Annotated in this window: 50 protein-coding genes (1 of these 50 running past the window's edge); 21 read left to right on the top strand and 29 right to left on the bottom strand. The window is 64.5% G+C overall.

Annotated elements, in window-relative coordinates; translation table 11 throughout:
• Positions 1-374: 374 nt before the first annotated feature.
• Both ABMA59_RS12645 and ABMA59_RS12640 read left to right on the top strand, forming a co-directional pair.
• A complete protein-coding gene (locus tag ABMA59_RS12645) occupies positions 375-506 on the top strand; it encodes a hypothetical protein (protein ID WP_349005719.1) in 132 nt (43 codons plus the stop codon).
• A 67-nt stretch (positions 507-573) separates the two neighbouring features.
• On the top strand, positions 574-1,413 hold the full coding sequence (locus ABMA59_RS12640) for an AbiJ-NTD4 domain-containing protein (protein ID WP_349005718.1): 840 nt from the start codon (positions 574-576) through the stop codon (positions 1,411-1,413).
• A 41-nt stretch (positions 1,414-1,454) separates the two neighbouring features.
• Here the strand turns inward: ABMA59_RS12640 and ABMA59_RS12635 are convergent, their stop codons facing one another.
• The 6 genes from ABMA59_RS12635 to ABMA59_RS12610 form a co-directional block, all read right to left on the bottom strand.
• Positions 1,455-2,906, bottom strand: a complete 1,452-nt coding sequence (locus tag ABMA59_RS12635) for a tyrosine-type recombinase/integrase (protein WP_349005717.1) — start codon at positions 2,904-2,906, stop codon at positions 1,455-1,457.
• Between the two features lie 268 nt (positions 2,907-3,174).
• Positions 3,175-4,581 carry an ArnT family glycosyltransferase gene (locus ABMA59_RS12630; protein ID WP_349005716.1) on the bottom strand — a complete coding sequence of 469 codons (1,407 nt, stop codon included), beginning with the start codon at positions 4,579-4,581 and terminating at the stop codon, positions 3,175-3,177.
• Between the two features lie 149 nt (positions 4,582-4,730).
• Positions 4,731-5,021: a lipid-A-disaccharide synthase N-terminal domain-containing protein gene (locus ABMA59_RS12625; RefSeq protein ID WP_349005715.1), complete on the bottom strand. Its 291-nt coding sequence runs from the start codon at positions 5,019-5,021 to the stop codon at positions 4,731-4,733.
• Positions 5,018-5,800: a glycosyltransferase family 2 protein gene (locus ABMA59_RS12620; RefSeq protein ID WP_349005714.1), complete on the bottom strand. Its 783-nt coding sequence runs from the start codon at positions 5,798-5,800 to the stop codon at positions 5,018-5,020. The genes ABMA59_RS12625 and ABMA59_RS12620 overlap by 4 nt, the downstream gene beginning before the upstream one ends.
• 2 nt (positions 5,801-5,802) lie before the next feature.
• Positions 5,803-5,967 (bottom strand): hypothetical protein, encoded by a 165-nt coding sequence (locus ABMA59_RS12615; protein WP_349005713.1) that lies wholly within the window; start codon positions 5,965-5,967, stop codon positions 5,803-5,805.
• Positions 5,968-6,028: 61 nt separating this feature from the next.
• Entirely contained in the window at positions 6,029-6,307 is a 279-nt protein-coding gene (locus ABMA59_RS12610; RefSeq protein WP_349005712.1) for a PepSY domain-containing protein, read from the bottom strand.
• A gap of 125 nt (positions 6,308-6,432) precedes the next feature.
• Here ABMA59_RS12610 and ABMA59_RS12605 point away from each other — a divergent pair, with 125 nt between their 5' ends.
• Both ABMA59_RS12605 and ABMA59_RS12600 read left to right on the top strand, forming a co-directional pair.
• Complete coding sequence (locus tag ABMA59_RS12605) at positions 6,433-7,092, top strand: response regulator (RefSeq protein WP_349005711.1); 660 nt, start codon at positions 6,433-6,435, stop codon at positions 7,090-7,092.
• Positions 7,089-8,411, top strand: a complete 1,323-nt coding sequence (locus tag ABMA59_RS12600; RefSeq protein WP_349005710.1) for an ATP-binding protein — start codon at positions 7,089-7,091, stop codon at positions 8,409-8,411. The genes ABMA59_RS12605 and ABMA59_RS12600 overlap by 4 nt, the downstream gene beginning before the upstream one ends.
• Positions 8,412-8,424: 13 nt before the next feature.
• On the opposite strand, the gene ABMA59_RS12595 is transcribed toward ABMA59_RS12600, so the two are convergent.
• Both ABMA59_RS12595 and ABMA59_RS12590 read right to left on the bottom strand, forming a co-directional pair.
• Positions 8,425-10,410: an adenylate/guanylate cyclase domain-containing protein gene (locus ABMA59_RS12595; protein WP_349005709.1), complete on the bottom strand. Its 1,986-nt coding sequence runs from the start codon at positions 10,408-10,410 to the stop codon at positions 8,425-8,427.
• Positions 10,411-10,855: 445 nt separating this feature from the next.
• Positions 10,856-13,375 (bottom strand): SH3 domain-containing protein, encoded by a 2,520-nt coding sequence (locus ABMA59_RS12590; RefSeq protein WP_349005708.1) that lies wholly within the window; start codon positions 13,373-13,375, stop codon positions 10,856-10,858.
• Between the two features lie 269 nt (positions 13,376-13,644).
• Here ABMA59_RS12590 and ABMA59_RS12585 point away from each other — a divergent pair, with 269 nt between their 5' ends.
• Positions 13,645-14,616, top strand: coding sequence for a formylglycine-generating enzyme family protein (locus tag ABMA59_RS12585; RefSeq protein WP_349005707.1), 972 nt, complete (start codon positions 13,645-13,647; stop codon positions 14,614-14,616).
• A 69-nt stretch (positions 14,617-14,685) separates the two neighbouring features.
• Complete coding sequence (locus tag ABMA59_RS12580; protein WP_349005706.1) at positions 14,686-15,711, top strand: HAD family hydrolase; 1,026 nt, start codon at positions 14,686-14,688, stop codon at positions 15,709-15,711.
• A gap of 107 nt (positions 15,712-15,818) precedes the next feature.
• On the opposite strand, the gene ABMA59_RS12575 is transcribed toward ABMA59_RS12580, so the two are convergent.
• The 7 genes from ABMA59_RS12575 to ABMA59_RS12545 all read right to left on the bottom strand — a co-directional run bounded on the left by ABMA59_RS12575 (position 15,819) and on the right by ABMA59_RS12545 (position 25,726).
• On the bottom strand, positions 15,819-18,494 hold the full coding sequence (locus ABMA59_RS12575; RefSeq protein ID WP_349005705.1) for a nitrate reductase: 2,676 nt from the start codon (positions 18,492-18,494) through the stop codon (positions 15,819-15,821).
• Positions 18,495-18,497: 3 nt separating this feature from the next.
• Entirely contained in the window at positions 18,498-18,827 is a 330-nt protein-coding gene (gene nirD / locus ABMA59_RS12570) for a nitrite reductase small subunit NirD (protein WP_349005704.1), read from the bottom strand.
• A gap of 55 nt (positions 18,828-18,882) precedes the next feature.
• A complete protein-coding gene (gene nirB / locus ABMA59_RS12565; protein WP_349005703.1) occupies positions 18,883-21,333 on the bottom strand; it encodes a nitrite reductase large subunit NirB in 2,451 nt (816 codons plus the stop codon).
• Between the two features lie 16 nt (positions 21,334-21,349).
• Entirely contained in the window at positions 21,350-22,651 is a 1,302-nt protein-coding gene (locus tag ABMA59_RS12560) for an MFS transporter (RefSeq protein WP_349005702.1), read from the bottom strand.
• Positions 22,652-22,999: 348 nt separating this feature from the next.
• Positions 23,000-24,235: a CmpA/NrtA family ABC transporter substrate-binding protein gene (locus ABMA59_RS12555; RefSeq protein WP_349005701.1), complete on the bottom strand. Its 1,236-nt coding sequence runs from the start codon at positions 24,233-24,235 to the stop codon at positions 23,000-23,002.
• Positions 24,232-24,834: an ANTAR domain-containing response regulator gene (locus tag ABMA59_RS12550; RefSeq protein ID WP_349005700.1), complete on the bottom strand. Its 603-nt coding sequence runs from the start codon at positions 24,832-24,834 to the stop codon at positions 24,232-24,234. The genes ABMA59_RS12555 and ABMA59_RS12550 overlap by 4 nt, the downstream gene beginning before the upstream one ends.
• A gap of 100 nt (positions 24,835-24,934) precedes the next feature.
• Entirely contained in the window at positions 24,935-25,726 is a 792-nt protein-coding gene (locus tag ABMA59_RS12545) for a glycerophosphoryl diester phosphodiesterase membrane domain-containing protein (protein ID WP_349005699.1), read from the bottom strand.
• A gap of 136 nt (positions 25,727-25,862) precedes the next feature.
• On the opposite strand from ABMA59_RS12545, the gene ABMA59_RS12540 reads away from it, so the two are divergent.
• The 7 genes from ABMA59_RS12540 to ABMA59_RS12510 all read left to right on the top strand — a co-directional run bounded on the left by ABMA59_RS12540 (position 25,863) and on the right by ABMA59_RS12510 (position 32,963).
• Entirely contained in the window at positions 25,863-26,498 is a 636-nt protein-coding gene (locus ABMA59_RS12540; RefSeq protein WP_349005698.1) for a DUF4129 domain-containing protein, read from the top strand.
• Complete coding sequence (locus ABMA59_RS12535; protein ID WP_349005697.1) at positions 26,495-27,706, top strand: DUF4350 domain-containing protein; 1,212 nt, start codon at positions 26,495-26,497, stop codon at positions 27,704-27,706. Before ABMA59_RS12540 ends, ABMA59_RS12535 begins: the two co-directional genes overlap by 4 nt.
• On the top strand, positions 27,693-28,646 hold the full coding sequence (locus tag ABMA59_RS12530; protein ID WP_349005696.1) for an AAA family ATPase: 954 nt from the start codon (positions 27,693-27,695) through the stop codon (positions 28,644-28,646). Before ABMA59_RS12535 ends, ABMA59_RS12530 begins: the two co-directional genes overlap by 14 nt.
• Positions 28,643-29,956 (top strand): DUF58 domain-containing protein, encoded by a 1,314-nt coding sequence (locus ABMA59_RS12525; RefSeq protein ID WP_349005695.1) that lies wholly within the window; start codon positions 28,643-28,645, stop codon positions 29,954-29,956. Before ABMA59_RS12530 ends, ABMA59_RS12525 begins: the two co-directional genes overlap by 4 nt.
• Positions 29,953-30,969 (top strand): stage II sporulation protein M, encoded by a 1,017-nt coding sequence (locus ABMA59_RS12520; protein WP_349005694.1) that lies wholly within the window; start codon positions 29,953-29,955, stop codon positions 30,967-30,969. The genes ABMA59_RS12525 and ABMA59_RS12520 overlap by 4 nt, the downstream gene beginning before the upstream one ends.
• Positions 30,956-31,828, top strand: coding sequence for an RDD family protein (locus tag ABMA59_RS12515; protein ID WP_349005693.1), 873 nt, complete (start codon positions 30,956-30,958; stop codon positions 31,826-31,828). The genes ABMA59_RS12520 and ABMA59_RS12515 overlap by 14 nt, the downstream gene beginning before the upstream one ends.
• 148 nt (positions 31,829-31,976) lie before the next feature.
• Entirely contained in the window at positions 31,977-32,963 is a 987-nt protein-coding gene (locus ABMA59_RS12510; protein WP_349005692.1) for a hypothetical protein, read from the top strand.
• 88 nt (positions 32,964-33,051) lie between these two features.
• Here ABMA59_RS12510 and ABMA59_RS12505 read toward each other — a convergent pair whose 3' ends face one another.
• From ABMA59_RS12505 to ABMA59_RS12455, 11 genes are all read right to left on the bottom strand, one after another.
• A complete protein-coding gene (locus ABMA59_RS12505; protein WP_349005691.1) occupies positions 33,052-34,710 on the bottom strand; it encodes a zinc-binding dehydrogenase in 1,659 nt (552 codons plus the stop codon).
• A 9-nt stretch (positions 34,711-34,719) separates the two neighbouring features.
• Positions 34,720-35,157 carry an SRPBCC family protein gene (locus tag ABMA59_RS12500; protein WP_349005690.1) on the bottom strand — a complete coding sequence of 146 codons (438 nt, stop codon included), beginning with the start codon at positions 35,155-35,157 and terminating at the stop codon, positions 34,720-34,722.
• Positions 35,158-35,402: 245 nt separating this feature from the next.
• Positions 35,403-37,601 carry a flotillin family protein gene (locus tag ABMA59_RS12495; protein ID WP_349005689.1) on the bottom strand — a complete coding sequence of 733 codons (2,199 nt, stop codon included), beginning with the start codon at positions 37,599-37,601 and terminating at the stop codon, positions 35,403-35,405.
• Positions 37,602-37,830: 229 nt separating this feature from the next.
• Positions 37,831-40,050 (bottom strand): ABC transporter permease, encoded by a 2,220-nt coding sequence (locus ABMA59_RS12490; RefSeq protein WP_349005688.1) that lies wholly within the window; start codon positions 40,048-40,050, stop codon positions 37,831-37,833.
• On the bottom strand, positions 40,043-40,828 hold the full coding sequence (locus tag ABMA59_RS12485; protein WP_349005687.1) for an ABC transporter ATP-binding protein: 786 nt from the start codon (positions 40,826-40,828) through the stop codon (positions 40,043-40,045). The genes ABMA59_RS12490 and ABMA59_RS12485 overlap by 8 nt, the downstream gene beginning before the upstream one ends.
• Before the next feature lie 230 nt (positions 40,829-41,058).
• A complete protein-coding gene (locus ABMA59_RS12480) occupies positions 41,059-42,306 on the bottom strand; it encodes an ABC transporter substrate-binding protein (protein ID WP_349005686.1) in 1,248 nt (415 codons plus the stop codon).
• Between the two features lie 40 nt (positions 42,307-42,346).
• Entirely contained in the window at positions 42,347-43,372 is a 1,026-nt protein-coding gene (locus tag ABMA59_RS12475; RefSeq protein ID WP_349005685.1) for a branched-chain amino acid ABC transporter permease, read from the bottom strand.
• Positions 43,369-44,415, bottom strand: coding sequence for a branched-chain amino acid ABC transporter permease (locus ABMA59_RS12470; RefSeq protein ID WP_349005684.1), 1,047 nt, complete (start codon positions 44,413-44,415; stop codon positions 43,369-43,371). Before ABMA59_RS12470 ends, ABMA59_RS12475 begins: the two co-directional genes overlap by 4 nt.
• Before the next feature lie 236 nt (positions 44,416-44,651).
• The gene (locus tag ABMA59_RS12465; protein ID WP_349005683.1) at positions 44,652-45,992 is read right to left on the bottom strand and encodes a metal-dependent hydrolase family protein; all 1,341 of its coding nucleotides are present in this window, start codon (positions 45,990-45,992) and stop codon (positions 44,652-44,654) included.
• A gap of 42 nt (positions 45,993-46,034) precedes the next feature.
• Positions 46,035-46,814 (bottom strand): alpha/beta fold hydrolase, encoded by a 780-nt coding sequence (locus tag ABMA59_RS12460; protein WP_349005682.1) that lies wholly within the window; start codon positions 46,812-46,814, stop codon positions 46,035-46,037.
• A complete protein-coding gene (locus ABMA59_RS12455) occupies positions 46,811-47,689 on the bottom strand; it encodes a fumarylacetoacetate hydrolase family protein (protein WP_349005681.1) in 879 nt (292 codons plus the stop codon). The genes ABMA59_RS12460 and ABMA59_RS12455 overlap by 4 nt, the downstream gene beginning before the upstream one ends.
• Before the next feature lie 203 nt (positions 47,690-47,892).
• On the opposite strand from ABMA59_RS12455, the gene ABMA59_RS12450 reads away from it, so the two are divergent.
• The 5 genes from ABMA59_RS12450 (at position 47,893) to ABMA59_RS12430 (ending at position 52,350) form a co-directional block, all read left to right on the top strand.
• On the top strand, positions 47,893-48,558 hold the full coding sequence (locus ABMA59_RS12450; RefSeq protein WP_349005680.1) for a FadR/GntR family transcriptional regulator: 666 nt from the start codon (positions 47,893-47,895) through the stop codon (positions 48,556-48,558).
• 353 nt (positions 48,559-48,911) lie between these two features.
• On the top strand, positions 48,912-49,946 hold the full coding sequence (locus tag ABMA59_RS12445) for a GAF domain-containing protein (RefSeq protein ID WP_349005679.1): 1,035 nt from the start codon (positions 48,912-48,914) through the stop codon (positions 49,944-49,946).
• On the top strand, positions 49,936-50,136 hold the full coding sequence (gene hemP / locus ABMA59_RS12440) for a hemin uptake protein HemP (protein ID WP_349005678.1): 201 nt from the start codon (positions 49,936-49,938) through the stop codon (positions 50,134-50,136). Before ABMA59_RS12445 ends, hemP begins: the two co-directional genes overlap by 11 nt.
• Before the next feature lie 165 nt (positions 50,137-50,301).
• Entirely contained in the window at positions 50,302-51,819 is a 1,518-nt protein-coding gene (gene adh, locus ABMA59_RS12435) for an aldehyde dehydrogenase (protein WP_349005677.1), read from the top strand.
• A gap of 180 nt (positions 51,820-51,999) precedes the next feature.
• Positions 52,000-52,350, top strand: coding sequence for a DUF779 domain-containing protein (locus tag ABMA59_RS12430; protein ID WP_349005676.1), 351 nt, complete (start codon positions 52,000-52,002; stop codon positions 52,348-52,350).
• 20 nt (positions 52,351-52,370) lie between these two features.
• Here the strand turns inward: ABMA59_RS12430 and ABMA59_RS12425 are convergent, their stop codons facing one another.
• Positions 52,371-53,225, bottom strand: coding sequence for a helix-turn-helix domain-containing protein (locus ABMA59_RS12425; protein WP_349005675.1), 855 nt, complete (start codon positions 53,223-53,225; stop codon positions 52,371-52,373).
• 123 nt (positions 53,226-53,348) lie between these two features.
• On the opposite strand from ABMA59_RS12425, the gene ABMA59_RS12420 reads away from it, so the two are divergent.
• On the top strand, positions 53,349-53,726 hold the full coding sequence (locus ABMA59_RS12420) for a VOC family protein (protein ID WP_349005859.1): 378 nt from the start codon (positions 53,349-53,351) through the stop codon (positions 53,724-53,726).
• A 330-nt stretch (positions 53,727-54,056) separates the two neighbouring features.
• On the opposite strand, the gene ABMA59_RS12415 is transcribed toward ABMA59_RS12420, so the two are convergent.
• Both ABMA59_RS12415 and ABMA59_RS12410 read right to left on the bottom strand, forming a co-directional pair.
• On the bottom strand, positions 54,057-54,344 hold the full coding sequence (locus ABMA59_RS12415) for a hypothetical protein (protein ID WP_349005674.1): 288 nt from the start codon (positions 54,342-54,344) through the stop codon (positions 54,057-54,059).
• Complete coding sequence (locus ABMA59_RS12410; protein ID WP_349005858.1) at positions 54,341-55,129, bottom strand: DUF899 domain-containing protein; 789 nt, start codon at positions 55,127-55,129, stop codon at positions 54,341-54,343. The genes ABMA59_RS12415 and ABMA59_RS12410 overlap by 4 nt, the downstream gene beginning before the upstream one ends.
• Positions 55,130-55,271: 142 nt before the next feature.
• Between ABMA59_RS12410 and ABMA59_RS12405 the strand changes: the two genes are divergently transcribed.
• Positions 55,272-56,492 (top strand): helix-turn-helix domain-containing protein, encoded by a 1,221-nt coding sequence (locus ABMA59_RS12405; RefSeq protein ID WP_349005673.1) that lies wholly within the window; start codon positions 55,272-55,274, stop codon positions 56,490-56,492.
• Positions 56,493-56,528: 36 nt separating this feature from the next.
• Positions 56,529-57,109 carry the 5' portion of a Vgb family protein gene (locus ABMA59_RS12400; protein ID WP_349005672.1) on the top strand. Its footprint extends 61 nt past the window's final position, so 581 of the gene's 642 nt are visible here — the first part of the coding sequence; it begins with the start codon at positions 56,529-56,531; the stop codon falls past the right edge of the window.

Raw genomic sequence — 57,109 nt, 5'->3', positions numbered from 1 at the left:
CCGCCACAGCCGCTGACGCCAGCGAGCGCCCGGTCTATCGCTGTCAGATGACAGGCAAAGGCGAAGCGATTTCTTCGACGAGAAGCGGGCCACGTTCGATGCCTGGGGCCAATATTGTTGTGGTGAAAGTGTGGCCGAGCCCCAATATCACTAAATCGTGATGGGTTAAGTTCGTTGACGTTCGTTCCGTTCTATGCCGGCTGGTTCCACTCTGTGCCTGTTGGTGCACACTGGTGCGTATTCTTCCCTGTGTAGCGGGCCGCAGTTTTGCCGGCATACCAGTTGACATCGCTTCCGGGTGATGCGTCTATCTTCTCAGCTCTTTTCAAGAACTTTTCTCAATGGCGAGATTTGTCTTGAAAGGAGACCCTCCCATGATAGTCACCCTCGATCTTGGTCAGGCACTCAGCTTGATCGCCAGCGTCTTTGGCGTAGTCGCCGGGCTGATCGCGATTGCCCGCTTTTTGAAGTGGTGGTGGCACAAGCCTATCGATCCCGCCGAGTGATCGAAATGCGTTGATAGTCGTCGCTCGACGAGTTCCGCGACTATGCACGCTGCTGTATAGGTTCGGTATGAACAAAGACAGGCCATACATCCCGTTCTCCCAACGTACGGGCCTCGAACCCATCCCGCCGCAGTTGAAGCTGGGCGAAGTTTCAGCCGAGTTACGTCGTCTGCTGGACTACTATATCGGCCTCGAAATCGACCGCGAAACAGGCCACGGCTACGGAGCATACTTTCTCGAAAACGGTAAGCGGGTGACAATGGATTTGCACGTCCGCTTCTTCGGGCAAAGCGCATCTTCGTACAACAGTGATCCAAGTGCATGGCGAAAGGCAATAACAGAAACCGCCTTTAAGGCGCCTATTGGAAGGCTATTTGATTTTGTGGAGTTTTTTGTTCGAAACCCGCGGTGCAGCGAAACTTTGAAGCGGGAACTTGCAGGGGCATTTGTCAGTGCACGTGCGGCCTACCGGATCGTTGACAACGAGATCGTCGCAATCGGCACGGCGGAACAGGCTGCTGCCTTTGAGAGAGCGATTGCGGACGCGGAAACCAACTATGCTGGTGCAGCTCGGGCGCATTTAGTCGCCGCTGGCGTGGCGCTTCGAAACTCAGACTGGGCAGGCTCTATCAGGGAGAGCATTCACGCTGTCGAATCGATTGCAGTTGCGCTCGCGCCCGGCACGGATAAGCTCGGACCAGCGCTTGCTGCGCTTGAGAAGCAAGGCCATCTCCACGGTGGCTTGAAGGCCGCTTTCGGCGCGCTTTATGGGTACTCGAGCGACGAGAAAGGCATTCGACACGCGCTCGTATACAAGGATGAAGCCCAGGTCGATGAAACGGATGCGTTGTTCATGCTCGGCGCCTGCGCATCGTTCGTCTCATACCTACTAGCTAGGGCTAACTAGGGCTCGCGGCACAACGCGAAAGCCTGCTCAGCGACCTTCTATCAAGGCAGCGTGGCCGGAAATGGCACCACGTTGGTCTGGTCAGTAGGATTCACGATACGATCAACCAGTTTTGCCAGCCGGGCGAACGCGTCTTGTTTCTCCTGAAGGTAACTATGCCGGTTGTAGACGCCCTCGACGCCACCGACGACATGTGCCAGGCAGCGTTCGGCAACGTCACGGTTGACACCGGCTCTAGACAATAAGGTTCTGGCTGTTCGTCTCAAATCGCGATGTTGCCAAGGCAACAGCTTGATCGTCTTCGGATCAAGCCCGGCTTTCTCGGCATTGGATTTCAAGATCGCCAGCATCTCTCTGTCCAGTGCGACCTTGGCGTTTGACCAGCCGTTGAAAGGCTTCTTGCCGGTCAGTGTGAACACGAAATCAACATGGTCTCTGGCATCGGCATCGATTATCGGCACGCTGTCGATGATCGATTTGGCAAGCGTCGAAAGCGGCACTTCGGAAACGCCCTTGTTCGCCGGGTCGCTTTTCTCTCTGGCATCCCAAACGTCTGTAATGACCTGCTCAGATATCCATTCGCCGGTTAGTTCGTCATGGCGACCCGGAAGCGTGACAGAAGCTTGGATTTGGGAGCGGCGCATGGAGCCGACTTTGAAGAAGCGCTGTGCGGTCAAAAGCGCGGTTTGGACGCAAGCACCGTAGACACCTAATTCGTTGCAAGCCGTCCACATAGCCGCGATTTCAGCGTCAGTCAGAGCGCGCTCGCGCTTCGGGTTCGGTGCCCGTCGCTTGATCTTTACAAATGGCGAGCGAAATTCCTCGTTGTAGTCCTCAGAATACCAATTGAAGAATTTCGACAATTGAGCACGCACAGCGTCGGCAACGCCCTTGGTGCCCAGCAGCTTGCCTTTCGGGCCTTTGAACTTCTTGTCGGCAATCTTGTTCAACAGCGTCGTAATGTCGGCCTTGCTGATGTCGCTGACGTTGCGCCCTTTCCATTCTGGCAAGACGTAGAGACGCAAGATGCGCTCGGTTTCTGAGCCGGATTTGATTTGGCTCGCGTGCTCGGAAATGAATGTGACGATCAGGTCGTCAACGCTGCCAGAAACGTTCGGCTGCTTCGGATTGACGCGACCAGCGCCTGCCGCGTTCCTTATCTCGCTTGCTCGGCGTCGCACCTCATCCATGTTCGCGCAATCGACGGTGAGCAGCTTGCCGTCAGCGTCTCGGTAAAATTCTCTGTCGCCCCAGCGACCTATCTTCAAATACGCGGCTTTGCCGTTGAGATAGTACAGGACCCGTAGCGTCACGGTGTTATGCGGACTGCGAGCAGTTTTCGGTGAAACCAGAACGCACAGGCCCTTCTGCTCCGTGTCCCATACGGTCCGCTGCTTTCCCTGACAGTCCAGTCTCTCAAAGCCCTGCAAGACCGGCTTGGTGAATTTGACATGTGACGGCCATCCGTCCTTCAATTTCGTTTTCGTTGTCATGCTGTACCCTTCGCTTCTCCGCGTTGTATATAAGGTCTATATAATGCGGCTAGGGGTACTAATTGCAACCCGGCGCAATCTCGTGCACCACTCAAGTCATTGTAATTACATGATTTTTATGGCAAACGCAATTTTGTGCAATCTCGTGCAATCGCTATCGCACTGATTCCTAATCTGTAGGTCACAGGTTCGATTCCTGTCGGGATCACCAACGAAATCCTACGTCCAGCGCCAATTTTGCTGTCACGGGAATAGGACTGCGACGCGCCTACGGCCCCGCCTGCGCGCCGCGCAAGACGACGAGATAGCCGCGTTCGCCAAGATGGCTGAATGCGACGTTCCGGCTGCTGTCCGGATAGCGCCGAACTTCGTTGATCAGGTAGCCGGTCGGATGGGCCCCTAGCCATTCGTCGGCGGTGTTTTCCTCGACGATTTCAAAAGGCTTTTCGATGCCCGCCAGGAACGTGATCTGCCCCTGATATCGGCCAACATAGGCCCAATCGGCTGTCTTTCTCGCGGCGACGAAATCCGCAAGGCCTGAGAGGTCGTAGCGATGAAAGACCGTTGCCGCCGCCACGACCTGCCCGATCCCGAACACCGCCAGCATGAAAGCCGCGCTGTACGGAAAAACGCTGTGACGAATATCAGCCATGAAATATCCGAACAACAGCGTGACGGCCGGCAGCAGCGGCACCAGATAGTGCGGCTGCTTGCCGGAGATCAGGCTGAAGACGATGAGGACGGAGGCGATCCACAGGATGAGAAAACAAAGCACGCGCCGGTCCTGGCCGACGATGTCGCCGCGACGCCATGGGCGCGAGCGCCAGAGGTCGAACGACAGCCCCCATGGAATCAACACGGCCGGCAGCAACAGCAGGTAGAAATAGAATGGACGGGCATGGGCGCGCTGCAGCGATCCGGAGATCCGGCCCTCGGCCTGCCGCCAGACGAGGTTGTAGGCGAAGTCCAGCCCGGTCCGGTACAAGGCCGGCCCTAGCCATGCGGCCACCGGAAGGCAGCCGGCGAGAATGACCAGCGGCACGCCGGCGAAAAACGTGCGAACGGGTATGCCCGAGCGCGGATCGCGCCACAGCGGGTATAGCGCAATCGGACAGGCAAGATGGATAAACACCACCGGTCCCTTGGTCAGCACGCCCAGCCCGACGAAAAGTCCGGCCAGTGCCGCATACCGCCAGCCCTTGCCCCTGGAAAAGGCGATGAGCGCCAGGCACGCGGCGAGCACGAAAGCCGTCAGCAAAAGGTCGAACAGGATCAGGCTGGCATAGATGACGAAGATGGCGCTTCCCAGCACCAGCCACGGCACCCGCTGTGACATTCCATCGATGTCCGGGAAAAGGGCGATGGCGAGACGCCGGGTGAGGTAGATGATCGAGGACGAGATCAGGAAGATGACGGCGAGCGCTGCCGCCCGGCTCGGACCGAACAGCCCCCACGCTAGGTCGATCAGCCAGAACAGCAGCGGCGGCTTCTGGAAATAGGGCTCGAAATTGAGCGTCGGGACGAAAAAGCTGTCCCGAAGGTGCATCTCCCACGCAACCGTCAGGTATCGCGTTTCGTCGACCGGCAGCAGCGGCCGCGTTGCCCAAGACACCGCAAAGAACAGCGCGAGCAGGGCGTAGGGCAGGATTGGCTCGACCGGTTTCAGATTCCGCATCCAAGCGCGATAGAATGGTTCACGCACCTTCTGCCGGCGACGGTCAGGGTCGAGATCGAGGGTTTCGTCACGGGCCGGGCTGATGGCCGGGGCAAAACGAAGTCGCGGAAGCCCGGGATCAACCAGTCCAGCGGAATGACCGCGGACCATCACGTCTCGCTCAGAACCGGCTCGGGAAGCTGCGGCTGCGGCCTGCTTAGATAGATGTTGCGGGTGTAGATGAAGATGCCCGTGGCCTGACCGATGGTAAACACGATGTCGCGCTGCCTGATCGCGTAGGCCAGCAGCGTCAGCCCACCGAGAATGCTGAAATACCAGAAGGCGCGCGGCACCACGCTGCGCCGGCTTCGTTCCGAGGCGATCCACTGAACCAGGAACCGCATGAAGAAGAGTGCCTGCCCGACAAGCCCGATGCCAAGCCAGATCGTCGAGGATGTCATAGCTGTTTCACCGGAGTGGACACTTCTTTTGGGGAATAGTCGGACGGGAGGCCGCGGCGCTGCAGCCAGGCGGCCCCGGCGAGGTCAACGGCGCCGACCAGCGCGCGATTCCAGAAGCCGTATTTCGACCGTCCATTCACGCGGGCGCGGTGAGCGACCTGGACATGCCGGAGCGCGACGCCGTCCCGCATCAGCATGGCGGGCAGGAACCGATGCATGTGATCGAAATAGGGCAGCGCCAGGAAATCCTCGCGCCGCATCAGCTTCAGACTGCATCCGGTGTCGCGCGTCCCGTCCTTGAGCACGGCCGCTCGCAGGCGGTTGGCGAGTCTCGACGAAATCCGGCGCAGCGAATTGTCCTTGCGGACGGCACGTTGGCCTAGCACCGCGATCCTGGTTCTGTCGGCGCCGCTTTCCTTGTAACGCTGGACTAGCAGGGGAATATCGGCCGGGTCGTTCTGCAGATCGCCGTCCATGAACACCAGCAGATCCTGGCTGGCAGCGCGTGCGCCGGAGAGGAAAGCCGCCGACTGGCCGAGCGGCCGGTCGTGACGGACGACGCGGAGCATCGGAACGGCCTGCATGAGCTCGGCCAGGCGCGCAAGCGTCCCGTCGGTGCTGCCGTCGTCGACATAGACGATTTCGCGGATCGCGCTGCGGTTGGCGGCAAGCACGATCTCGCCGATCAGCGCCTGGATGTTTTCGGCCTCGTTGAGGACCGGGACGACCACGGTGATGCCCTCGTCCAGCGCGGTGGTTCGTTCGACACGGCTCAGCATCGTCAGCGACACCCCTTTGCCTGCACCGGCACGTCCTGGCCGAACGGCTGCACGCAGGTATCGCTCCTCAGCCGATTTAGACCGAACGACAGCGGCAGAATGACGATGGCGAGCAGGATCGGACCGAGCAGCAGCACGACATGCACCAGGTTGACACGGTGCTTCATGGCGATGCTTTCGCTGCCGCACGGCGCGAGGTTTCCCGCACCCGGTTGGATTTGGCCTGGATCAACCCGCACTATCCTGTTCTGCCATGTCGACAAGCTTGAGCGTCTTCGGGTCGAAGACCGCGTGTATCTCAACACCGTTCTTGTCCGTGACATCCGCCGCGTAGCAGCCGTCCTGCGCCTTGATCGAGCGAACCAACCAGCCGTCGGCCTCGAGTTTCGACCTCAATGTCTCCCGCGGCTGCCACTCCGCGACCGGCACGTCGCATGTTGCGCCGGCCGAAGCGCCACCGACGGAAGCCGTCTGGAGCATGAAGGCGGCAACGAGGAGATTCCGCATCAGGCTCTCTGCCGGCGTTGAACATGACGCCCTGATGGCAGCCGAACCTGACAGCAACCTGAAAGCGCTGCACCGGCGTTCTCGCTCGTGTAAAAGGCACGGCAGGTGGCACAGGAAGGTCACGCATGCGCATACTTCTCATCGAGGACGACAAGACGATCGGCGGCGCCGTGCGCGATCATGCGTCGGCCGACGCGCATGCCGTCGACTGGGCGATGTCACTCACCGATGCACGCGGCTTCGCCGACGTCGCGGCCTATGGGCTGGTGCTTCTCGATCTGCAGTTGCCCGACGGCAGCGGCATCTCCTATCTGCGCGACATGCGCAGCCGTTCCGATACCACCCCGGTGATCGTTCTCACCGCGCGCGACCAGATTTCCGACCGCATCGAAGGGTTGAATTCGGGCGCCGACGACTATCTGGTGAAGCCGTTCGACCTCGGCGAACTGTCGGCGCGCATCCATGCGGTCGCGCGGCGCTACAGCCAGCAGAGCGCGCCACAGATAACGATCGGTGCCATCACCATCGTGCCGGCCGAGCGCAGGATAAGCCGCGACGGCGAGCCGCTCGAACTTACCGCGCGGGAATGGGCGGTGCTCGACAGCCTGCTCAGCCGGCCAGGGTCGATCGTCTCGAAAGCGCGGATCGAGGATGCGCTTTACGCCTTCGGCGCGGAGATCGAGAGCAACGCGGTCGAGGTCTATGTCAGCCGGCTGCGCAAGAAACTTGGCGCCGAAACAATCGCGACCGTCCGCGGCATCGGCTACAGATTGGCTGCTTCATGACCCGCAGGCTGATGCTGTGGCTCACCGGCTCGACGATCCTGTTCTGGATCCTGGCGGCCGGTCTCGGCGCATTCGTCATGCGCGAGGAATTCGACGAGGTTTTCGACAGCAGCCTGCAGGAAACCGCCGAGCGCCTGATGCCGCTGGTGGTCGACGATCTCTTTCAACGCGACAGCCTCGACGAGCCGAGGCGCGTCGCCAGTGGAAGCGAGAACGATGAATATCTGACCTACCAGGTCCGCGACGCGCAGGGCACAGTGCTGTTGCATTCCCACGACGCTCAGCCCGAGCCGTTCGATGCCCCCCTTCGGCGCGGCTTTTCGGACACCGCCACGCAGCGCATCTATACTGTGGATGCGGTCAGCGGCACGATCTTCCTGCAGGTCGCCGACAATCTCGAGGAGCGGCGCGAGGCGATGACCGAGGGGCTGCTGTCGCTCATGCTGCCCATCGTTCTACTCGTGCCGCTCAGCATGGTGAGCATCTGGTATTTCGTCAGGCGCTCATTAAAGCCGTTGGGTGCCTTGCGGCGGGAGATCGGCGCGCGCGACGGCGGCAATCTGGAGCCGATGGCGGTGGATGGCCTGCCGGTCGAACTGCAGCCGATCAACATCTCGGTGAACAGGTTGCTGGAGCGGCTGCGGACCGCTCTGGAAGCCGAACGGGAATTCGCCTCCAACAGCGCCCATGAACTGCGCACGCCGATCGCCGGCGCGCTCGCCCAGACACAGCGCCTGATTGCCGAACTGCCGGCCGGCCCGGAAAGGAGCCGGGCGCGCGCCATAGAGGCGTCGCTGTCGGCGCTGAGCCATCTGACCGAGAAACTCTTGCAACTGGCCCGGGCCGATTCCGGCATCGGCGCGTCGACGGCGCCAGTCGATGTCATGGCAGTCATCCAGCTCGTGGCCGAGGATTTCAACCGCATGTCGGAACACGCCGGCAAACTGGAGCTTCGTCTGGACGGCATCCAGGAGGACGCGCCCTTTCTTCGGCGGGTGGATGCCGACGCGCTCGGCATCATCCTCAGGAATCTGATCGAGAACGCGCTCCTGCACGGCGATCCGGACGGGCCGGTGAGCCTGACGATTTCAGCGGACGGAACGCTCACCCTAGCGAATGCGGGTCACGTCGTCCCGCAACCGCAGCTTGGGCAGTTGACCAAGCGGTTCAAGCGCAACAATTCCTCCGCTCCCGGCTCGGGCCTCGGCCTGGCGATCGTCGATCGGCTGGCGCGGCAGATGGGCGCCAAATTGATGCTCGCATCGCCAGCCCGTGGCCGCGAAGACGGCTTCGAAGCGGAACTGAGCCTGCCGCCTTGAAACCCGGCAGCGCTCAGCCCACGCGGCCGGCGAGTTCGAAAATCTCGATCCCCTCGTTGCGGCCCTTGGCCTTGGCAACGCCGAGGCTGCGGAACTGGAATGACCCGTCGCTGCGCTCGCGCACCGCGCCGCTGACCAGGATGGTCGTGCCGTACTCCTTGTTCATGCCTTCGAGACGGGAGGCAACGTTCACCGTGTCGCCCATCGCGGTATATTGGCGGCGGGCCTCGGCGCCGACGCTGCCGACCACCGCCTCGCCGGTGTGCACGCCGAAGCGCGTCACCAGTTCGGGCCGGCCCGCCAGGCGGTTGGCCTCGTTGAAACTGTCGATAGCAGCCTTCAATTCCAGCGCGCAGCGGCAGGCGTCGTCGACATGGGTGGGATCGGCTACCGGCGCGTTCCACATCGCAAAGATGGAATCGCCGAGATACTGGACGATCACCCCGTTGTGGCGCTCGACGATCGGGTTCATCAGGTCGAAATAGGTGGAAAGCATGCCGACCACCTCCTCGGGCGAGTGCTGCTCGGAGATGGTCGTGAAATCGCGAATGTCGGTGAACAGAACCGTGGCCTCCTGCCGGATCGCCTTTCCGGCATTCGCCTGTCCTGATGCCACGATATTGCGGACGAGCTCGCGCGGCACATAGAGCGCGAAGGTGCGGATCGCCTCGCGGGCCGAGGACAATGCGCGGGACAGCGTGTTGATCTCCGCGATCCACGAGAAGCCGGCAGGCTGCGCCTTGAAGTCCAGATTGCCGATCTGGCGCGCGTCCTCCGACAGGGCCAGCAGCGCCCGGCTGATCAGCCGCGCCACGACGATGGCGACGAGAATGCCGGCGACCAGCACGATGCCGGTGATGATCAGGTTCTTCGTCAGCAAGCGCTGGGTCGGGCCGACGAAGTCCGACAGCGGCGCGGCGATCACGATGGTGTTGCCGCGCAAAAGGTCGGAGAAGCCGACCGACGATATGCGCGCGATATAGGGTTGGCCGTCGACGTCGAAGCGGGCGGTCCGGTCATGGCCCTCGGTGATGACGCGCAGCTCCTCGCGGATCGGATCCAGCGCCGGATCGGTCGTGGCGGAGGTCTGCCCGGCCTTGCCGGTCCCAAGCAGGCCCTCGAGCACCTGTCCCATGATCGCCTCGTCGGAATGGACGATCAGCTTCCTTTCGCTGTCGAAGACATAGCCGCGCGCGTTTTCGGACACCGCTTCGCGGTCGAGCAGCCGGCTGATCGTCTCGAGCAGCAGGTCGACGCCGACCACCACCTTGCGGTCGGCGGCCATCGGCGCGGCAAGCGTCAGCGCCAGCGATTTCGTCGTCGCCGTCACATAAGGCCCGACCGCGACCGGTTCGCCACCATTCGACGCCGCGCGATACCACGGTCGCTTGCGCGGATCGTAGGACACCTGATCGGTCGACCGTTCGCCGACTACCGTGCCGTCCCTTTCCAGGAAGCGCCAGGTGGAGACCGGGCCGGTGTCCGTGCGATCAATCGTGCGGACCGCGAAGGCTGTGCCGGTGGGCACATCGAGGGCACTTGCCCAGCCCGGATTGCGCTCGACCGCGACCGCATGCAGAAAGCCGCCGTCGGGATAGCCGACATAAAAGCCGTCCATATAGGGCGAGCCTTCGAGCGTCTTGACCAGCAACTCGGTCTTTGCTTCCAGGTCGACCGAAGGCGGCGAGAGCAGCGGCTTCAGCACCGAGGCGACGGTGACGGTGGAATAACCGTCACCGAACAGGCTGCGATAGCGGTCGATCGTGTGCTGGCTGAGCTGGTTCATCCGCTCTTCGGCAGTCGCCAACGCCATGCGCCTGCCCTGCTCGTAAGTCAGCCCCATCAGCGGGGCGGATATGCCGATCAACAGCAGGATGATGACGATGCTGAGATGCAGCCGGAGCGGCCTGACCCACGGCGTCGGGGCTGGAGGGGCATCGTGATTCGGCGATTCGACCGAAAGCGAAGAGCGCGCCTCGGCGGAGGCCTCGTCAGTCACAGGACTAGCGGACGGCGTCGATGACGCCGGAATCTGCCGCGACACTCTACCGCTTCCCGTCGCATTCGTCGAACACGGGCCGCGGCGGGACTACGGAAAATCCGCGAGGACCAGTCCGGCGGCCCGCGAACGACAACCCGTCGCCCTCGCGCGGGATTTGAGTCCTGATCGGCATAGATGCTCCCCTCCAGGCGACTTTGCAGCAAATTCACCCGGTTGCCAAAGCATTTTGTCCGCTGCGCCCGCTCTGGCGCCGGCTAAGCACTGTTTTGCTCGTTTGCTTACCGGCTCCGCCTCGATCCGGCACGGCGACAAGGGAAGTTCGCGGCTCTCCGCAACAACACATATCTGCCGGCGTCAGATCGGCATCCGCCTGCGGACCGAGGACAGCGCCAGCGCTCGAACGTGATGCCGACACTGCGTAGCAGGCGAGGCGGCCAATAGGTCAACGGCGGAACCGCCCGCCTCCTCCGCCGCCGTGGAAGCCGCCGCCACCACCCCGGAAACCGCCGCCGCCGTGGAAACCTCCACGATCGAAATTGCCGCCGTTGAACTGCGGATTGAATTCCGAGCGGCGTGCAAGTGCATTCTGATTGCCGGCCATGCGACCGGCGCGATCGTAACCGAGATGATCCGGGGCGACCGGCTGGATCTTGCGCTGCTGCGACGGGCGATTGGCGCCCGGCGTGCCCTGGCCCTGCTGGGCCCGATTGGCCAGGTTCGAACCGCCATCACCCAACTGCTGCCCGGGCTTCCTTCCATTGTCGGTGTCGGGTTTCTGGATCGGGGTCCAATCGCCGTCGGAGCGCTTCTGCCACTGGCCATCCTCGCGCCGGTAGACGTTGCCGTCGCGGCCGGCATAGATGTCGCCGCCCTGGCCCTGCGCGGCGAAACCATGATTGCCATTCGAGCTGTTCCAGCGGACGCCCTGCCCTCCGGCGGCGGTCGAGCCGCCGCTGGCGCGCGCCCAGTCCGACCCGTGCCGCACACTTGCCGAGCCCCACGAACCGTAGACATTGGTGCCGCCGCGGGCGATGGCCCCCGTATCCGTGCGCGGATTGTAGGCGGCGATGAAGCCGCGCTCTCCAGCCGGTCCGGCCACCGCCGCGCCGCGGATATAGGTGCCTGTGCGCGGGTTGTAGCCGGCGCCGGCGACGATGCCGCGATACGGGCCATAGGCGTAGCCATAGCGCCCGAACGTGCCGCGCGCCGGGTTGTAGAAGGCCCCGACCCCGTAGGTGACGGGCCTCGGATAATATGGCCAATAGCCGTTGTGCCAGTTGGTGTCCCAATAGTCGGGATAATACCAGCCGGTGCCGTATACCAGGGCATCCCAAGCCAGATAGGCGCCGAGATAACCCATCGTGTAGCCGTACCAGACTGCACCCGGCTCCGTCGAATAGACGCGAACGTAGGTGGCGTTGTAGACCGGCGACGAAGCCGGAATCGTATAGATCTGGTCGGGCACCGCGGTGGCGACGACGAACGGCCCGGTCGGGCTGTCGCCGACAAACCAGACACCGTCCTTCAGCACGAAATATTTCGCGCCGACCTGGATGACCGTTTCGTTGGTGTTGACGGCATATTTGAGCGACGTACCCTCGATCGGCTCGAACTTCGGATCGCCGCTATAGGCGACGTCGACCTTGACCGATCCATCGGTCAACACCCGCGCCATCTGCGGAATGCTTGCCTTGAGCCTCGCCTCGGCATTCTCGGAGGTTTTTGGCACGGACGAACGGACGCTCGCATAGGGCGCATCGTCGGGAATGTTCTGGAAATCCTCGGGAAGGTCGGGCGTCGCGAAGGTCCAAGGACCGTCAAGCGACTTCGCCGAGAACCAGCGGCCGGAGATCAGCACATACCAGTTGCCGCTCGCCTTCTGGAAAAACACGTCGCCGTCGCTGTTCGACGCCCATTCCAGGCCGGTTCCGGCAACCGGTTCTAGCTTGGGCTCGCCATCGAAATTGATCAGTTCGGAAGGCGTGTCGGAATAGACCACCTTGGGGACGACGCCGTCGGCGAACGGCGCGGGCGGCATCGCGGCGCGCGCGTCCTTCCAACTGTCCTCGTCGGGAAGTTTCGACAATGCATCGGGCAGCGCGGTCGCCGTCTGCCAATCGCCGTCCAGCGCTTTCGCGGCCAGCCAAGATTTCTCGTCGCGCAGGAAATAGCTCTGATCGGCATCGATCTTGAACAGGTCCCAGTTGGTGTTGACGACGAAGGAGAGGCCCGGCGCGCCCTTGACCGGCGCCACAACCGCCTCGCCATCGGTCTGCAAGAGCACGGCGGGCGATTTGGATATGAAGATCGGCGGCGGATCGGACTTCAGTCCCTTCGCATCATCCATCCGCTGGTAGTCGGCGAGGCTGGCGGTGAGCCGCTCCTCCGTCACCGTGACCGATCCGGTCGGCAGGAGCTTTCCGACTTCCAGTGCGAAATCGGCAAGCTGCGACCGGTCGAGCGCGGAAAAATCCAACTGCGTGATCTTGATGTCGGAGATCACCACCTCCCCCGCGTCGGGATCGGTCTGAGTCTTGCCGGTCAGGCCGATGACGCCGAAAACCGGTTTGGCATCCTTGTTCGCCTTGTATTCGGTCGCCACCAGCGCGGAAAGGTCCGTGAACTTGTCCCAGCTCGAAACCTGCGGCTGGTAGAGCACGATCTCGGCGCCTTTGTCGGTCGTGTAGGATCGCGGCCAGCCCGGCCGGCCGGTATCCTCCTCGTTCACATATTTGCCGCTGACGAAACCGGTCGTGCCTTGATACGTCACCGCGCACCAGCCACCGGCAGCGTCGCATTCGGCGAGGTCGACCTTGGCATCCTCGGGAATCAAGCCAAGACTCTGGTAAGAGGTTCCCGGTCCGGATCGGAGATTGACCTTGGTGGTGACGGTGGCCGGCCCGGCGAAAGCCGCCGCCAGGACAAAGCCTTGAAGAAGAGTGGCGAGCGTGATGATGCGCATCTGATATCTCCGGGCGCGGATTTGGATAGAATAACCCAGCAATGCGACTCGCCGCAAACGAGGCTGCGCTAAAGAGCAGGAGCACGTCTCACCTCATCAAGATATAGGCCAGCGCCTCTGCTCCTCTTGTCAGACAGCGAGCCACGCCGTAGCTTTCAACCGCTTCTCGCATCCTGTGTCCTGGGGTGTCGAGCACGGCTGGAAATGCCAACACCGGAGGGACGGGTCATGGGCAACCTGGCACGACCGATTTGTGGCGGGTGCGCGCAATGAACGCCCCCGGCGCTTCTGGTGCGGACGCCACTTCGCTCGCCTGCCCGCCTGATATGGCCTACATTCCGGGCGGCATGTTCCGTATGGGCTCGAACAGCCACTATGCGGAGGAAGCTCCGTCGCACCGGGTGCGCGTCGACGGGTTCTTTATCGACAAGGCGCCCGTGACCAACCGCCAGTTCAAGGAATTCGTAAAGGCGACCGGCCATGTGACGGTCGCGGAGAAGGTGCCAGACGCCAAGGACTATCCGGGCGCCCTGCCGCATATGCTGTTCGCGGGCTCGCTGGTCTTCCGAAAATCCGCCGGCCCGGTTGACCTTAGGAACTGGAGCAACTGGTGGGAGTTCACGCGCGGCGCCAATTGGCGGCATCCGCTCGGGCCGGGAAGCGGCCTGTTCAAGAAGGACAACCACCCCGTCGTTCATGTCGCCTATGCCGACGCGCTGGCCTATGCGCAATGGGTGGGCAAGGACCTGCCGACCGAGGCCGAATGGGAATTTGCGGCGCGCGGCGGGCTCGATGGCGTCGAATTTGCCTGGGGCGACGAATTCACGCCCGGCGGCAAGCACATGGCGAACACCTGGCAGGGCGAATTCCCGCATCAGAACCTGCTGGCCGACGGCCATGAACGGACGTCGCCGGTGCGGAGCTATCCGCCTAACGGCTACGGCCTCTACGACATGATCGGCAATACCTGGGAATGGACCTGCGACTGGTGGTCGACCCGGCATCCGGCTGACGAGGCGAAGGCCTGCTGCGTCCCGCTCAATCCGCGCGGCGCCCCGGAAGAGGGCAGCTACGATCCCCGCCAGCCAAACAGCAGGATTCCGCAAAAAGTACTGAAAGGCGGCTCGCATCTCTGCGCGCCGAACTACTGCCGCCGCTACCGCCCGGCGGCGCGCCACGCCGAGGCGGTAGACACCTCGACCAGCCATGTCGGTTTTCGCTGCGTGATCAGGCAAACCTAGATGATCAAAGATCGATTGCGGAACCAATAGCAGTTCGTCACAAGACCAGGCCCCCACTGGAGGATCACAATGCACCGCTCGTTTGCGACGCTGAGCAGGCGGACCTTCCTGGCGGGCCTGCTTGCGCTTGGCCTTGCCGCCTTCCAGCAATCCCCCGCCCTGGCGCAGACCGATCCGCTGCCGTCGTGGAACGAAGGCGCCGCAAAGACGGGGATTACCCAGTTTGTTCAGCGCGTTACGACGCAAGGCGGATCGGACTTCGTGCCGGTCGAGGAACGCATCGCCACGTTCGACAATGACGGCACGCTATGGACCGAGCAGCCCATTTACTTCCAGATCGCCTTCGCGGCCGACCGCGCCAAGGCGCTCGCGCCTGACCATCCCGAATGGAAGACGGAGGAACCGTTCAAGACGCTGCTGGAAGACGGCATCGAGGCCCTGGCAGCGGTCGGCGAAAAGGGCCTGCTGGAGATCGTGGCTGTGACCCACAGCGGCATCAGCACGCAGGAATTCTCCAAGATCGTCCTCGACTGGATGCAGACCGCGCGCCATCCGCGCTTCAACCGGCCCTACACCGATCTCGTCTACCAGCCGATGCTGGAACTGATGACCTATCTGCGCGCCAACGGCTTCAAGACCTTCATCGTGTCGGGCGGCGGCATCGAGTTCATGCGGCCGTGGACGGAAAAGATCTACGGCATCCCGCCCGAGCAAGTGGTCGGCTCCTCCGGCGTGACTGAATTCCAGATCGATGCAGACGGCAAGCCGGTGCTGATAAAACTGCCCAAGGTCGAATTCGTCGACGACGGACCGGGCAAACCGGTCGGCATCAACCGCTTCATCGGACGCCAGCCGATCTTCGCGTTCGGCAATTCCGACGGCGACCTGCAGATGCTGCAATGGACCGCGGCCGGAAGCGGCGCCCGCTTCATGGGCATCGTCCACCACACCGATGCCGAGCGCGAATGGGCATACGACCGCGCATCGCCTGTCGGCAGGCTCGACAAGGCCTGGGACGAGGGTATCAAGCGCGGCTGGACCATTGTCGACATGAAAGCCGAATGGAAGGTGATTTACCCCTTCGAAAAGCAGTAGCGTCGGCAAGGTGCACCGCAGCGCGCAACCGAGCCAAGCGACCAATGACCCGCATTCGCACCGCGCTGGATTTGCTGTTTTGACCGTAGGCCCGATCCCCGACTATTTCATTCCGCCGCCTGCAAGCGTGACGTATCGAGGATCGACTTGATCTCGGACCGGCAAGAACCGCAATTCGTGCCGGCGCGCATCATTTTTCCAACCTCCTCGACACTGCCGCAGCCCCCCGTTATCGCGGCGGCAATCTGATTGATGCCGACGCTGAAGCAAGAGCAGACGATGCGGCCGACGGCGGGCATCGGCACCGGCGCGCGCCCGGACAGCAGCGCCCGGCGATCGGATGGCGACAGCAGCTCGCCCGATGCCAGCAGCGACAACAGCCAGTCGCGCGCGGGCAGTTGTCCTGGGCGGGCGACCAGCAGCGCCTCGGCGAGTGTGCCGGCCGCATCCGTAGCTGCGGCGCGGAAGGACTGGCCGCGCCGGTCGGTATATTCGAGCAACTGATCGCGCGGGACGACATCAAGCAGCCCGCGCGCAAGCAGGATGCCCTGGTCCGGAGACTCGGTGCCGCAAAGCTCGTAGACCCATCCGCCGGCGACAGCAGCGCGGCTCCAGTGGACAAAACCGGTCGGGCGGAGGTCGCGGCGGGTGATCAGCACGCCGGCCCATTCGACCGGCTCGCGGGAAATCCGAACGGGCACATGCTTCAGTTCGGGCTGTCCGGAGATCGGGTCGGCAAACGGCGTCGAAAGCGGCCCGGCCGCCGCGTTCGCGGCGAACCGGCCGCTCCAGTGCATCGGCAGAAAGGCCTCGCCACGGCGCTGGGTCTCGGTAATGCGCACCTTGGCGCGGGCGCCGCCATAGCGGCTGTCGAGCCGGGCGAGATCGCCTTCCCGCAGGCCGATTTCGGCGGCGTCGGCCGGGTTGATCTCCAGCGCCGGCTCCGGCGCATTCGCCATCAGCCGCGGCACGAGGCCGGTCCGCGTCATCGTATGCCATTGGTCGCGCAGGCGGCCGGTGTTGAGCGCGATTGGATGGGCGGCATCCACCGGCAGCGCCGGTCCTTCCTGGCGCACCGCGACGAAACGGGCTCGACCGTCTGGCGTCGGAAAGCGGCCATCCGCCAGCAGCCTTTCGGCGCCTTGGATCGAACCCCGCCGCCGCTTAGGCCAATTCTGAGGGGAAAAGGCCTCGTAGCCGGCGTCGCTCAGATCGGCGAGATCGCCGATGTCGAACAGCCGAGCGCCTTCGTTTTCGAATGCCGACAGGGCGGCATGCTCGCGAAAAATCGCCGCCGGCCCGGAATAGTCGAAGGCTTCCGAAAATCCCATGCGTCGCGCCACTTCGGTGGCGATCCACCAGTCGGGACGGGCCTCACCGGGCCTAGCCGCAAAGGGAAGCTGGCGAGACATGCGCCGCTCCGAATTGGTGACGGTGCCGTCCTTCTCGCCCCAGCCGGCGGCGGGCAAAAGCACGTCAGCGAAGCGCGTGGTGTCGGTCCGCACGATGTCGGACACAACCACAAAGTCGCATTTCTTCAGCGCCGCGCGCACCCTTCCCGCGTCGGGCATGCTGACGGCGGGATTGGTGCCCATAACCCACAGCGCCTTGATTGGCCCGTCGGCGGCCGCCTCGAACATGTCGACGGCCTTCAGCCCGGCGCGCCTCGCCGTTCGGGGGGCGTTCCAGAAACGGGCGACGCGGTCGATATCCGTCGGGCTGTCGAAGCCCATATGGGCGGCAAGCTGGTTGGCGAGGCCGCCGACCTCGCGCCCGCCCATGGCGTTGGGCTGGCCGGTGACGGAGAACGGCCCCATGCCAGGCCTGCCGATGCGGCCGGTGGCGAGGTGGCAGTTGATGATGGCGTTGACCTTGTCGGTACCGTGGGCCGACTGGTTGACACCCTGGCTGTAGACGGTGACCGAGCGCCCGGTCGCCGCGAACCAATTGTAGAACCGCTCCAAATCGCCAGCAGCGACATCGCATCCCTCCGCAACCCGCCTGACCGTCGGCGCATCGGCGCCCGCCAGCGCGCTCGCGGCGTCGAAGCCGTTCGTATGGGCGGCGATGTAGGCGGCGTCCACTGCACCGGTGCGCGCCAGATGCGCCAGCAGGCCGTTGAACAGCAGCACATCCGTGCCCGGCTTTATAGCCAGGTGCAGATCACAGTCGGCGACCGTCGCGGTGCGGCGCGGATCGACAACGACGATCCTTGTTCCACGGGTTCCGCGAGCTGCGAGCAGGCGCTGATAAAGCACAGGGTGACACCAGGCGGTGTTCGAGCCGGTGAGCACGACGAGGTCGGCCTGCTCGAAATCCTCGTAAGTGCCCGGTACGATATCCTCGCCGAAGGCACGCCGGTGACCCGCGACGGACGAGGCCATGCACAGCCGGGAATTCGTGTCGATGTTGCCCGAGCCGATAAAACCCTTCATCAGCTTATTGGCGACGTAATAATCCTCGGTCAGCAACTGGCCCGACACGTAGAAGCCAACGGAATCCGGGCCATGCGTCGCTATCGTCTCAGAAAAGCGGCGCGCGACGAGATCGAGCGCGGCATTCCAATCGGCCCGCTTGCCCCCGATTTCCGGGTGCAGCAGACGGCCGTCAGGGCCCAGCGTCTCGCCGAGCGCCGAGCCTTTCGAGCAGAGTTTCCCGAAATTGGCGGGATGGTCGGGGTCGCCACGCACGGCAACGCTGCCGTCCGCGGCGACCCGCGCCAGCACGCCGCAACCCACCCCGCAATAGGGGCAGGTGGTCCTCACCTCGCGTGCTTCCTGCATTGGTCAGGCGGCCCTCAGCGCCGCGGCGCCGAGCGCGATCGAGATGCGGCCGTCCTCGACCTTGACCGGGACGGTTCGGACCGCACCCTCATCCGCACCCTGCGCCTTGCCGGTTTCCAGCGAGAATACCCAGTTGTGCAGCGGACAGGTGACCGCTGCGCCATGCACGATGCCCTGGCTGAGCGGCCCGCCTTTGTGCGGACAATGATCGTCGATGGCGAAGACTTGGTCTTCCGCCGTGCGGAAGATGCCGATCTTGCCTTGGGGGGTGTCAACGCAGCGCGCGCCGCGCTGCGGAATGTCGGCGAGCATACCGATGGGTGTCCAGGTCATCATATTTCTCTCTTGTCGCGGGGCACCGGCCGGTTTGTTGTTCTCACGGACGAGATCACTCCGCCGCCTCTGCAAAACCGACCGTCGCCAGCGGCTGGAATTCGTGCTTGTCCTTGCCGGAGACGCGCTCCGACCAGGGGTCGACCTGCGCGAATTTTTGGCTGAAGACGAAGCGCTCGTAGTAGGCTTTCCGCCTTTCGACATCGTCGAGGATCTGCCGCTTGATCTCAGCCGTGCCTATGCGCTTCGCCCATTTGTAGATACGCTCGAGATAGCGCGCCTGCTCGCGGTACATCTGCGTCAGCGCGACGATGACCTCCAGCGCCTCGTCCTCGCTCTTCACCAGGCCCAGAACCTCGGTGCCCTTGATGTCGAGGCCGGCCGCACCCGCGAAATGGATCTCGTAGCCCGAATCCACGCAGATCACACCGACGTCCTTGCAGGTCGCCTCCGCGCAGTTGCGCGGGCAGCCGGACACCGCCATCTTCACCTTGGCCGGCGTCCACGAGCCCCACATGAACTTTTCGATGCGGATGCCCAACCCTGTCGAATCCTGCGTGCCGAACCGGCACCAATCGGTGCCGACGCAGGTCTTCACCGTTCGCAGCCCCTTGGCGTAGGCCTGGCCCGAGACGAAGCCGGCCTTGCCGAGATCGGCCCAGACCGCCGGCAGGTCCTGCTTGCGGATGCCCAGCATGTCGATGCGTTGGCCGCCGGTGACTTTCACCGCCGGTATCGCGAACTTGTCGACGACATCGGCGATGGCGCGAAGCTCCTTCGACGAGGTCATGCCGCCCCACATGCGCGGCACGACGGAATAGGTGCCGTCCTTCTGGATGTTTGCGTGGACGCGCTCGTTGATGAACCGCGACTGGTAGTCGTCGGCATATTCGTCCGGCCAGTCTGCGACGAGATAGTAGTTGAGTGCCGGCCGGCATTTGGCGCATCCGCAGGAGGTCTTCCATTGCAACTCCTGCATGACGGCGGGGATAGTCTTCAAGCCTTTCGCCTTGATCAGCCGGCGTACGTCATCGTGGCCGAGCGTGGTGCAGCCGCACATGGGCTGCACGGTGGCGGGGCTGTAGCCGTCGCCGAGCGTCAGCTTCAGCAACTGCTCGACGAGGCCGGTGCAGGAGCCACAGGAAGCAGAGGCCTTGGTGTGGGCGCGGACATCGTCGAGGCCGGTCAGACCCTTATCGGTGATCGTGCTGGTGATCTTTCCTTTGCAGACGCCGTTGCAGCCGCAGATTTCCGCATCATCCGCCAGTGCCGCAACGGCCGCCAGAGGGTCCGCGGAGGCACCCCCCTGGAATGCCTGCCCGAAGATCAGCGTATCGCGCATCTCCGAAATATCGGTCTGCTTCCTCTTCAGGTCGTTGAACCAGGAGCCGTCGCCGGTCTCTCCGAACAGCACGGTGCCGATGATCCTGTTGTCCTGCAGGATCAGCCGCTTGTAGATGCCGGCCGAGGCGTCGCGTAAAATGATCTCCTCGCGGTCTTCCCCATCGGCGAAATCGCCGATGGAATAGAGGTCGATGCCGGTGACCTTCAGCTTGGTCGGCGTATCGGAATGAACGAAGCGTTTGTCTTCGGCTTCGGCCAGAAATGCGGCCGCGACACGGGCCATCTCATAGAGAGGCGCGACGAGGCCGTAGACATGGCCGCCGACCTCGGCACATTCGCCGAGCGCGAAGATCGTCGGGTCGGAGGTCCGCATGCGGTCGTCGGTGACGATGCCGCGATTGACCCCCAGTCCGGCTTCCTTGGCGAGCGCCACGTTCGGCCGGATGCCGACGGCCATCACCACCAGCGTCGCCGGGATGATCATGCCGTCGGCAAGTTCCACGCCTTCGACCTTGCCATCGCCGACGATCGCCTTGGTGTTGGCCTTGGTGATCACCTTGATGCCGCGCGCCTCGACCGCCTTCTGCAACAGGTAGCCGGCCGCGGGATCGAGTTGCCGCTCCATCAGGGTCGGCATGACATGCAGCACGGTGACCTCCATGCCGCGTTCCCTGAGGCCGGCCGCGGCCTCAAGTCCGAGAAGCCCACCGCCGATCACCACCGCTTTTGCCCGGGACTGGGCCGCGAGCAGCATGGCGTTGACGTCGTCGAGGTCTCGGTAGCTGAGCACGCCGGGCAGATCCTTGCCCGGCACAGGGATGATGAAGGGCACTGAACCGGTGGCGATCACCAGCCGGTCGTAGCTCTCGGTCACGCCGTGGTCGGAGGTGACCGTCTTCGCCTCGCGGTCGATGGAAACGATCCTGTGGCCCTTGTAGAGCGTGATGCCGTGTTTGATGTACCAGCCGTCGCCATGGATGACGATCTGCTCAAAGTCCTTCTCCCCGGACAGCACCGGCGACAGCATGATGCGGTCGTAATTGACGCGCGGTTCGGCGTTGAAGATGGTGACCTGGTAGCGGTCGGGCGCGGCCTCCAGCAGGTGCTCCAGCATCCTGCCCGGTGCCATGCCATTGCCGATGATGACGAGTTTTTCGGTCATGTCGCGGCCTCCTGGTTCACTCGGCCGCCGCGACGAGCGACGGCGCGCGCGCCGTGGCATCGCGGTTCATCCGCAGGATCGCAGCGTGCATCCAGGCGAGGCAGGCCGCCACGACCACGAACAGCAGCATGAAGCAGCTCGACCAGACGCCGGTCAGGTCGTTGAGCGCGCCGAAGGCGATCGGCAGCACGAAGCCGCCGAGGCCGCCGATCATGCCGACGAGACCGCCGACGGCGCCGACGCTGTCGGGATAATAGACGGGAATGTGCTTGTAGACGGCGGCCTTGCCGATCGCCATGAAGAAGCCCAGCACAAAGGCAATGGCGATGAACGCCAGCCAGCCGATTTCGAAGTGGAAGGCGATCGGGCCATCGATGCCACGCACCGTATAGTCGGTAGTCGGCAGCGCCAGCACCGCGCAGCACACCGCCGACACGACGAAAGTCCAGTAGAGAACGGTGCGTGCACCGAGCCGGTCGGATAGCACGCCGCCATAGGCGCGGAAAATCGAGGCCGGGATCGAATAAGCGGCGCCGATCATGCCAGCGGTGGCGATGTCGAAGCCGTAGACGCCGATCAGGTAGCGCGGCAGCCACAGCGCCAGCGCCACAAAGCCGCCGAAGACGAAGAAGTAGTAGAGGCCGAAGCGCCAGACCTGCAGATTCTTCAGCGGCGCGAATTCCTGCCAGAAACTCTTTGCGACGCGATTTGCGCCGGCCCGGCGCGCCCGGATCACCGGGTCGTCCTCGGTGCCGAACCAGAAGATCAGGGCCATGAAGGCAAGCACGCAAGCCCAGATCACGGCGACGTCCTGCCAGCCCCAGGCCAGCAGCACGAAGGGCGCCAAAAACTTCGTCACCGCCGCGCCGACATTGCCGACGCCGAAGATGCCGAGCGCCGTTCCCTGCTTCCCTGCCGGGAAGAAACGTGAGACATAGGCGACACCGACCGCGAAGGAGCCGCCGGCCAGTCCGACCCCGAGGGCCGCAACCAGCATCTGCGCGTAGGTCTGCGCGAAGGCGAGCAGGAAAGTCGCGATTGCCGCGGCCAGCATCGTTGCGGTGTAGACGAGGCGCCCGCCGAAACGGTCGGTCCAGACGCCGAGCACGATGCGCACCAGCGATCCGGTGAGGATCGGCGTGCCGACCAGCAGACCGAACTGCGTTTCGCTGAGGCCGAGTTCCTGCTTGATGCGCACGCCGATGATCGAAAAGATGGTCCACACGGCGAAGCAAACGGTGAACGCGATGGTGGACATGGCAAGCGCCCGTGCCGAGGCTTTGTCCTGGCTTGGCGCGGCTGGGAAAGTTTCTGTCATTGTCGGCTCCGTTGGGCGGCGTGCGGGCCACGCCGGCTGGATCGCGAAAACAAAAAAGCCGCCGGCCAAGTCTTCGCCTCCGGAAGTCCGGGATCGCGTTTCGACTTGAGCGGCAGCTTTGCCTGGGAGACGCCCGCCATTGGACGCCGATATTTTTGGCCCGAGGGCCTCGTTAATATCGAAGCACGAACCGTGCCAGTTCGTACGATCAGAAATAAGTCATTCGTTTTCAGCTATTTATGGATAGATATCGGTTCGGCCGAATTCGGCATAAGCGGTCAAACGATAGTCATTTGCCCATCGGATTGCCCATTTATTGTGCGGCGCACAAACTTGCCTGCTCGATGATCATGACACGTCAGACCGACGCTGCGCAGCGATGTAGGCGTCGAGCTGGTCAGGATCGAACAGGCTTCCGTCGAAGAAACCGTCCGGCTCAAGCGTCAGGCTGGCGCCGGCCGAGCCGACAGGTATCTCCGCCCTCAAAGCGCCTTCCACCTTGGCGTTGGCGCCGGGCAGCGCTACGCCGAGCGGTTTCAGCGCCTCGCGGTAGAGGTCCGGCCTGTATGTTTCGCGGGCGATCGCAGCAGTGGCAGCGCTGTGCTCGACTTGCCCCCAGCGCGCCATCTGGCTGTAGAACCACAGCGCGTGACTTTTCCACGGAAAGGTTGCCGCCTTTGCCAGAGGCACAAAGAAGTCCGCGACGTCGACCGTGGTTTCGGGACTGGTGAGCAGCCGGCCCGACAGAGCCGGCAGCATCCATTCGGCCGGCCGGCCGACATAGGCAGGCGACGCCAGCATTCCCGACAGTTCGATACGGTTGGCGGGATCGGCGCACCATTGCGCCGCTCGGTATAGCGCGCGCAACAGCGCTGCCAGCGCCTCCGGCCTGGCCTCCGCCCAGGATTGCGCGACGCCGAGCACCTTTTCCGGGCTGGAGCGCCATATCGCCGCCTTGACCGTTGCGATGTGGCCGTGGCCGAGGATGACGGCAGCAGTGTTCCACGGTTCGCCGACGCAATAGCCGTCGATCGCGCCCGAACCCAGCGCATCCGCCATCAGCGGCGGCGGCACGATGACGATCTCGACGTCGCGCTCAGGATCGACGCCGCAGCCGGCAAGCCAGTAGCGGAGTTCGTAGTTGTGTCCCGAATGCGGATGCACCACGGCAAAGCGCGGCGACGGCCTGCCCGCGCGAGACCGCTCCGCAACCACCTTCTTCAGCGCGGCGCCGACCGAGCGCGGCGCCAGGTCATCGGTCGCTCCATGAACCGCCATGGCCTGCCAAAGCGCGTTGGAGACCGTCACCGCATTGCCGCCCAGCCCCAGCGCCATCGGTGCCACGGTGCGAGCGGCAAGCGGCGTCAGCCCGAGATTGCAGGCAATCGGCATCGGTGCCAGCATATGCGCAACCTGGAAATGGCCGACAGCGAGGCGGTCGCGGATATTGGCCCACGACGTTTCGCGCACCAGCGTGAGTTCTACGCCTTCGGACTCGGCAAAACCCCTTTCCCGCGCGGCGACCAGCAGAGCGCTGTCGAGCAGCGGCAGGAATCCGGCGGCGATCTGGTGGGCGGCCGTCATGCGTCGTCTCCCGGCCCCAACAGCCCGGCGGCAGTGACCAGGCTGCGCGCGATCTCGCCGATCCTGCGGTTCTGGTTCATCGCCGTCTTGCGCAGCAGCGCATAGGCTTCCGCCTCCGGCATCCCGCGCGACTTCATCAGGATGCCCTTCGCCCTGTCGATGACCTTTCGGTCCTCGAGTTCATTGCGCGCATCCTCCAGTTCGCGCGACAATCGCGAAAAAGCGTTGAAGCGGCTTATGGCAAGGTCGAGGATCGGCTTGACGCGCTCGCGCTTCAGCCCGTCGACGATGTAGGCCGACACGCCGGCATCGATCGCCGCTTCGATCGAAGCGCTATCGGATCGGTCGACGAACATGGCGATCGGCCGTTTCACCGCGCGCGAAAGCTGGAACATGTTCTCCAGCATGTCGCGGTTGGGGTTTTCCAGGTCGATGACGATGACGTCGGGGTTGATCTCGGCGATGCGCCGGACGATGCCGGCAACGTCATGCACCAACGTCACGTCGTCATGGCCGGCCTCGCGCAGCCCCGCCTCGATGATCGCGGCGCGGATACGGTTCTCGTCGATGACCAATATGGCGAGGGACGATGGGGCCATGCCGCATTTTGCGCGGCGCCAACGATTGTGCAATGCGGCATTTGTGATGGCTGGCCTCAGCGATGCGAGGCCAGCGCTTGTATCCATGGCGGACGAAAAGTTAGGCGAATATCTCCGCGAGTTCCCTGACGTCGGCGCCTTCCTTGACGTAGCGCAGTTCGACATAAGTAACCGCGACGGCAATCGAGATCAGGATCGTCGACAAAGCAGAGACCAGCGCAAACAGTACCGCCCCGATCAGTCCTCCCGTGAGCGTCGCGGCAACGCCGACCACAAGGGTCACAGCCAGTTGCAGCACGATCAGCGCGATGTAGAAAATTACGATGAGACCGAGGATGCGCCAGCGATTGCCCTTCGTCAGGGTCGCGCTGCGCGACATGCTGTCCAGCACGCCGCGCCGTTCCTGAACCAGGACCGGGATCGCAACCGACCAGCGAAGCAGCAGGTAGATGCCCGGGATCACCAGCAACATGAAGCCGATCATGAGACCCAGATAAACGAGAATCGACAGCCCTATGATCGGCAGAAGCACCGAGATTGCCCTGCTTATGCTGTCGCTGAACGTAGGCTGCTTGCCGTTCAGATCCTCGATCGTCGCACGCACCAAGGCTGACTGGAGGATGGAGGCAAGTACCATATAGATCAGGAATGCGCCGAGACCGGTACCGATAGAAGACGGATCGAACTGCGGCGGTACGCCGCCTTCAGCGGCCGCAAGCGTGGCCTCGACCTGCCCCTGCGTCCAGAGCTGATAGAGAAAGCTTGGAATGCCGGAAAAAATCGCCGCCAGCCCGATGCAGAGGCCAAAATTGCGGCCGAGCACGCTGAACGTGTCACCGAACACCCGGCCGATGCGGAATGCCGCCGGCCGGTCGTAACTTGCCATGGTCATGTCGCCCTCTCCCTTTTGCAGCATCCGCCCGGCTGCGTTTCCACGTAAGGTTGCCAATCTTGCTACACTTCGTCCAGCCTTGCTTGCATTTTTCAGACAAGATTGTCAGTGATTGCAGCGGTCGCGCGGAGCATTCATGGATCAGACCGAGGCAACTCTGGAGGGAACGGCCGGGCGGCTGGCCGAGGCCCATCGGGAATTGCTCGCCGACGGTTCGATCCAATTCGACCTGCCCGCCTATATGCCGCCCAAGCCGCCTGAATGGCTGGAACCGCTGGTCGATGTCTTTCGGTGGCTGGCACCGTACTTCATCTACATGTTCTGGACTGCCGTCATCGCCGGCGCGGCGGTGATCCTGCTGCTGATCGTCCTTGAACTGAGGGGTGTCGCCTGGCGCTTCCCTTGGCAACGCGATGCCGTCGAGCGAGAACCGCAGGAAACCTGGCACCCGGACGTAGCGAAGGCGCAAATCCTGCTTTCGGAGGCCGATGCGCTGGCCGAGGCAGGGCAGTATGACGAGGCGGTGCATCTGCTCCTGCAACGCAGCGTAGAAGACATCTCCACCCGCCTGCCGGATTTCCTGCGTCCGTCGCTGACGGCCCGCGACATCGCCGCCGCGGCTTCCCTGCCGTCGCGGGCTCGCGGCGCCTTCTCGCAGATCGCCGCAATCGTTGAGGCCGCGCTGTTCGCGAAAAAGCCGGTCGGCCCCGAGGGCTGGCGGGAAGCACGCGGCGCCTATGAACGTTTCGCCTTCAAGGATGCCTGGGCGTGAGCGTCGAGGCAACTTCCCAAACAGCGGGGGCCCCGTTCAACCGGCGCACCGTGTTCTGGGGCGTGCTCGCCAGCCTGCTGGCGGCAGCCGGTTTCGTCCTCCTCTCCACCTATGCTCCGGACTTCCGCCTTGGGCAGCAGGGCGGTTCCTCGGCTTTGTCGAAAAGCGGAACCGGCTTCGCCGGCTTCGTAGAACTGATGACGCTGCTGGACGACGAGCCTGAGACCGCGCGAAGCCTGGATGAACTCTATTCGGACAGCCTGGTCGTCGTGACCATCTCGCCGCAGAGCGACCCGGAAGCCTTGAAGGAAATCCTGGAAGTGCGCTCGGGAAGCGAGACGCTGTTCGTCCTGCCGAAATGGAGCACTTCGCCGCTTCTCTCTCATGAAGGCTGGGAGATGCAGCATGGACGGCTCTCGGCAGCTACGGTGGATCAGTGGCTCGCCCGTTTCCTGGAAACCAAAATCGGCTCGGACAAGGTGACGGTCGATCGCCTCATGGCTTCTGGCGGCCGTTTCGTTGCCCCTGCTCCCAAGGATCTGCAATGGGCTTCGGCGGATAACGCGCTGATCTCGGCCGGACCCGGCAAAGGCGTCCTGATCGAGGCCAGGGACGAGCCGTTCTTCGTACTGACGGACCCGGACCTGCTCGACAACGCCGCGTTGAAGGACCCGGAACGGGCAGCGGCGGCGATCGGCCTGATCGACATGATCCGGCCAAACAGCGACCCTGTCATCTTCGACCTCACGCTGCACGGCGCGAACCGCAAGCACGATCTGCTGAAGCTGCTGATCGAGCCGCCTTTCCTCGCCCTGACGCTGTCCGTCCTCGCCGCAGCCGCACTGGCCGTCCTTCACGGGCTGGGACGCTTCGGTCCACCCGCGCCGGAGACGCGGGCGATCCCTTACGGAAAGAAGGCGCTGGTCGAGACCACGGCGACACTGATGCGCCGGGCCGGACGGCTCGACCGGCTCGGCGGACGCTACGCCGCACAGATGCGCCAGCGCGCCGGGGCATTGCTCGGTGCCCCGCACGGCATGCAGGGCGATGCCCTCGACCAATGGCTGGCGACCCGCGACAGGCAAGAAGCGGACGGCTATGCAAAGCGGGCAGAAGCGTTGCGCGGCGCCGCGGACGAAACGGCGCTGACGGCGGCGGCACGAGGGCTGCATCAATGGATATCGAGGAATTTACGTGAACGTCGATGATGTGAAGACTGTCGCCGCCGGCATCAGGGCGGAGGTCGCCAAGGCGATCACCGGCCAGGCCGACACGATCGACCTGATGCTGACCGCGCTTTTCGCCGGCGGCCACATATTGCTCGAAGGTCCGCCGGGCACCGCCAAGACCATGATCGCCCGCTGCTTCGCCCAGGCGCTCGGCATCGCCTATGGCCGCATCCAGTTCACGCCCGACCTGATGCCCGGCGACATCGTCGGCTCCAACATCTACAATTTCCAGACCGGACAGTTCACGCTGACGCGCGGCCCGATCTTCTGCGACCTGCTGCTCGCCGACGAAATCAACCGCACGCCGCCGAAGACCCAGGCGGCACTTCTTGAAGCCATGCAGGAAAACGCCGTCACCTTCGACGGCACCACGCACTCGCTGGGCAGCAACTTCATGGTCGTCGCCACCCAGAACCCGATCGAGCACCAGGGTGTCTACCCGCTGCCCGAGGCGCAGCTCGACCGCTTCCTGTTCAAGCACCGTGTCGCCTATCCCGGCATCGAGGAGGAGCGCGCCATCATCGCCCATCACGGCGGCGGCGGCTCGCACAAGATCGAAAGCTTCGACATCGCGCCGCAGCTCGACGGCGAGGCGCTGCAAGGCGCAATCGCAACGGTGGGGTCGGTCACGCTGGTCAACGAGGTCATCGGCTACATCGCAAAACTGGTGCGCGCCACCCGCGACAGCGCCGAACTGGAAGTCGGCGCCAGCCCGCGCGCCGGCGTGATGCTGGCCAGAGCCGCCCGCGCCCGCGCAGCCCTCGACGGCCGCAACTACGTCATCCCCGACGACGTAAAGACGCTGGCCGTGCCGGCGCTGCGGCATCGCGTCGTGCTGTCGCCCGCCGCGCAGATCGACGGCCGCGAGGTCGAGCAGATCGTCGGCGATCTTGTCGACGCAACGGAGGTGCCGCGTTGATCTATCCGAGCGGCCGGTCGGTCTGGGCGGCCGCCCTCGGCGCGGTGCCGGCCTTTCTTGTGGCACTGGCGCTGCCGTCGGTCTGGTATCTCGGACTGCTGTGGATCTGCCTGCTGCTGGCCTTCGTCCTGGTCGACGTCACCGCCGGACCCGGCCGCGCCTCGCTGGTGGCCAGTCTGCAATCGACCCCGCAGGTCGGCATTGGCGGACGTTTTCCCGTATTCATCAGCGCGCGTTTCACCAATGGCCTGCCGGCAAAGATCGAAGCCCGGCTGGCGCACGACACGCGGCTCGAACCGATCGGCGAGGCCGGCGGCACGCTCCGCCCAACGCCCGAGGGCGGTGCGCTGGAGCTGCATTTCCATGCGCTGCGGCGCGGCATGGCGAGCCTCGACCGGCTGTGGCTGCGCTGGCCCGGTCCCTTCGGGCTGGTTTGGAAACAGGTCGCCCTGCCTTTCGACAACAAGGTCGCGGTGCTGCCCAACATCGCCGGCGTCCGCGACGAAGCAATCCGGCTCCTGCAGCGCGAGGCGCTGTCCGACGGGCAGGAACAGCGCCGCGCCGGCCAGGGCCGAGAATTCGAATCGCTGAAGGATTACCAGCCCGGCATGGGCCGGCGCATGATCGACTGGAAGCGCAGCGCCCGCCACGGCAAGCTGGTCGCCCGCGAGTTCCGCGTCGAGCAGAACAACAACATCGTGCTCGCCATCGATTCCGGCCGGCTGATGTGCGAGCCGATCGATGGCGTGGCGAAAGTCGACCGTGCCGTCACGGCGGCGCTGCTCACCGCCTTCGTCGCGCTAAAGGGCGGCGACATGGTCGGCCTGTTCAGCTTCGACGCGCGCCCGCGTGTCGTCGGCAAGGCGGTGCGCGGCTCGACCGGCTTCTCGCTGATCCAGAAACGCGCCGCCGAGATCGACTATTCCAACGAAGAAACCAACTTCACCCTCGCCTTGACGACACTGTCGGCCCAGCTCGACCGGCGCTCGCTGGTCGTCATCTTCACCGACTTCGTCGATCCGATCAGTGCCGAGCTGATGCTGCGCACTGTCGGGCGGCTGACCGAGCGGCATATGGTGCTGTTCATGCTGATGAAGGACGAGGAACTGGAAACGCTCTCCGACACGCAGCCGGAGAAAGCAGAGGACGTGGCGCGCTCGGTCATCGCCGGCGGGCTTCTGCGCGAGCGCGAGGTGGTCATAGCCAAATTGAGGCGGCTTGGCGCGCATGTCGTCGAGGCGGATCACCGCCGGCTCGGCCCGGCTCTCGTCCAGCATTATCTCGACCTGAAGCGGGGGGACGTGTTGTGAGCGTCCCTGTCTCCGTTAACGGCGTGCGCCAGTCGCTGGCCAGCTTCCGCTCCGACCGCGAAGCCGACTGGAAGGCGTTCGACGATCTCCTGACGCGCGCCGAAAAACACGCGCCCAAATCGCTCACCGACGAGGAACTGCTGTCGCTCCCCATACTCTACCGATCGACGCTGTCGTCTCTGTCGGTGGCGCGCGCAACCTCGCTCGACAACGCCCTGATCGGCTACCTCGAGTCGCTTTGCCTGCGCGGCTATTTCTACCTCTACGGCGCGCGGCGCGGCCTGATCGAGCGCATGGCCGCCTTTTTCATTCACGACTGGCCGGGCGCGGTGCGCGACCTCTGGCGCGAAACGCTGGTCTCGGTTGGCCTGATGCTGCTCGGCGCGGTGGCGGCGTTCCGACTGGTCGCCTCCGACAAGACGTGGTTCGACGCCATCATCCCGGCGGCACTTGCCGGCGGACGCGGCCCAGACGCCTCGGTCGACTGGCTGCGCGAGGGCCTCTATGATGCCGGCGGCGGCTATCTCTCCACCTTCGCCGCCTATCTTTTCACCCACAATGTCCAGGTGTCGATTCTCGCCTTCGCGCTCGGCTTCGCGCTAGCGGTGCCGACAGTGCTGCTGATCCTGATGAACGGCTGCATCCTCGGCGCGATGTTCCAGGTCTATTGGTCGAAGGGACTTGGCTTCGAACTCGGCGGCTGGCTGGTGATCCACGGCAGCACCGAGCTTTTCGCCATCTGCATCGCCGGCGCGGCGGGAATGCGCATCGGCACCCGCATCGCCTTTCCCGGTGAACTCACGCGCATGAAAGCAGCCGCCAAGGCTGGGCGGGTCGCGGCAAGCGCCATGGTCGGCGTCGCCATCATGCTGCTGGCCGCCGGGCTGCTCGAGGGTTTCGGCCGGCAGACCATCACCAGCGATTTCGCCCGCTACGCGATTGGCGGCGGCTTCCTGGCGCTGTGGATCGTTTATTTCTACCTGATCCGAGCGGACCGAGATGGCGAAGCTTAGACGCCGGGAGGCGATATCCCGCGTCCGGCCACTGGTGACGCCGGAGGGTGTGGATTTGAAGGTGACGCTGGCCGATGCCGGCACCCGCGCCAGCGCCTTCCTTCTCGACGCCGTCATCATCATGGTGGCCGGCCTCATCATCACCATCGTCGCCTTCATGGGCCTCGGGGGACTTGGGTTCGACAGATCGGAGCCGGTGGTCGTCGTCTGGATCGTGCTCATATTCTTCCTGCGCAACGCCTATTTCCTGGCTTTCGAAGCCGGCAGAAGCGCGCGGACGCTGGGCAAACGCATCATGGGCATCCGCGTCGCCTCGCGCGACGGCTCGGGCCTCGCTATCGACCAGGTTATCGCCCGCAACCTGATGCGCGAGATCGAGGTCTTTTTACCGCTCTCCATGTTGGTCGCGCAGGCAGGCTCCGGCCTCGCAGACACACTGACGACGGTGTTCGGGCTGGCGTGGGCACTGATCTTTGCCCTGTTCCCGCTGTTCAATCGCGACAGGCTGCGCATCGGCGACCTGCTCGCCGGAACGTGGGTGATCGAGGCTCCGAAACGTGTGCTGGCCGACGATCTGACGAAACATACCGATTTCGCCGCCAGCACCTATCGCTTCACGCCCGCGCAACTCGACGTCTACGGCATCGCCGAGTTGCATAAGCTGGAGGAGATTCTTCGCGGCGACAACGACTCGGCTCTCGAGACGGTCGCGAGGGCGATCGGCGACAAGATCGGCATGCCTTACCGGGGCTACCGCGCCCGCCCCTTCCTCACCGCCTATTACACCGAACTGCGCGCGCATCTCGAACGCAAGCTGCTGCTGGGAAAGCGCCGCGCCAGCAAGCACGAAGCCGTCTGACTTTCGGTCGGACAAACACGCGCCACGTCCTGAGGTAAAGACACAACCGGACCGTCATTCCGGGTCGATTTCCTGCCCCGAAAACCCTAGTCTCCGGTCCGCCGGCGCGCGGGGCCGGAACAGCGGAGGCTCGGTCCAGGGAGCGGGAATGTTCGACGACGCGGTGACGGAGGCAAGCGAGAAGCCGGAAGGCCGGACCAAGGCCAGTCAGGAGAAAGGCTGGCAGAAGGTCCGCATGAAGATCGAGGCGCTCGTCAAGAAGCGCCCCGACGACCACCTCTCATCACTGATGGCGGAACTGCGCGAGATCGAGATTGGCCGCGCCAATCCGGTCGACTTCTACGCCAAGCGCCACATCATCCGCCCGCTCGCCGAAAACCTGTTCAAGCGCGAGGAGAGGCAATTCAACGAGGGTTTCTACCATCCGGACATGCGGGTCGGAAAATACGTCGTCGCCTCGATCAGCCCGATCCGTTACCTGATGAAATGCGTGCGGCCAGACACCCAGGCAATCGTCGAACTGGGCAGCGGCTGGTCGGCGAACCTGTTCCAGCTCTATATTGGCCTCGGTTACCACCGGACCCGCAAGATCCGCTTTCACGGCGCAGAATACACCAAGGAAGGCCAGATCGCCGCCAATCTCCTGGCCGAGCATGACGGCCAGATCATCTACCGCTCGCACAATTGCGACTACCGGGCGCCGAACGTCGGTTATCTCCGGCCCTACAAGAAGCACATCCTGGTTTACACCCGCCACTCCATCGAGCAGGTCGACTATATCAATCCCGAGCTTTACGACATGCTGCGGGCGCTAGATGCGCAGGTGACGCTCGTCCACATCGAGCCGGTCGGCTGGCAGCGTCGGCCAGACCTGATGGAAAAGAGGCTCGCCAATGACACGGCCTTCTTTAATGCCATCGGCCATTCCATCGCCACCGATCCGGTCGCCGTCGACCGACCGGTCGAGAACGCCTCCTGGTGGTCATGGCGCATGAACTACAACATCAACCTGATCGGCATCGCCGACGAGTATTGCAACCGCAAGCTGGCCCGCCAGATCCGCCGCGAATATGAGTTCGCGGTGCCGGCAAACGTGTTCAATCCGTCGACGCTGGTGCATCTGGAATTGTGGTGAGGCGGAATGCGACGTCAGTCTCGTTGCTCCGTATGATGGTGCAAGGCGCCGGGAAGCCCTTGAACGCTGGGCGTACCGACCTCCACGTCTATGGTATCAGCACCAGCGATCCGGTCGTCCCACGCGCCTCGAGGTCGCGATGCGCTTCGGCGGCGCGTTCCAGCGGGTAGCGGGTCGGCGAAGCGAGCGTCACGATGCCGGCGCGCAGGGCTGAAAAGAAGCGCGTCACATGTGGCGCCAGCCGCTCCGGCGTGTCGGTGTAGTGCCCATAGTTCGGCCGCGACACGGTAACCGATTTCGAGGCGAAGCGGCCGATGTCCCAGTCACCGACCGGCCCCGACGCCTGGCCGAAGCTGACGAGATGCCCCCGCACCGCCAGAGCCGCCAGCGAACCGGCAAACGTGTCCTTGCCGACCGCGTCGTAGACGACGTCGGCGCCCCGCCCGCCGGTGACGCGCATCACCCCTTCGGCGAAATCCTCACGCGAATAGACGATGACATGATGCGCTCCCAGTCGCTCAACGACCCGTGCCTTGGCGTCGTCGGAGACGGTGGCGATCACCGTCGCCCCGAGGTTTTTTGCCCATTGCACGAGCAACTGGCCGATGGCGCCCGCCGCCGCATGGATAAGCACGACATGGCCGGGTCTTACCGCGAACACGTCATGCAGCAGGAAGCTGGCCGTGACGCCCTTGAGCAGGCCCGCAGCGGCCAGGCCGTCGGCAATGTCGTTCGACAGCGTGACCAGCATCTCGGCCGGCCGGTTGGTGCGCTCGGCATAGGCGCCGAGCGGCGGCCCCGCATAGGCGACCCGGTCGCCTACGGCGAGATCGTCCACGCCCTGCCCCAGCGCCTCGATCACGCCCGCCGCCTCCATGCCCGGCACACCCGGCAGGTTCAAAAGATCGAAAAACCCAGTGCGGCAATAAACGTCTATGAAGTTCACGCCGATCGCCGTGTGCCGCACGCGGACCTCGCCGGACCCTGGCGGGGGCAGCGGCACTTCGCGCAGTTGCAACACTTCCGGCCCGCCATGCCGCTCGACGACGACGGCGCGTGTGTGATCGTGGGTTGCTTGCGGTTCCTTGATACCCCCACCCCTAGCCCCTCCCCACAAGGGGGAGGGGGATGCTGTCGGCGCTTCCGTCTCGAAAGCCTGGACCTTCGCTCGGTCTGGCATCAGCGTCGCCGAATCCCCCTCCCCCTTGTGGGGAGGGGTTAGGGGTGGGGGTATGAAGGCCGGGCCAGTTCCAGTACCCGGCTCCTGGCCCCGATTCCCGACGTCACGCCGAGAGTAAACCTGCGTACTAGGCCGCCCCATCAACTTCCGTATCGCCTCGAACCCCGCCCGATAAATCCCGTCGGTCACAAGCCGCACCAGCTCGTCGCGCCGCTCGGCCGGCGGGTAAAACACGGACGACCACTCCCAGAACGTCCCGTCCCCGTCCGTCACCGGCTTCAGCGCGATACTCGCGACATAACCCATCAGCGGCAGTGGCGCTTCGAGCAGGCAATAGGTAAGCCGCCGGTCGCAATCCGACAGCGACAGAAGCTGCTCGCGCAGTTCGCCGCCGTCCTTCAGCCGAAACCGCCGCACGGAGCTTACTGCATCGACAGGCTCGCCGCCCTCGATGACGCTGGACGCGATGGCCGGATGCCAGCTTTCATGCCCGTTGAAATCGCGCAGCACACGCCAGACGTCATCGACCGGTGCGTCGATGATGGTGCTCTGCCGGACTTTCACCATGCGCGGCGGTCAGCGTCCGAACCGCTGCTTCAGCGCGGAAAAGGCCGTCTGGAAAACCCCCTGCCCGATCTGCTGGATCAGCGCCGCCTCGCGCTCCGGCGGGCAATCGAACTCCGCCTGCCATGAGGCAAAGGTTGCATTGCCGTCGGTGACAGGCGTCAGCGCCAGCGTCGCGATATAGTCCGACACGCCCATCGGGCTTTCGAGGATCGAATAGGTGTAGCTGAGGTCGTAGTCGGACAGCGCCAGCAGCCTTTCGCGGATGCGTCCGCCGTCCTTCAGCGTGAAATTCCGGATGCAGCCGATCTGGTCGGCCTTCGCCCCCTGCTCGATGCGGCTCTCGACAACGAACGGCGTCCACGACGGCAGGCCGTTGAAGTCGCGCACGATGCGCCAGACCTCGGCGGCGGGTGCTGTCATGACGGTGGAGATGTAGACTTTGGGCATCAGGCGAACTTTCGCATTCGAGAAGCCAGCGGAGGTCTGCAACCCTTCGCACCCCGCTCTGTCCTGCCGGACATCTCCCCCTCATGGGGGGAGATTGGCAGCTTCGATTTTGCCGCTCGTCCTGAAAGGCCGGAGGTTGGCGAAAGCGGAGATGACGGCCAATCTCCCCCCTTGAGGGGGAGATGTCCGGCAGGACAGAGGGGGGTAGGAAGGAATGCGACCTTCATCGACCGGCCACCCAACCCTCAATGATCCCGGTCGTCATCGTCGTCCTTCGCCGTCTTCGGCTTGCCGTTGCCCTTCTTGTCGCGCGTCAGGCTGGAAATGTCCTTTGCATCCCGCAGCACGTCCGTCATGCGCCCCAGCGAGCCGCCCTCGATGCCGATCTCCTTCATCAGATTGTCGATCATTGGCGCCTGCACGCGGTAGCGCAGAGCGGAATCGATCACTTCGTCGGTGACGTTGCGCCCCTGCCCACCGCCCGCACCGCCGGCGACGCCATCGACATGCAGAATCTTGATGCCGTCGATCTTCTCCATCGGCTTGACGCTCTCGCGGATGATGCCTTCGAGCTTGTCGATGATTTTTCCGCGCGTGCGGCTGGCGCGCGCCGGCTCGGACAGCATGTTCTCCGCCTCGTTGAGCTGCCGGTGACCGGCCGCGTCGACCTCGTAGCGTTGTGCCGCCGCGAGGGCCGCAATCTTCTCGGCTTCGGCGGTTGCTTCGGCGGCGATCTTCTGCGCCTCGGCAAGGCTTTTCGCCGCCCGCATCTCGGCCTCCGCCGCCGCGGTGATGCGCAGCGCCTCGCGCTCCGCCTCGCGGCTGGCGCCGATCAGGTCGGTCAGCTTGCGTCGCTCGGCGATCTCGCGCTCGCGTGCCGTCAGCGCCTGCTCTTCCGCCTGGATTGCCTTGGCGCGCACCGCCTCGGAGGCCGCGATGGCCGACGAGCGCTCCTGCGTCTTCTTGGCGATGTCGATCGCCTTCTGGATTTCGGCGATCTCGACATTCTGGTCGCGGGCAATGGCGAGCTGCCTCAGCTCACGCTGGCTGACCAGCTTCGCTTCTTCGATGCCGCGCTCGGTGGTGATGCGGGCGCGCTCGACCTCTTCCGCCGAGGCGATCTCGGCCTCCTCGAAGGCCTGCCGCTTGGCGATCTGCAAGGCCTCCAGATGCCGCTCGCGGGCGATCCGCACCTCGTCCAGCGCCCGGTCCTGTGCGATCCGCTCCGCCTCGGTCGACTGGTTGGCGACGATCTCGGCGCGCCGCTTCTCGGCTTCCGCCTTGGTCACTTCGAGCGCCTTGGCGGCAAGCGCGATCTGCCGCTCCAGCTCGACGATTTCCAGCGCCTTTTTTCGCTCGATCTCAAGCGCGCTCTGCGCCCGCTCGCGCTCGATCCGCGCCGTCTCCAGCGACAGTTCCAGCGCGATCTGCTCGCGCTGTGTCATCTCCCGGGTCTTCAGCTCGGCCTCGTCGAGCGCCCGCCGCCTTGCAATTTCGCGCCGCTGCGTGTCCTCCTCGCTGCGGATACGCTCCTCGGTAATGGCGCGCTCCTGCGCAAGCCGCGATTTCTCAACTGCCTCGCGCGCCGTCAGTTGTGCCTGCTCTGCCTCCTGGTCGCGCACCGCCCGCTCGCGGGCAAGCTCCGAGCGCTGCGCGGCGCGGCGTATCTCCACCTCGCGCTCCTGTTCAAGCCGCGCATATTCGCTCTCGCGGTCGATCTCCAGCACCTTGCGCTGGGTGTCGAGGTTCTGGTTGCGGATGTCGACCAGCGTGCGCTGCTCGATCTCGTTGCGCATGCGCCGCCGCGTTTCGATGGATTCGGTGAGTTGCGTCAGGCCTTCGGCGTCGAAGGCGTTGGAGGGGTCGAAGAACTCCAGGCTGGTCTGATCCAGATCAACAATGGCCACGCTCTCCAGTTCCAGCCCGTTGGCGGCCAGCGATTCCGCAGCGAGAGCCCGCACCTTCTGCGCATAGTCGCCGCGCTGCTCGTGCATCTCTTCCAGCGTCATCTGCGCTGCAACAGTGCGCATCGCGCCGGCGAATTTTCCCTCGAGCAGTTCGCGCAGCCCGTCCTCCTGCAGGGTGCGGCGCCCCAGCGTCTGCGCCGCGGTCGCCACGAGTTCGCGGCTCGCTCCCACCCGGACGAAGAACTCGGCGATGAGGTCGACGCGCATACGGTTCCTTGTGATCAGCGCCATCCCGTCCTCGCGCCGCACCTCGATGCGTAGCACGTTCATGTTGACCGGCGTTATCTCGTGCAGGACCGGGATGACGAAGGCGCCGCCGTTCACCACCACCTTCTCGCCGAGGAAACCGGTGCGCACGAACGCCGTCTCCTTGGTCGAGCGCCGGTATAGCCAGCGCAGGATGTAAACGGCGATGACAACGACAATCGCGGCGATGATCAGCCACAAGAGAAAAGTGCCGAACGTCTGCGCGTCCATCAGTTCATCCTCCGAAACGAGAAGCGGTCGGCGCGAGGCCGGAGAAAATTCAGGAATTTGGGAGAGGCACTGAATGCTCCCAGCGGCATATGCGCTAAGACGCCCCCCTCTGGCCTGCCGGCCATCTCCCCCTCAAGGGGGGAGATTGGCTGCTTCGGCGGCGCCGCTAATCTCCCCCCTTGAGGGGGAGATGGCCGGCAGGCCAGAGGGAGGTGCTTCAGAACTCGCATCACGCCCTCCTCTGCATCTTGGGCATGATGCCTTGGAACGATGTGACCGCCGCGTCGACGAAGGCCGCATCGTTGATGTTGGCCTTCACCCGCATCACCTGCCGCATCGGCGATACCCGCACCGTACGTTCGATCGCCTCGAACAACGTGTTGTCCGCCTCGGGGTCATGAAACGGCTGGCCCGGCGCGTCGAGCATCGACACGCCGCCCTCAGGCAGGAGAAACCGCACCGGCCCGTTCATGCGGTTCAGCCGCTCGCCGATCCATTCGCCGAACGCCCGGTTCTCGTCTCGCGTGGTGCGCATCAGCGTCACGTTGGGATTGTGGATGACGAATTTGCGACTACGAAAGCGCTCTGGCACGCTGTCGCGCGGCCCGAAATTCACCATGTCGAGCGCGCCGACCGAGCCGACATAGGGCAGGCCGGTGCGGATCGCCGCGCCCAGCCGGTCCTCGGTCGCCGGGAACACGCCGCCGACGATCATGTCGGCCACTTCCGTGGTCGTCAGGTCGAGAAAGCCCGACAGCAGGCGCGAATCGCCAAGGTTCTCCATCGCCCTTCCGCCGATGCCGGTGGCGTGGAACACTAGGCAGTCATAGTCGGCCTCAAGCCTTTTCGTCACCGCCTGCACCGCCGGCGTGGTCACCCCGAACATGGTGATGCCCACCGCAGGACGCGCTAGCTTGCGCTTGACCTCCCATTGTTCGCCGGACGGCAACTGCGCCACCATGCCGGCCATGGCGTGCGCCGCGTTGGACAGCACTGCCTCGGTTATCGAGTTCAGCCCCTGCACGTCGGCGACCGAGTGGAACATCATGATGTCGGCGCCGCCGACATATTTGCCGACATCGCCGGCGGCGACCGTCGAGACCATGATTTTGGGCACGCCGACCGGCAGCACGCGCATGCCAGCCGTCGCCAGCGTCGTGCCGCCCGAGCCGCCGGCCGAGATGATGCCGCCGATCTTCGGCTCCTGCGCGATCCAGCGGGCGAATGCCTCGGCCATTTCAGTCACCGAGCCGCCGCGGTCGCCCGACATGACCGCCGAAGGTCCGCCGCGATGCATCGCCGCTACCTGGCTTGCCGGCACGTCGGCGCTCGCGGGTTTTCCCGAGGTCGAAAGATCGACTGTCTTGACGGGTATCTTCAGGGCCTTCAGCCGGTCGGCGATGAAGCGCAGTTCGCGGCCTTTGGTGTCGAAAGTGCCGGCCACCAGAACGGTCCGCCCGATCCGTTCGGCAAATGGAATGGCGAAGATTTTTCCGAGATCGCCGGCGGGCTGCGTCTTTTCCACCGCCGCCTGGCGCATCACTGTCACCGGCACGTTCCAGCGGTTCGGCAGGTCGGTGACCGGCCGATAGACGCCGTTAGCGCCCTGAACCGGCGCCGCCGCTTCGCCACCGGTCCGCTCGATCCTGTAGACCTCGGCGAGTTGCGAGGCCGCCTGCGCGGCGGCCGCCGGCGTCACCGGCTCCTCTTCCGAATGCCGACCGACACCCAGCAGCCGCTGCTGCAATTCGCGATCGCCGGCCAGCGCCTTGGCGTCCATCACACGGTTGACGCGGCCATTGACCATGATCGCAACCTGGTCGGAGACGGCCGTCGCCACGCCGATATTCTGCTCGATGACGAGGATCGCCATCTCGCCTTCCCTGCCGAGTTGCACCAGCATTTTCTCGACCTGGTCGACGATGACGGGGGCAAGTCCCTCGGTCGGCTCGTCCATCACCAGGAGCTTCGGGTCGGACAGCAGCGCGCGCGAGATGGCCAGCATCTGCTGCTCGCCACCGGAAAGCTGCGAGCCGCCATTGCTCCTGCGTTCCGCCAGGCGCGGAAAAGTCTGGTAGACGCGCTCGACGGTCCAGCTCGCGTCGCGACGATTGCCAGCGGCGAGTCTCAGATGCTCATCCACCGTGAGACTCGGCCAGACGCGCCGGCCCTGCGGGACGTAGCCGACGCCCAGCCGATGGATCTCGTGCGGCTCCAGCGACGAAACCTCGCGGCCGTTGACGCGGATCGAGCCGGAGCGCGCCCGCTTCAGGCCGGTAATCGTGTTGCACAGCGTCGTCTTGCCCATGCCGTTGCGGCCGACCACCGATAGCACGCCGCTCTCCAGCGTCAGCGACACGCCCTGCAAGGCGTGGCTCTCGCCATAATAGACCTGCAGATCGTCGATCTTCAGCGCCGCGCGCGCGGCAGAACCCGGACGCTCAGCCATGGTGGCGGCCTCCGAGATAGATCTCCTGGACCTGCGGATCGGCCTCGATCTCGCGCGGCGTGCCTTCCTTGAACAGGCGGCCATTGTGCATCATCGACACATATTCGGAGACGCGCAACGCCACGTCGAGATCGTGCTCGATGATGATATAGCCGATATGTTTCGGCAGCGCGTTCAAAATGGCGACGAGGTCGCGCCGCTCGGTCGGCGACAAGCCGGCCGCCGGCTCATCGAACAGGATGAAGCGCGGCGCGCCGGCCAGCGCCAGCGCGATCTCGAGCTGCCGCTGCTGACCGTGCGACAGCGTCGCTACCAGCGTATCGCGGTCCCCTTCCAGATGCACCGCGTTGAGGATCGATTCCGCCTGCGCCATGTTGACGTCGGTCGAGGCCGGCCTGAGCAGCGAGAAGCGCCGGCGCGACACGCCACGGCAGGCGAGGAAGATCGAATCCAGCACGCTCAGGCCCTTGAAAAGCTGCGAGATCTGGTAGGTGCGGCGCAGGCCCCGGCGGATGCGCTCATGCGGCGGCAGGTCGGTAACATCCTCGCCGAAGAATTTTATGCGCCCCGCCGTCGGCAGGAAATCGCCGGTTATGGCGTTGAACAAAGTCGTCTTGCCGGCACCGTTGGAGCCGAGCACGGCGCGCCGCTCGCCGGCGGCGATCTTCATCGATATGCCGGTCAGCGCCACCAGCGCCCCGAAATGACGCGCGACGCCATCGAGCTCCAGCGCGTGCGCGCCGGTCCCCTGCAATCGTGCCGCGACGGTGTCAGACATGGGCTTTGCCCATGCATGGATCGTGGCGCTCTACGACACCCCCCTCTGTCCTGCCGGACATCTCCCCCTCATGGGGGGAGATTGGCTGGCCGTTTTGCTTTCGCCAATCTCCTGCTTTGCAGAATGGGCGAGGCCAATGAAGCTGCCAATCTCCCCCCTTGAGGGGGAGATGTCCGGCAGGACAGAGGGGGGTGTCGTAGAGCGCCACGATCGTTATTTGAGCTATCGGATCACGGGCAGCTCGGATTGTCGCGGCTCACCGCGCCCAGCGCTTTGAACTCGGCCTCGTCGATGCCCAGCGTCTGGTTCACCTGCGGCACCACCTTGACCAGCTTGTTGAGCAGATTGCCGTCCGGCCCTTCCACCACTTCCGTGAGATAGATGTCGGCGATGGCATTGCGGTTCTTGTCGAGCGACACTTTTCCGGTCGGCGTGTCGAAGGAAAGCTTCGACAATGCCGCACGCAAGTTGGCGCCGCCGTCCGAAACGTCGCCCTTGACCTCGTTGAGGCCGAGGATCGCCGCCTTCATGTTGACGTAGTAGCCATGCGCGAACAGCGACGGCGACGGGAAGGCGTTAGGCTGCTTCTTGTAAGCTTCGACGAACGCCTTCCAGGCGGGCGCATCGTTGGTGTCGGCGGTGGGACCTGCCGACGGCGTGCCGATCAGCACGTCGCGAGTCTTGCCTTGCGAGGTCAGCACCGTCTGGTCGACCGTGATCGACCCGCCCACCAGCGGCGCCGAGCCGCCGGCCTGCTGGTACTGCGACAGGAAGTTGACCGCGTCGGCGCCGCCCAGCGCCACATAGATGGCGTCGACGTCATCCGGAAGTGCTGCGATCACCGACGAAAAATCCTTGTTGCCGATCGGCACCCAGGATTTCGACGGCACCTTGCCGCCGGCCTTGCAGAACTCGGCCATGAAACCGAACACCTGCGTGTAGGGGAAGGAATAGTCCTCCGCCACGACAGCGACGTTCTTGTAGCCCTTGTCGTTGAAGGCATAGGTGCCCAGCCCCGCCATCCACTGCGCGCCGTCTGTGGAGAAGCGGAAGAAATTCTCCGCCGGGTCGCGGAAGGTGGTGTCCTGCGCGGCCGAGGTGCCGTTGATGAAGGTCACGTCCGGCTTGGTCTTGGCATAGTCCTTGACCGCGATGCCCTCGTCACCGGACAATGGCCCGACCAGCACCTTCACACCGTCCTGCTCGACCAGCTTTCGCGCCGCGCGCACCGCGCTGTCGGGCGAGGCATCGGACGAGCCCTTGACGATCTCGATCTTCTTGCCGCCTGCGGTGCCGCCGGCCTCTTCAACGGCAACCATGGCGCCGCGCTCGCCGTCCTCGCCCAGCACCGTGAACGGTCCCTCGAAGGTGGCCAGCAGGCCGATCTTGATCGTGTCGTCCTGGGCTAGCGCCAGCGACGGGGCGGTCAGGCCCGTGGCCAGCGCAAGGGCGAGAAGGCTGCGTCTGTGAAGTCTCATCATTTTCCTCCCATGTTGAAACCAAACCCCTGTCCGGTGCCTAAGGCCCCGGGCGCAAGGAATCCTGGGCGAGGTGCGGCTTCAGCCGTTCCCACAGCCCGAGAATGCCGTCCGGCGATACGAAGACGATCATCAGGAAAACCAGTCCGATCAGTGTGTTGAAGCGCTCGGCCCCGACGATGTCGATGGCGAAGGTCTGCATCAGCACGACCACGACAGCGCCGAGGAACGGCCCGATCGGATGCTTCAGTCCGCCGATCACCGCGATCACCAGCACGTTGATCGCCGCCGCCACGTTGATGGTGCCCGGCGACACCCGTCCGTTGAACCAGATCAGCAGCACGCCGGCGAGCCCGGCGATCAGGCCCGACAGGAACCAGGCGAACACCTTGTGCGCGGTGACGTGGTAACCGATGGCGCGCATGCGCCGCGGGTTGTCGCGGATCGCCTGCAGCGTCAGCCCGAAGGTCGAGCGCGAGCAATAGAGTACGGCAGCGTAGGCGAGCGCCGCGCAGCCAAGGCAGAGATAATAGAACGGCACCGGGTCGCGCCAGTTGACGCCCCAGAATTCCGGGGCACGCAGCCCGTTGAAGCCGGGAAAACCGTTGAAGATCGTATAGTTCTGTTGCGCGAAATAGAACGCCGCCGTGGCAATCGCCAGCGTGATCATGATCGTATAGATGCCCTCGGTGCGCACCGCGACCCAGCCGATCAGCGCCGAGACGATGGCAGCCAACAGCATGGCGAAGGGCGCCACGATCCACCACGGCCAGCCGAAGCCGTGCACGCCCGAATTGTTCAGCCCGAAGATGGCCACCGCGTAGCCGGCGATGCCGGCCACCGTGATCTGCGCCAGGCTGACCATGCCGCCATAGCCGGCCAGCACCATCAGCGACAGGCCGATCATGCCGAAGATCAGCGAATAGCCGCCGATCTGGGTGAGGAAAAAGTCGTTGGCGACCGCCGGATAGAAGATCAGCGCCGCCGCGAGCAGGATGTGGCCGGCGCCGATCTTGCCGAGGAAAGCCGGGCGCTCCGTGGCAGGGGTGGTTGCCACGAGGCTCATCGCGCCTTCCCCATGATGCCCTGCGGCCGGATCGCCAGCGTCACCACCATGATGACGAAGGTCAGCACCACGCCGTAGGTCGGGAAGTAGACGAGACCGATCTGCTCGGCGAGCCCGATCAGCAGCGCGCCGATCGCCGCTCCGGTGATCGAGCCCATGCCGCCGACGATGACCACCACAAGCGAGGCCAGCAGGTAGCGCACGTCCTCGCCGGGCGCGACCGACAGCGCCGAGCCGCCGACCACGCCGGCGAAACCCGCCAGCCCTGCGCCGACTGCGAAGACGATGGCGAACACGGCATGCACGTTGACACCCGACGCCGACAGCATGGCGCGGTCGTCGACACCCGCGCGGATCATCATGCCGACGCGCGTGCGGTTGAGCATCAGCCACAGGCCGACGCCGATAACGACCGCCGCCGCCAACACCACCAGCCGGTAGAACGGATAGGTGAGGAAGACCGACGCGCCGTTGGAGCGCACGGCGGTAATCACCGGCAGCGTCACCGCGCCGTCCAGCCATTCCGGCGTCGCAAGCTGATAGGTCTGCCCGCCCCATACGGCGAGCATCAGGTCGGCAGCCACGATGGAAATGCCGATGGTCACCAGCGTTTGCCGGAGATCGTCGCCCTCCAGCCTGCGGAACACCAGCACCTGCATCAGCACGCCGACGACAGCCAGCACGACAAAACCGGCGGCGACCCCGAGCAGCCAGTAGCCGGTGCGCGCGCCGACCTCGTAGCCGATATAGGCGCCGAGCAGGTAGAGCGAGCCATGCGCGAGGTTGACGTTGCGCATCAGCCCAAACACCAGCGTGAAGCCGCTGGCGACGAGGAAATAGAGGCCGGCCAGCGTCAACCCGTTCATGACGGCGCTGACGAAGGCCTTTTTCGAGATCAGCACCGCGTTCAGCCAGGCTGGCCAGACGGCGAAGATCAGCCAGGCGACGACGGCCGCCAGCAGAAGCCAGAACAGCCCCCACACCTGTTTGCGCGTGAAGCCGGTGGATTCCACCGAGGTGCGGGGCTGTTCGAGCAGGCTCATGCGGGACGCCTTGCGGGGTGCTGCTTGGCAACGCCGCGCTCTGTCGCACCCCCCTCTGTCCTGCCGGACATCTCCCCCTCAAGGGGGGAGATTGGCAGCTTCGCCCTTGCCGCCTCTTCCGCACCGCTGGAGATTCGCGAAATCCAAGCGGCCGGCCAATCTCCCCCCTTGAGGGGGAGATGTCCGGCAGGACAGAGGGGGGTGCGAAGAGATGCAAACATCGACGGCGACCGCCCCTACGCCGTCAGCCTGCGCCGCGCCTCGTTCATGCGCGGTGCCTTGTGGAATTTGCCGTCCTTCATGATCGCCAGAATGCGGTTCTTGTCCTGCAGGATGCGCACGTCGGAGATCGGGTCGCCGTCGACCAGCAGCAGGTCGGCGAGATAACCTTCCTTGATCATGCCGAGTTCGTCGCCCATGTTCATGATCTGCCCGCCATATTTGGTGGCGGCGAGAATTGCCTCCATCGGCGAGAAGCCGAGCATCTCGACGAAGGTCTGGATGTCCTTGGCGTTGGTGCCCTGCGGGGTCCAGGCGAAACCGTAGTCGCCGCCGATGCAGATGCGGATGCCGCGCCGGTGCATCTTCTTCATGGTGTCGATGCACATTTCGAGCTCGCGCTCATATTCGATCGTCACCGGCGAGCCGGGCTTGATGCCCCACGGCTCGGCGTAGCGCGCCGTGTTGATCAGCCAGGCGATGCCCGGCGCGACGAAATGCTTGTCCTTGACCGCTTCCAGCATGTCGAGCGCTTCCTCGTCGGCGAAGGAGGCGTGATAGATGTTCTGGATGCCGTGGCGCACGCACTGCTTGACCGAGCCCGACGAGCGGGCATGCGCGGACAGCACCTTGTTGCGGCAGCGCGCCTCGGAAGCGGCCATCGCCACCTCCTCCTCGGACATCGGCGTTTCTTCCGCGCCCATGCCGGTCAGCGACTCGCCGGATAGATTGAGTTTTATCGAATCGACGCCGTATTTGATGAGCTGGCGCACTGTGCGGCGGATCTCTTCCGGCCCCGACACGACGAGGCCGAGGTTCAGCCCCTCATGCGGGATATGCGACGGCGCCGCATCGCCAAGCCCGCCCACCGTGGTGATCTCGGGTCCAGCCGCCAGATAGCGCGGCCCCGGAAACCGCCCCTGGTTGATGAATTTTTTCGCCACCACGTCGAGACGCGGCTTTGCCGCGGCCGCGCCCCGCCCGGCTGTGAAGCCGGCATCAAGCACCAGCTTGGCCATCTCCATGGTGACCAGCATGTGCTCTTCCAGTTCCATCATCTGGATCGGGTCGATGCCGGGCGCATTGTTCCAGGAGAGGTGCAGATGCGCGTCGATCATGCCGGGCATCAGCGTGGCGCCCATGCCGTCGATCGTCGTCGTGCCACCGGACCCGCTGTAGCCAGTCGATGAACCGCCGAAGCGCGATGAGCCGCGCGTGATCTGCTTGATGCGGTTGCCCTGCACCAGCACCTCGCCGGTATAGGGATATTCGCCCGTCGAATCGAGCACGCGCACATTGGTGAAAACGATGTTGCCGGAACCGTTTCCGCTCCAGCCATTGTTCCAGTCGTCTGCCATCTCTACCTCCCAATGGCCGATGCTGTCAGCGTTGCGCGTCCTTCATCGGTGGACGCGCATCAGAAAATCGGCAAGCCGCCGGCTGCTCTCCCCCGGAGCCTCGACCGTGGCCCAGTGGCCGCAGCGGTCGAGCGACGAGAATACGGCTCCCTTGATCCTGTCGGCAAGCACCTGCGCGACGCTCGGCGGGTTCACAGTGTCGGCATCGCCGGTGATCAGCAATGCCGGGGCGTTGATCCGCCTGGCATCGACGGCCTGCGCCCTGGCCAATGCCTCACAGGCGCGGGCGTAGGATTCGAAATCCTGCCGCGTGATCGATTCCCGCACGAAGGCGGCCGCCGCCGGAAAATGCTCGCGCGTGTGCGCCGAGATGGCGTTGGCCACGATCTGGTCGGCGATATCCGACATGCCGCCCGAACGCGCCAGCTTTGCCCGCGCCTGCAATCCTTGCCGGGTCGCTTCGGCGGGTTCCGCCAGCGCGCCGAACAGCACCAGCGATGCGACCGTCTCCGGCCGCTCGGCCGCGATTTGCTGCGCCACGATGGTGCCCATCGAATGGCCGACCACATGGGCCTTCTCAACGCCGGTTACCTCCATCACTTTGAGCACAGCCCGCGCCATGCCCTCGATCGACAGCACATCGACGGGACGCGGCGAGCGGCCCGATCCGGGAAGATCGACGCGCACGACCCGAAACCCGCTCAGCGCCTGCATCTGCGGGAAGAACATATTCGACGTGCCGCCCAAGCCGTGGATCATCACGACCGGAAAACCCTCGCCGGAAACCTCCGCGACGGCCTGCCCGACGCTGACGGTCGTCATAACACGCGCTCCGTGATCGGGTTCTCCAGCGCGCCGATGCCGTCGATCTCGACGCGCACGAAGTCGCCGGCCTTCAGATATTTCGGCGGATCAAAACCGATGCCGACGCCGGCCGGCGTGCCGGTGGCGATGATGTCGCCAGGCTTCAGCGTGATGCCCTCCGACAGCGTGGCGATGATCGTCGGAATATCGAAGATCAGCAGCGGGATCTTTGAATCCTGCCTGAGTTCGCCGTTGACGAAGCAGCGAATGCCTGTGTGCTCCAGGTCGATCTCGTCCTTGGTCACCGCCCAGGGCCCCATCGGGCAGAACGTGTCCTGCGACTTGCCGATCAGCCACTGGCTGTATTTCCCTTGCAGGTCGCGCGCCGTCACGTCGTTGACGATGGTGTAGCCCCAGACGTGGTCGAAGGCGTTCTCCTTCGAGATGCCGCGCCCTGCCTTGCCGATGATCACCGCGAGCTCCGCCTCGTAGTCGATCGCGGTCGAGACCTTGCTGTCGATCACAACATTGGCGCGGTTGGCGATGACCGATTCCGGCACTTTTGAAAAAATAATCGGGTTTTTCGGGATCGCTCCGGCCGCCGCGCTGGAATCGAAGCCGCTTTTCGCGAACTCATGCGCGTGCTCGTAATAATTCTTGCCGACGCAGAAGATGTTGCGGCGCGGCTGCGGGATCGGCGCCTCCAGCTCGACCTGGTTGAGCGGGATCGGCGATAGCGTACGCGGCACACCGGCTCCGTTGCGGTCGATCAGCGCAACGATGCCGTTTTCGGCGCGCTCGACAGGCAGGTCGAAGGGCGCGATCGTCTCGTTGTCAGTATCCACGAGACCGACCCGGCGCTCGCCGCCGATCGAGAATGTCGCCACCCTCATGCTTCTCTCCCTGAACCTTTTTTGAGCCAATTCAAGCCCATTTCGGTTACGCTAGCGCCGATTGGTTCCTATCGCAAGGGTGATTGTTCCCTATCAGTCTGATTTTTGGTGTCTATCCCGTCGAAACTGCGGATTTCCGCTGGACGAGGCGTGAGACCATCAATAGATTGGTTCAATATCGGTTCACTACAGGAATCGCTTGCATGCCAAAACTGGTCGCCGGAGACATCGCCACAGCGCTCAGGAAGCGTATTTCGTCGGGGGAGTGGGAGGACCGCATCCCGCCGGAGCGCGACCTTGCCGGCGAATTCGGCGTGGCGCGCAATACGGTGCGGCGCGCCGTCGGCCTGTTGGAGGAGGACGGTACGCTGGTCCGCCAGGTCGGGCGCGGCACTTTCGTCGCAGCGGCCGACCCCAACTCCATGGCCGCCGCCTTCACCCGCATGGAAGGCACCAGCCCGGCCGACATGATGGAAATCCGCCTCCTGCTGGAGCCCGCCGCCGCAGGCTTCGCCGCCACCAACGCCAGCGCCGGCGAACTCAACGCCGTGCGCGACGCCTACCAGACCGCCTGCGAGGCGACCGACATGCCCGAATTCGAGCATTGGGACGCCGAATTCCACCACCGCATCTTCGCCTGCTCGCGCAACGAATTTTTGAAGGAACTGCACAACCTCATGCGCATCCTGCGCAACCAGTCGCCCTGGTTCGAGATGAAAAAACGTTCCTTTTCCGAGGAACGCCGCCAGACCTATTGCGTCGAGCATGAGGCCATCCTCGACCGCCTGCTGCGCCGCGACCCCGAAGGCGCCCGCGCCGCCATGCTGGCGCATCTGCAGACGGTGGCGAAGAATTTGCTGGGACGATAACCTTTGACGGCGAGACTGGGCCGATTGGCCCGGCCGGGTTCTTGATCGTCTATCCGCCACCGGCCGCGCATCAGAGCGCACGCCTCCGCCTGCCAGCGTCATCCGGCCTCAACGTCGCCAAACTCGGCTTCCCGATCTGACCAATTTGCAAGGTCACGATCCCCGCCATTCATTTTTCTGGACTTTCGCTGTATTCCGCTAAATATAGCGATTTCGGATGACGAAGGCCCTGTCTTCGTGTCGGTGTAGACCAATGGACGACGGACCGGCCGGCCGTCGCGGCCCGAAATGCAGTTCGTACCATTCCCGGCCATGGTAAGGCACAGGAGCATCCGGGGAGGAGAGCTTTGGCCATGCAGACCAATAGTCAAGCAGCGCAGCGTTTCCACACCGAGCGCGTCCACGCGGCAATCGCGTCCGATGCCGCCGCCAAGTCGGCGCTTGTCGCATCCTGGCGCCGTTCCGCCACGCTGCACCATCTCGACCCCGGCGAACGCAAGGGGCCGACCCGGTTGACGCAGGGCGAATTGAACGAGGCCAAGCGGCGGATAGAGCCGCTTCTGCGCGTCGCGCAGGCCAGCCTCGACCGGCTGTATCAGGCGGTCGGCGGCGTCGGCTGCTGCGTGCTTCTGGCCGACCGCGACGGCATCCCCCTCGACCGGCGCGGCGCGGTCTCCGACGACAGCACGTTTCGCGACTGGGGCCTGTGGACCGGCACCGTCTGGAGCGAACAGGCGGAAGGCACCAACGGCATCGGCACCTGCCTGGTGGAGCAGCGGACCCTGACGATCCACGCCGACCAGCATTTTTATGACCGCAACACCCTGCTGTCCTGCACCACCGCGCCGATCTTCGACCATGAAGGCAATCTGGCCGCAGCCCTCGACGTGTCCTCCTGCCGCGCCGACCTGACCGAAGGGTTTGTCAACCTGATCTCGATGGCCGTGTCGGACGCCGCGCGCCGCATCGAGGCCGATCATTTTCGCATGGCATTTTCCGATGCGCGCATCCTGCTGGCGCCGACACGGGACAAGAGCTCGGGCGCCCTGCTTGCGGTCGACGGCGACGACATCGTCATCGGCGCGACGAGGGCGGCGCGGCTGGCCCTGGGACTCACCGCCGACAGCCTCGCCCGCCCCCTTCCCGCAGCCGATCTGCTCGGGCAGCAGGCGGTGCACGGCGGCGAATTGCGCGACGCGGAACGCGCCGTGCTGCAGCGGGCGCTGGCGCGCACCGACGGCAACACCGCCGCCGCCGCCCGCCTGCTCGGCATCAGCCGCGCCACGCTTTACCGAAAGCTCGGAAGGCTTGAAACCAACCGGACGCGGGAGGGATCGCCCCCGGATGCTCCTCCCCGCCTCTTGCGAGGGCACAGCGATGCGCATTGACGGGTTCGGTTCGCCGCGCTCTTTGCAATCCTCGGACCGCGAGGCCTTGCCTCTTGCCCGCGACGACGTCCGCATGGTTTCCAGCACCGACATCTTTCAGGCCGGCGAGCACGAGATCGCCATCTTTCACGGTGATTCCGTCTACAGCCTGAAGATCACCAAATTGGGCAAGCTCGTGCTCAACAAGTGACCCTCCGGAACTTCCCGGCGGCGCCTGCCGCCCCCGCCTGTCTCACATCTGCGACACTTCCGGCCAGCGACCTCGCGCGCCCCGGCTGACAATTTCCCCGAGCCGCGTCATCGATCCCATCGGACGCGCCGCATGGTGCGGCGTATGTCATCCGGGAGGATCGGAATGAACAAGGTTGAATTTTCACGCGCCGCGAAAGTCCCGTTCGCCAAGACATACGGCAACTTCATTGGCGGCAAATATGTGCCCGCCAAGTCGGGAAAGACTTTTGAGAACACCTCCCCGGTCAACGGCCGGGTTCTGTGCGAGATCGCCCGCTCCGAGGCCGCCGACGTCGAGGCCGCTCTCGACGCCGCGCATGCCGCGAAGGAAAAGTGGGGCAAGACCAGCCCGGCCGAGCGCGCGCTGCTGCTCAACCGCATCGCCGACAAGATGGAGCAGAACCTCGCCACGCTGGCGCTGGCCGAGACCTGGGACAACGGCAAGCCGATCCGCGAATCGACCGCCGCCGACATCCCGCTCGCCATCGACCATTTCCGTTATTTCGCCGGCGTGGTCCGTGCCCAGGAAGGCGCGATTTCCGAGATCGACCACGACACCGTCGCCTATCATTTCCATGAGCCGCTGGGCGTGGTCGGCCAGATCATTCCTTGGAATTTCCCGATCCTCATGGCCGTGTGGAAGCTTGCGCCCGCGCTCGCCGCCGGCAACTGCGTCGTCCTGAAACCCGCAGAGCAGACACCCGCTTCGATCCACGTGCTGATCGACCTGATCGCCGACATCCTGCCGCCAGGCGTGCTCAACGTCGTCAACGGTTTTGGCCTGGAGGCCGGCAAGCCGCTGGCGTCGAACCCGCGCATCGCCAAGATCGCCTTCACCGGCGAGACGACGACCGGCCGGCTCATCATGCAATATGCCGCGCAGAACCTCATCCCGGTGACGCTCGAACTCGGCGGCAAGAGCCCCAACATCTTCTTCCAGGACGTCGCGGCCGAGGACGACGATTTCCTGGACAAGGCGATCGAGGGTTTTGTCATGTTCGCCCTCAACCAGGGCGAGGTCTGCACCTGCCCCAGCCGTGCGTTGGTTCACGAGAAGATCTACGACAAGTTCATGGAGAAGGCGGTGAAGCGCGTCGAGGCCATCGTCCAGGGCGACCCGCTCGATCCGGCCACCATGATCGGCGCGCAGGCCTCGTCGGAGCAGCTCGAAAAGATCCTGTCCTATCTCGACATCGGCAGACAAGAAGGTGCCGAGGTGCTGACGGGCGGCGAGCGCAACCACCTGCCGGGCGACCTCGCCGGCGGCTATTACGTCCAGCCGACCGTGTTCAAGGGCACCAACAAGATGCGCATCTTCCAGGAGGAGATCTTTGGACCGGTCGTTTCGGTGGCGACCTTCAAGGACGACGACGAGGCCCTGTCGGTCGCCAACGACACGCTCTACGGCCTCGGCGCCGGCGTCTGGACCCGAGATGGCACGCGCGCCTATCGCTTCGGCCGCGCCATCCAGGCCGGCCGCGTCTGGACGAACTGCTACCACGCCTATCCCGCGCACGCGGCGTTCGGCGGCTACAAGCAGTCCGGCATCGGCCGCGAGACCCACAAGATGATGCTCGACCACTACCAGCAGACCAAGAACATGCTGGTCAGCTACAGCCCGAAGAAGCTCGGGTTTTTCTGATGGGCCGCCGATCCCTCCCCCTTGCGGGAGGGTGGCCAGCCGCGTTTGCGGCTGGCCGGGTGGGGTCGCCGCGGTAGCGCTCGACCTCATGAAGACAAGGGCGGACCGGGGACATTACCCCACCGGCTCGCTTCGCTCGCCACCCTCCCCGCAAGGCGGAGGGAACTATGGAGCCATCCCATGTCCGACCGTCTCGTCCTCGACAAGGTTTCCGCAACTCCCGAAGCCGAAATGTTCCTCGCCGAGATCATCGCCGATCACGGCCCGGTGCTGTTCCACCAGTCCGGCGGCTGCTGCGACGGCTCCTCGCCCATGTGTTATCCCAGCGGCGATTTCATCGTCGGCGACCGCGACGTGCTGCTCGGCACCGTCGGCGATACGCCGGTTTATATTAGCGAATCGCAATATGAGGCATGGAAACACACCGACCTCATCCTCGACGTCGTCCCGGGTCGCGGCGGCATGTTCTCGCTCGACAACGGCCGGGAGAAGCGTTTTCTCACCCGTTCGACCATCTGCGCCGTGCCGTAGGGATTTGTGAAAGGCGGGCCCTACCCCGCCCGGCGAAACGCCATCGGGGTCATGCCGAACCGCGCGCGAAACGTGCCATTGAAGGTCGACAGGTCGCCGAACCCGGCCTCGAAGGCGATGGCCGATACGGCATCCCGCGTGGCCAGCAGGCGCAGCGCCGCGCGGCGCAGCCGGATGCCGAGCAGATATTGATAGGGCGTGGCACCGACGCTGCGCCGGAAGGTGCGCAGGAAATGGAACTTGCTCATCGCGGCGATGCTGGCCAGTTGGTCGAGATCGAGCGCCTGCTCCGAATGGTTTTCGATGTAGCGCAATGCGCGGCTTAATCGGCGGGAATCTTGAGCCGAAACCCGAGGCGCCATAGCAGCAGCGCCGGATAGCGCGCGCACCACGGCCGCCACGAAGCCGACCAGATCCTCCTCGGTCTTCAGGCGGTCGCGATTCCCGCCGCCGGCTTCCAGCATGACCGTATGGGGCAGCATCTCGCGCCCTGACGGCAGCATCGCCGCTGGAAAACGAAATTTCGAGGAGCCGGCGGCTGTCGCGGCAATCTCGGCGAAATAGTCGGGGGCGAACTGCACGCCGATGCAGCGGTCGCCGACGGCGTGGTCATGGCCGCATTCGTAACAGGCGCCAAAATTGCCGAGCAGCACCGCGCCGGGATGCAGCAGTGCCTTGCCCTGATCCGACGCATAGTTGAACGAGCCGGCGACCACGGCGGCGATCGAGACGCAATCGTGCCGTTCCTCGAATGGCCGGTCACCGGGGCCTGCCTCGCAGACATATTCATGCACCGACCAGCCTGGCCCAACGGCAAGCCGCCGCGCGGCCGGAGCACCGGCGTGCGCGGCCCGGCTGTCGACTTCGACCTCCACCGTATCCATCGCGGAAGAATAGCAATTTTCCCCAAGCCTCCGAAAGCGCGCCGCCGCAGATTGCCGCCATCTCATGACGGTTCCGTTTGCGGGGCGTCCAAACGCTTGGAGAAGACGATGACGATGATAGACCATGTTTCGATCGGCGTTCGCGACGTCGCGCGCGCCAAGAAATTCTACGACGCGGTGCTCGCGCCGCTCGGCTATTCTTGCCTCAGCGACGGCGAAACTTCACTGGGTTACGGCAAGGACTCGGTCGCGCTGTGGATCGGCCAGAGCAGCCGCCCGGTTCCGGAGGATACCGCATCCGGGCTGCATTTCTGCTTCGCCGCGCCGACCCGCAAATCCGTCGCTCAATTCCACGAAGCGGCTATGAAGGCAGGCGGCCGCGACAACGGTCCTGCCGGCCTGCGCGCCGACTATGGCGACAATTATTACGCGGCCTTCGTCGTCGACCCCGACGGCTACCGCATCGAGGCCTATTGCGCCGCAGCCGAGTGACGTTTTACCCAGTCCACTCGGAAACCCGAAAACCGTTCGCGCGTGGCCGATGCTCGAAGGGTAACCGCAGGGGACAGTTTACCTTCTTTCGGCAGAAAGGCCGCAGCAGTCCAGAAGTCGCGCGGGCCGAAAAAAGTAAACTGTCCCCGGCACTTGTACCTGTTCGGCCGCATATCTCCCAGGCCGTTTCCGGGTTTCCGAGTGGACCGGGTAAAACTGTCCCCGGCACTTGCGTCGGTTCGGCCGCGCACCTTCCGCACCAGTTCGGATTTCCGGGTGGACCGGGTATTGCGGCGGGCCGCGCTTTTTTTTTCGCGCGGCCAACCTGCGCTACTTGTTGGCCAAGGCTGCCGGCCAGCGCTCGCGCAAAAATTTCAGCCAGGGCGTGGCGTGAAAGGCGCTCATCAGCAGGTACATGGCGGTCATTCCGGTGAGCGGCCACGCGCCGGCCGCCGCGCACATGACCGCGGCCGGATCGCTTTCAAGAATGCCGCTCAGCAGCGCCATGAGGGCGAAAGTCGGCGACGCCGCGAGAGCCAGCATATCCGCCGCGCTCGGCGCGGCGGCGGTCCCGCGGGCCGCCTCCTCGTCGGGTCCGCCGCAACAGGCATGGCTCATGGCCGCGCACTCTGGTTGCGCATCGCCGCCTCGCCTACGTCCGAAACCTCGACCCACTTCTTGTCCGGCGCTGCCTCGGGCTGGTAGCTGTCGTGCCAGTTCCACCATTTGTAGGTCGGCGTCTGCGGATAGCCCTCCGGAGAATCCTCCCACACCTCCTGGCGGCCGAGCGGCGTTATGTCGAGATAGTTCCAGGTGCCGCCCATCTGCTCGTCGCCGCGATTGTTGAGGAAATAGGTGCGGAAGATGCGGTCGCCGTCGCGGAAGAAGACGTTGGTCCCGTGCCATTCGTCCACGCCGAAATCCTTGTCGAAGCTGTCGGTGACGGTGAACCACGGCACGTCCCAGCCCATCCGCGCCTTCAGCCGCGCGATGTCGGCCTGCGGAGCGCGTGAAACGACGACCAGCGTCGTGTCGCGGGCATTCAAATGGGCGACATGCGCCATCTGGTCGACCACCATCGAGCAGCCCCGGCAGGCGTGCTCCGGCCAGCCATAGACACCGGGCTCGTAGAACGCGCGGTAGACGATCAGCTGGCGCCGTCCTTCGAACAGGTCGGACAGGCTTGCCTTTCCGCTTGGGCCATCGAACACGTATTTCTTGTCCACGGCCATCCACGGCATGCGCCGGCGTTCGGCGGCCAGTGCGTCGCGGGCCTTTGTCTGCGCCTTTTCCTTGACCAGCAATTGCTCGCGCGCGGCTTCCCAGGCCTTCGCCGTCAGGACAGGCGGCGTTTGGATTGACGGCTCCGCACCATTGCGTCCGTTGTTGGTTGATGGTGTCATGGTCATGGCAACCTCCGATTTGGACGAGTTCCCGGCCTTGGCTGAAACGCCGCTCTATCGCTGCCGATCGCTCGTGTTGGTCTTGAGCTGAACTTAGCGCCGTGGATCGGACGGCAAGAGTAACAAGTGTGACGGGATTGCGATGGACTCGCTGATCACGGCTGCCGCCCTCTCGCTCGCCGCGGGCGATCCGCTCCACGCCCTGAAAAGGATTGCGCTACGCGATGATGCGCCCGCCCTTGCCCTTCGGGGCGTCGCGATGGCGCAGCTCGGCGATCTCGATCGCGCCAAGGATCTCCTCAAGCGCGCGGCCAAAACCTTCGGCCCCAGGGATTCGGTCGCGCGTGCGCGCTGCGTGGTCGCCGAGGCCGAAATTGCGCTTGTCTCGCGTGACCTCACCTGGCCGGCCAAAACGCTCGACGCGGCAAGGGCCGTGCTCGAACGGCGCGGCGACCGCATCAACGCCGCCCAAGCCGGATGTCTAGCCGCCCGCCGCCTGCTCCTGATCGGCCGTATCGAAGAGGCCGGGCGCGTGCTCTCCGAAATCGATCCCGCGCCGCTCTCGCCCGCGTCAAGAGCCGGCTACGAGCTTGCGGCGGCGGGCATCGCGATCCGCCGTTTGCACACTGAGACGGCGCGCGCAGCACTCGCAAGGGCCGTCCGCGCAGCGCAGGCGGCCGGCATCGAGGCGCTGGAGGCGGAGGTGCAAAGCGTCTCGCTGCTGATGACGCAACCGGCGGCGCGCGCCATCGCACGCGGAGAGGAGCATATTCTCAGACTGGAAGAGGTCGAAGCCCTGTTCGGTTCTGGGGCCTTCGTCGTCGACGCCTGCCGCAACGTCGTCAGAAATGCCGCGACGACGGTTTCGCTCGCGACCCGCCCGGTCTTGTTCGCACTCGCGCGGGCGCTCGCTGAAGCTTGGCCCGGCGACGTGACCAGGGACGTTCTGGTCAGGCGGGCTTTCCGGGCAAAACATGCGGATGAATCGCATCGCGCCCGGCTCCGGGTCGAGATCGGCAGGCTGCGTTCGGAACTGGGCACACTGGCGGACTTGAATGCGACCGAGCAAGGCTTCGCACTTGTACCGAGAAAGGCGAGCGAGGTGGTCGTGCTCGCACCGAATGCCGAAGAACAACATGCAGCGGTCCTCGCCTTGCTCGCCGACGGAGAATCCTGGTCAAGCTCGGCCCTGGCGATCGCGCTTGGCGTAAGCCCGCGCAGCGTGCAGCGGGCGCTCGAACAGCTTTCCAATGCCGGCAAGGTGCAATTTTTCGGGCAGGCGCGCGCACGACGCTGGATGACGCCGCCCGTGCCCGGTTTCCCGACAACACTGTTACTCCCGGGCCCGCTCCCGAGCGGCTAGGGTGTGTTGCAGTGATAAATCAACGGAAACGGACCGATGAAACATTCCCAAGCCGAAATCCTTCGCGAATACGATCTTTCTCATGACATCCGCCATGTGGCCGGTGTCACCTTCGACGGTCGCCATGTCTGGTTCGCATCCGGCGACAGTCTGAACGCGCTCGATCCCGACAGCGGAGAGATCGTGCGCCGGATCGATGTCGCCGCGCATGCGGGGACAGCCTTCGATGGCCGCTACCTCTATCAGATCGGAGAGGACCGTATCCGCAAGATCGATCCTCAGACGGGCGCCATCCTGCACACCATACCGGCGCCCGGAAATGGCGGCGATTCCGGCCTTGCCTGGGCGGAAGGGTCGCTTTGGGTCGGACAGCATCGCGGCCGCAAAATCCATCAGGTCGATCCCGAAACGGGCAAGGTCCTCCGTACGATCGAGTCCGATCGTTTCGTCACGGGCGTGAGTTGGGTGGACGGCGAACTGTGGCACGCCACCTGGGAAGACGACCGAAGCGATGTGCGGCGGATCGATCCCGCAACGGGCGAGGTCTTGGCGAAGCTCGACATGCCGCCGGATGTCGGCGTGTCCGGCCTGGAAGCCGACGCTGGCGAGCGCCTTTA

It is taken from the genome of Mesorhizobium yinganensis (genome assembly GCF_040081985.1).
Lineage (GTDB): Bacteria > Pseudomonadota > Alphaproteobacteria > Rhizobiales > Rhizobiaceae > Kumtagia > Kumtagia yinganensis.
The sequence above is the reverse complement of the archived record's forward strand: the minus strand, read 5'-3'. Positions and strand labels throughout refer to the sequence as shown.

Excerpts from the sequence above, each read along its gene's own strand:
- ABMA59_RS12645 (WP_349005719.1), top strand. The coding sequence starts at position 375 with ATGATAGTCACCCTCGATCTTGGTCAGGCACTCAGCTTGATCGCCAGC.
- ABMA59_RS12640 (WP_349005718.1), top strand. The coding sequence starts at position 574 with ATGAACAAAGACAGGCCATACATCCCGTTCTCCCAACGTACGGGCCTC.
- ABMA59_RS12635 (WP_349005717.1), bottom strand. The coding sequence starts at position 2,906 with ATGACAACGAAAACGAAATTGAAGGACGGATGGCCGTCACATGTCAAA.
- ABMA59_RS12630 (WP_349005716.1), bottom strand. The coding sequence starts at position 4,581 with ATGCGGAATCTGAAACCGGTCGAGCCAATCCTGCCCTACGCCCTGCTC.
- ABMA59_RS12625 (WP_349005715.1), bottom strand. The coding sequence starts at position 5,021 with ATGACATCCTCGACGATCTGGCTTGGCATCGGGCTTGTCGGGCAGGCA.
- ABMA59_RS12620 (WP_349005714.1), bottom strand. The coding sequence starts at position 5,800 with ATGCTGAGCCGTGTCGAACGAACCACCGCGCTGGACGAGGGCATCACC.
- ABMA59_RS12615 (WP_349005713.1), bottom strand. The coding sequence starts at position 5,967 with ATGAAGCACCGTGTCAACCTGGTGCATGTCGTGCTGCTGCTCGGTCCG.
- ABMA59_RS12610 (WP_349005712.1), bottom strand. The coding sequence starts at position 6,307 with ATGCGGAATCTCCTCGTTGCCGCCTTCATGCTCCAGACGGCTTCCGTC.
- ABMA59_RS12605 (WP_349005711.1), top strand. The coding sequence starts at position 6,433 with ATGCGCATACTTCTCATCGAGGACGACAAGACGATCGGCGGCGCCGTG.
- ABMA59_RS12600 (WP_349005710.1), top strand. The coding sequence starts at position 7,089 with ATGACCCGCAGGCTGATGCTGTGGCTCACCGGCTCGACGATCCTGTTC.
- ABMA59_RS12590 (WP_349005708.1), bottom strand. The coding sequence starts at position 13,375 with ATGCGCATCATCACGCTCGCCACTCTTCTTCAAGGCTTTGTCCTGGCG.
- ABMA59_RS12585 (WP_349005707.1), top strand. The coding sequence starts at position 13,645 with ATGAACGCCCCCGGCGCTTCTGGTGCGGACGCCACTTCGCTCGCCTGC.
- ABMA59_RS12580 (WP_349005706.1), top strand. The coding sequence starts at position 14,686 with ATGCACCGCTCGTTTGCGACGCTGAGCAGGCGGACCTTCCTGGCGGGC.
- ABMA59_RS12575 (WP_349005705.1), bottom strand. The coding sequence starts at position 18,494 with ATGCAGGAAGCACGCGAGGTGAGGACCACCTGCCCCTATTGCGGGGTG.
- nirD (WP_349005704.1), bottom strand. The coding sequence starts at position 18,827 with ATGACCTGGACACCCATCGGTATGCTCGCCGACATTCCGCAGCGCGGC.
- nirB (WP_349005703.1), bottom strand. The coding sequence starts at position 21,333 with ATGACCGAAAAACTCGTCATCATCGGCAATGGCATGGCACCGGGCAGG.
- ABMA59_RS12560 (WP_349005702.1), bottom strand. The coding sequence starts at position 22,651 with ATGACAGAAACTTTCCCAGCCGCGCCAAGCCAGGACAAAGCCTCGGCA.
- ABMA59_RS12555 (WP_349005701.1), bottom strand. The coding sequence starts at position 24,235 with ATGACGGCCGCCCACCAGATCGCCGCCGGATTCCTGCCGCTGCTCGAC.
- ABMA59_RS12550 (WP_349005700.1), bottom strand. The coding sequence starts at position 24,834 with ATGGCCCCATCGTCCCTCGCCATATTGGTCATCGACGAGAACCGTATC.
- ABMA59_RS12545 (WP_349005699.1), bottom strand. The coding sequence starts at position 25,726 with ATGACCATGGCAAGTTACGACCGGCCGGCGGCATTCCGCATCGGCCGG.
- ABMA59_RS12540 (WP_349005698.1), top strand. The coding sequence starts at position 25,863 with ATGGATCAGACCGAGGCAACTCTGGAGGGAACGGCCGGGCGGCTGGCC.
- ABMA59_RS12515 (WP_349005693.1), top strand. The coding sequence starts at position 30,956 with ATGGCGAAGCTTAGACGCCGGGAGGCGATATCCCGCGTCCGGCCACTG.
- ABMA59_RS12510 (WP_349005692.1), top strand. The coding sequence starts at position 31,977 with ATGTTCGACGACGCGGTGACGGAGGCAAGCGAGAAGCCGGAAGGCCGG.
- ABMA59_RS12505 (WP_349005691.1), bottom strand. The coding sequence starts at position 34,710 with ATGGTGAAAGTCCGGCAGAGCACCATCATCGACGCACCGGTCGATGAC.
- ABMA59_RS12500 (WP_349005690.1), bottom strand. The coding sequence starts at position 35,157 with ATGCCCAAAGTCTACATCTCCACCGTCATGACAGCACCCGCCGCCGAG.
- ABMA59_RS12495 (WP_349005689.1), bottom strand. The coding sequence starts at position 37,601 with ATGGACGCGCAGACGTTCGGCACTTTTCTCTTGTGGCTGATCATCGCC.
- ABMA59_RS12490 (WP_349005688.1), bottom strand. The coding sequence starts at position 40,050 with ATGGCTGAGCGTCCGGGTTCTGCCGCGCGCGCGGCGCTGAAGATCGAC.
- ABMA59_RS12485 (WP_349005687.1), bottom strand. The coding sequence starts at position 40,828 with ATGTCTGACACCGTCGCGGCACGATTGCAGGGGACCGGCGCGCACGCG.
- ABMA59_RS12480 (WP_349005686.1), bottom strand. The coding sequence starts at position 42,306 with ATGAGACTTCACAGACGCAGCCTTCTCGCCCTTGCGCTGGCCACGGGC.
- ABMA59_RS12475 (WP_349005685.1), bottom strand. The coding sequence starts at position 43,372 with ATGAGCCTCGTGGCAACCACCCCTGCCACGGAGCGCCCGGCTTTCCTC.
- ABMA59_RS12470 (WP_349005684.1), bottom strand. The coding sequence starts at position 44,415 with ATGAGCCTGCTCGAACAGCCCCGCACCTCGGTGGAATCCACCGGCTTC.
- ABMA59_RS12465 (WP_349005683.1), bottom strand. The coding sequence starts at position 45,992 with ATGGCAGACGACTGGAACAATGGCTGGAGCGGAAACGGTTCCGGCAAC.
- ABMA59_RS12460 (WP_349005682.1), bottom strand. The coding sequence starts at position 46,814 with ATGACGACCGTCAGCGTCGGGCAGGCCGTCGCGGAGGTTTCCGGCGAG.
- ABMA59_RS12455 (WP_349005681.1), bottom strand. The coding sequence starts at position 47,689 with ATGAGGGTGGCGACATTCTCGATCGGCGGCGAGCGCCGGGTCGGTCTC.
- ABMA59_RS12450 (WP_349005680.1), top strand. The coding sequence starts at position 47,893 with ATGCCAAAACTGGTCGCCGGAGACATCGCCACAGCGCTCAGGAAGCGT.
- ABMA59_RS12445 (WP_349005679.1), top strand. The coding sequence starts at position 48,912 with ATGCAGACCAATAGTCAAGCAGCGCAGCGTTTCCACACCGAGCGCGTC.
- hemP (WP_349005678.1), top strand. The coding sequence starts at position 49,936 with ATGCGCATTGACGGGTTCGGTTCGCCGCGCTCTTTGCAATCCTCGGAC.
- adh (WP_349005677.1), top strand. The coding sequence starts at position 50,302 with ATGAACAAGGTTGAATTTTCACGCGCCGCGAAAGTCCCGTTCGCCAAG.
- ABMA59_RS12430 (WP_349005676.1), top strand. The coding sequence starts at position 52,000 with ATGTCCGACCGTCTCGTCCTCGACAAGGTTTCCGCAACTCCCGAAGCC.
- ABMA59_RS12420 (WP_349005859.1), top strand. The coding sequence starts at position 53,349 with ATGATAGACCATGTTTCGATCGGCGTTCGCGACGTCGCGCGCGCCAAG.
- ABMA59_RS12415 (WP_349005674.1), bottom strand. The coding sequence starts at position 54,344 with ATGAGCCATGCCTGTTGCGGCGGACCCGACGAGGAGGCGGCCCGCGGG.
- ABMA59_RS12410 (WP_349005858.1), bottom strand. The coding sequence starts at position 55,129 with ATGACACCATCAACCAACAACGGACGCAATGGTGCGGAGCCGTCAATC.
- ABMA59_RS12405 (WP_349005673.1), top strand. The coding sequence starts at position 55,272 with ATGGACTCGCTGATCACGGCTGCCGCCCTCTCGCTCGCCGCGGGCGAT.